General features: G+C 64.4%; 59 protein-coding genes. 30 read left to right on the top strand and 29 right to left on the bottom strand.

Annotated features, from left to right (window positions below):
* Positions 1-4 precede the first annotated feature (4 nt).
* Positions 5-787, top strand: a complete 783-nt coding sequence (gene pcaD, locus AC629_RS24820; protein ID WP_084807569.1) for a 3-oxoadipate enol-lactonase — start codon at positions 5-7, stop codon at positions 785-787.
* 125 nt (positions 788-912) lie between these two features.
* Positions 913-1,305: a carboxymuconolactone decarboxylase family protein gene (locus AC629_RS24815; protein ID WP_084807568.1), complete on the top strand. Its 393-nt coding sequence runs from the start codon at positions 913-915 to the stop codon at positions 1,303-1,305.
* On the opposite strand, the gene AC629_RS24810 is transcribed toward AC629_RS24815, so the two are convergent.
* Together AC629_RS24810 and AC629_RS47075 are read right to left on the bottom strand one after the other, a co-directional pair.
* Positions 1,267-1,797, bottom strand: a complete 531-nt coding sequence (locus tag AC629_RS24810; protein WP_084807567.1) for a hypothetical protein — start codon at positions 1,795-1,797, stop codon at positions 1,267-1,269. The genes AC629_RS24815 and AC629_RS24810 overlap by 39 nt on opposite strands.
* A gap of 180 nt (positions 1,798-1,977) precedes the next feature.
* Positions 1,978-2,154 (bottom strand): hypothetical protein, encoded by a 177-nt coding sequence (locus AC629_RS47075; protein ID WP_168195579.1) that lies wholly within the window; start codon positions 2,152-2,154, stop codon positions 1,978-1,980.
* 247 nt (positions 2,155-2,401) lie between these two features.
* On the opposite strand from AC629_RS47075, the gene AC629_RS24805 reads away from it, so the two are divergent.
* The 5 genes from AC629_RS24805 (at position 2,402) to AC629_RS24785 (ending at position 7,499) form a co-directional block, all read left to right on the top strand.
* Positions 2,402-3,319, top strand: coding sequence for an ABC transporter permease subunit (locus AC629_RS24805; protein ID WP_084807566.1), 918 nt, complete (start codon positions 2,402-2,404; stop codon positions 3,317-3,319).
* Between the two features lie 27 nt (positions 3,320-3,346).
* On the top strand, positions 3,347-4,648 hold the full coding sequence (gene livM / locus AC629_RS24800) for a high-affinity branched-chain amino acid ABC transporter permease LivM (protein WP_084807565.1): 1,302 nt from the start codon (positions 3,347-3,349) through the stop codon (positions 4,646-4,648).
* On the top strand, positions 4,645-5,478 hold the full coding sequence (locus AC629_RS24795) for an ABC transporter ATP-binding protein (protein WP_084807564.1): 834 nt from the start codon (positions 4,645-4,647) through the stop codon (positions 5,476-5,478). Before livM ends, AC629_RS24795 begins: the two co-directional genes overlap by 4 nt.
* Positions 5,475-6,218 carry an ABC transporter ATP-binding protein gene (locus tag AC629_RS24790; RefSeq protein ID WP_084807563.1) on the top strand — a complete coding sequence of 248 codons (744 nt, stop codon included), beginning with the start codon at positions 5,475-5,477 and terminating at the stop codon, positions 6,216-6,218. The genes AC629_RS24795 and AC629_RS24790 overlap by 4 nt, the downstream gene beginning before the upstream one ends.
* Positions 6,219-6,380: 162 nt before the next feature.
* Positions 6,381-7,499 carry a branched-chain amino acid ABC transporter substrate-binding protein gene (locus AC629_RS24785; RefSeq protein ID WP_084807562.1) on the top strand — a complete coding sequence of 373 codons (1,119 nt, stop codon included), beginning with the start codon at positions 6,381-6,383 and terminating at the stop codon, positions 7,497-7,499.
* A gap of 70 nt (positions 7,500-7,569) precedes the next feature.
* Here AC629_RS24785 and AC629_RS24780 read toward each other — a convergent pair whose 3' ends face one another.
* Positions 7,570-7,959, bottom strand: coding sequence for a response regulator (locus AC629_RS24780; RefSeq protein ID WP_084807561.1), 390 nt, complete (start codon positions 7,957-7,959; stop codon positions 7,570-7,572).
* 304 nt (positions 7,960-8,263) lie between these two features.
* On the opposite strand from AC629_RS24780, the gene AC629_RS24775 reads away from it, so the two are divergent.
* The gene (locus AC629_RS24775; RefSeq protein ID WP_084807560.1) at positions 8,264-11,008 is read left to right on the top strand and encodes a PAS domain S-box protein; all 2,745 of its coding nucleotides are present in this window, start codon (positions 8,264-8,266) and stop codon (positions 11,006-11,008) included.
* Between the two features lie 54 nt (positions 11,009-11,062).
* Entirely contained in the window at positions 11,063-12,061 is a 999-nt protein-coding gene (locus tag AC629_RS24770) for a P1 family peptidase (RefSeq protein ID WP_084807572.1), read from the top strand.
* A 135-nt stretch (positions 12,062-12,196) separates the two neighbouring features.
* Here AC629_RS24770 and AC629_RS24765 read toward each other — a convergent pair whose 3' ends face one another.
* Positions 12,197-12,994 (bottom strand): EF-hand domain-containing protein, encoded by a 798-nt coding sequence (locus tag AC629_RS24765; protein ID WP_084807559.1) that lies wholly within the window; start codon positions 12,992-12,994, stop codon positions 12,197-12,199.
* 267 nt (positions 12,995-13,261) lie between these two features.
* Between AC629_RS24765 and rpe the strand changes: the two genes are divergently transcribed.
* The 3 genes from rpe (at position 13,262) to AC629_RS24755 (ending at position 14,494) form a co-directional block, all read left to right on the top strand.
* Entirely contained in the window at positions 13,262-13,963 is a 702-nt protein-coding gene (gene rpe, locus AC629_RS24760; RefSeq protein ID WP_084807558.1) for a ribulose-phosphate 3-epimerase, read from the top strand.
* A gap of 169 nt (positions 13,964-14,132) precedes the next feature.
* On the top strand, positions 14,133-14,267 hold the full coding sequence (locus tag AC629_RS49915; RefSeq protein WP_283847654.1) for a hypothetical protein: 135 nt from the start codon (positions 14,133-14,135) through the stop codon (positions 14,265-14,267).
* Positions 14,268-14,302: 35 nt separating this feature from the next.
* Complete coding sequence (locus tag AC629_RS24755; protein ID WP_084807557.1) at positions 14,303-14,494, top strand: hypothetical protein; 192 nt, start codon at positions 14,303-14,305, stop codon at positions 14,492-14,494.
* Positions 14,495-14,517: 23 nt separating this feature from the next.
* Here the strand turns inward: AC629_RS24755 and AC629_RS24750 are convergent, their stop codons facing one another.
* The 5 genes from AC629_RS24750 to AC629_RS24730 form a co-directional block, all read right to left on the bottom strand.
* Positions 14,518-15,951: a bifunctional serine/threonine-protein kinase/universal stress protein gene (locus AC629_RS24750; protein ID WP_084807556.1), complete on the bottom strand. Its 1,434-nt coding sequence runs from the start codon at positions 15,949-15,951 to the stop codon at positions 14,518-14,520.
* 5 nt (positions 15,952-15,956) lie between these two features.
* Complete coding sequence (locus AC629_RS24745; protein ID WP_084807555.1) at positions 15,957-16,697, bottom strand: metallophosphoesterase family protein; 741 nt, start codon at positions 16,695-16,697, stop codon at positions 15,957-15,959.
* A gap of 116 nt (positions 16,698-16,813) precedes the next feature.
* On the bottom strand, positions 16,814-17,419 hold the full coding sequence (locus AC629_RS24740; RefSeq protein WP_084807554.1) for a hypothetical protein: 606 nt from the start codon (positions 17,417-17,419) through the stop codon (positions 16,814-16,816).
* Positions 17,412-18,083, bottom strand: coding sequence for a DUF2135 domain-containing protein (locus tag AC629_RS24735; RefSeq protein ID WP_084807553.1), 672 nt, complete (start codon positions 18,081-18,083; stop codon positions 17,412-17,414). The genes AC629_RS24740 and AC629_RS24735 overlap by 8 nt, the downstream gene beginning before the upstream one ends.
* Positions 18,080-18,850, bottom strand: a complete 771-nt coding sequence (locus AC629_RS24730; RefSeq protein ID WP_084807552.1) for a MotA/TolQ/ExbB proton channel family protein — start codon at positions 18,848-18,850, stop codon at positions 18,080-18,082. The genes AC629_RS24735 and AC629_RS24730 overlap by 4 nt, the downstream gene beginning before the upstream one ends.
* Positions 18,851-19,049: 199 nt before the next feature.
* On the opposite strand from AC629_RS24730, the gene AC629_RS24725 reads away from it, so the two are divergent.
* Both AC629_RS24725 and AC629_RS24720 read left to right on the top strand, forming a co-directional pair.
* On the top strand, positions 19,050-20,420 hold the full coding sequence (locus AC629_RS24725; RefSeq protein WP_084807551.1) for a sensor histidine kinase: 1,371 nt from the start codon (positions 19,050-19,052) through the stop codon (positions 20,418-20,420).
* 7 nt (positions 20,421-20,427) lie between these two features.
* A complete protein-coding gene (locus AC629_RS24720; RefSeq protein ID WP_084807550.1) occupies positions 20,428-21,081 on the top strand; it encodes a response regulator in 654 nt (217 codons plus the stop codon).
* A 446-nt stretch (positions 21,082-21,527) separates the two neighbouring features.
* Here the strand turns inward: AC629_RS24720 and AC629_RS24710 are convergent, their stop codons facing one another.
* On the bottom strand, positions 21,528-22,115 hold the full coding sequence (locus tag AC629_RS24710; RefSeq protein WP_084807548.1) for a TetR/AcrR family transcriptional regulator: 588 nt from the start codon (positions 22,113-22,115) through the stop codon (positions 21,528-21,530).
* A 640-nt stretch (positions 22,116-22,755) separates the two neighbouring features.
* On the opposite strand from AC629_RS24710, the gene purB reads away from it, so the two are divergent.
* Positions 22,756-24,063, top strand: coding sequence for an adenylosuccinate lyase (purB, locus tag AC629_RS24705; RefSeq protein WP_074122510.1), 1,308 nt, complete (start codon positions 22,756-22,758; stop codon positions 24,061-24,063).
* A gap of 109 nt (positions 24,064-24,172) precedes the next feature.
* Entirely contained in the window at positions 24,173-25,345 is a 1,173-nt protein-coding gene (locus tag AC629_RS24700) for a M20 aminoacylase family protein (RefSeq protein ID WP_084807547.1), read from the top strand.
* Positions 25,346-25,466: 121 nt separating this feature from the next.
* On the opposite strand, the gene AC629_RS24695 is transcribed toward AC629_RS24700, so the two are convergent.
* The gene (locus AC629_RS24695) at positions 25,467-27,374 is read right to left on the bottom strand and encodes an acyl-CoA synthetase (RefSeq protein ID WP_084807546.1); all 1,908 of its coding nucleotides are present in this window, start codon (positions 27,372-27,374) and stop codon (positions 25,467-25,469) included.
* A gap of 568 nt (positions 27,375-27,942) precedes the next feature.
* On the opposite strand from AC629_RS24695, the gene AC629_RS24690 reads away from it, so the two are divergent.
* Positions 27,943-28,749, top strand: coding sequence for a Crp/Fnr family transcriptional regulator (locus tag AC629_RS24690; RefSeq protein WP_084807545.1), 807 nt, complete (start codon positions 27,943-27,945; stop codon positions 28,747-28,749).
* A 13-nt stretch (positions 28,750-28,762) separates the two neighbouring features.
* Here the strand turns inward: AC629_RS24690 and AC629_RS24685 are convergent, their stop codons facing one another.
* Together AC629_RS24685 and AC629_RS24680 are read right to left on the bottom strand one after the other, a co-directional pair.
* Positions 28,763-29,404, bottom strand: coding sequence for a glutathione S-transferase family protein (locus tag AC629_RS24685; RefSeq protein ID WP_084807571.1), 642 nt, complete (start codon positions 29,402-29,404; stop codon positions 28,763-28,765).
* Between the two features lie 221 nt (positions 29,405-29,625).
* Positions 29,626-30,177, bottom strand: coding sequence for a cytochrome b (locus AC629_RS24680; protein WP_084807544.1), 552 nt, complete (start codon positions 30,175-30,177; stop codon positions 29,626-29,628).
* A gap of 176 nt (positions 30,178-30,353) precedes the next feature.
* Here AC629_RS24680 and murI point away from each other — a divergent pair, with 176 nt between their 5' ends.
* From murI to AC629_RS24650, 6 genes are all read left to right on the top strand, one after another.
* Entirely contained in the window at positions 30,354-31,151 is a 798-nt protein-coding gene (murI, locus tag AC629_RS24675; protein ID WP_084807543.1) for a glutamate racemase, read from the top strand.
* Positions 31,152-31,314: 163 nt separating this feature from the next.
* A complete protein-coding gene (locus AC629_RS24670) occupies positions 31,315-32,088 on the top strand; it encodes an HpcH/HpaI aldolase family protein (protein ID WP_084807542.1) in 774 nt (257 codons plus the stop codon).
* A gap of 63 nt (positions 32,089-32,151) precedes the next feature.
* Positions 32,152-32,535, top strand: coding sequence for a cupin domain-containing protein (locus AC629_RS24665; RefSeq protein ID WP_084807541.1), 384 nt, complete (start codon positions 32,152-32,154; stop codon positions 32,533-32,535).
* Between the two features lie 100 nt (positions 32,536-32,635).
* Complete coding sequence (locus tag AC629_RS24660; RefSeq protein WP_084807540.1) at positions 32,636-33,427, top strand: acyltransferase; 792 nt, start codon at positions 32,636-32,638, stop codon at positions 33,425-33,427.
* 157 nt (positions 33,428-33,584) lie between these two features.
* Positions 33,585-34,202: a 30S ribosomal protein S4 gene (rpsD, locus tag AC629_RS24655; protein ID WP_014494148.1), complete on the top strand. Its 618-nt coding sequence runs from the start codon at positions 33,585-33,587 to the stop codon at positions 34,200-34,202.
* Between the two features lie 87 nt (positions 34,203-34,289).
* Positions 34,290-35,357, top strand: a complete 1,068-nt coding sequence (locus tag AC629_RS24650; RefSeq protein ID WP_084807539.1) for a threonine aldolase family protein — start codon at positions 34,290-34,292, stop codon at positions 35,355-35,357.
* Here the strand turns inward: AC629_RS24650 and AC629_RS24645 are convergent, their stop codons facing one another.
* The 4 genes from AC629_RS24645 to grxD are packed head-to-tail and all read right to left on the bottom strand — an operon-like array spanning position 35,358 to position 38,836.
* Positions 35,358-36,620 carry a serine hydrolase domain-containing protein gene (locus AC629_RS24645; RefSeq protein WP_084807538.1) on the bottom strand — a complete coding sequence of 421 codons (1,263 nt, stop codon included), beginning with the start codon at positions 36,618-36,620 and terminating at the stop codon, positions 35,358-35,360. It lies immediately after the preceding gene.
* A gap of 1 nt (position 36,621) precedes the next feature.
* Positions 36,622-37,908, bottom strand: a complete 1,287-nt coding sequence (locus AC629_RS24640) for a serine hydrolase domain-containing protein (RefSeq protein ID WP_084807537.1) — start codon at positions 37,906-37,908, stop codon at positions 36,622-36,624.
* Between the two features lie 43 nt (positions 37,909-37,951).
* The gene (locus tag AC629_RS24635; protein WP_084807536.1) at positions 37,952-38,506 is read right to left on the bottom strand and encodes an O-acetyl-ADP-ribose deacetylase; all 555 of its coding nucleotides are present in this window, start codon (positions 38,504-38,506) and stop codon (positions 37,952-37,954) included.
* Positions 38,507-38,509: 3 nt separating this feature from the next.
* Positions 38,510-38,836, bottom strand: coding sequence for a Grx4 family monothiol glutaredoxin (grxD, locus tag AC629_RS24630; RefSeq protein WP_084807535.1), 327 nt, complete (start codon positions 38,834-38,836; stop codon positions 38,510-38,512).
* 239 nt (positions 38,837-39,075) lie between these two features.
* Here grxD and egtB point away from each other — a divergent pair, with 239 nt between their 5' ends.
* Positions 39,076-40,374 (top strand): ergothioneine biosynthesis protein EgtB, encoded by a 1,299-nt coding sequence (gene egtB / locus AC629_RS24625; RefSeq protein WP_084807534.1) that lies wholly within the window; start codon positions 39,076-39,078, stop codon positions 40,372-40,374.
* A 122-nt stretch (positions 40,375-40,496) separates the two neighbouring features.
* Positions 40,497-41,468 carry an L-histidine N(alpha)-methyltransferase gene (gene egtD / locus AC629_RS24620; protein ID WP_084807533.1) on the top strand — a complete coding sequence of 324 codons (972 nt, stop codon included), beginning with the start codon at positions 40,497-40,499 and terminating at the stop codon, positions 41,466-41,468.
* Positions 41,469-41,478: 10 nt separating this feature from the next.
* On the opposite strand, the gene AC629_RS24615 is transcribed toward egtD, so the two are convergent.
* From AC629_RS24615 to AC629_RS24605, 3 genes are read right to left on the bottom strand one after another with little or no spacing between them, the layout of a single operon-like run.
* The gene (locus tag AC629_RS24615) at positions 41,479-42,096 is read right to left on the bottom strand and encodes a hypothetical protein (RefSeq protein ID WP_084807532.1); all 618 of its coding nucleotides are present in this window, start codon (positions 42,094-42,096) and stop codon (positions 41,479-41,481) included.
* A 58-nt stretch (positions 42,097-42,154) separates the two neighbouring features.
* Positions 42,155-43,348: a low temperature requirement protein A gene (locus AC629_RS24610; RefSeq protein ID WP_084807531.1), complete on the bottom strand. Its 1,194-nt coding sequence runs from the start codon at positions 43,346-43,348 to the stop codon at positions 42,155-42,157.
* A 26-nt stretch (positions 43,349-43,374) separates the two neighbouring features.
* Entirely contained in the window at positions 43,375-43,611 is a 237-nt protein-coding gene (locus tag AC629_RS24605; RefSeq protein ID WP_074117880.1) for a BolA/IbaG family iron-sulfur metabolism protein, read from the bottom strand.
* Positions 43,612-43,806: 195 nt separating this feature from the next.
* Here AC629_RS24605 and AC629_RS24600 point away from each other — a divergent pair, with 195 nt between their 5' ends.
* Positions 43,807-44,166 (top strand): DUF427 domain-containing protein, encoded by a 360-nt coding sequence (locus tag AC629_RS24600; RefSeq protein ID WP_084807530.1) that lies wholly within the window; start codon positions 43,807-43,809, stop codon positions 44,164-44,166.
* 153 nt (positions 44,167-44,319) lie between these two features.
* Here the strand turns inward: AC629_RS24600 and AC629_RS24595 are convergent, their stop codons facing one another.
* A complete protein-coding gene (locus AC629_RS24595) occupies positions 44,320-44,493 on the bottom strand; it encodes a DUF1328 domain-containing protein (RefSeq protein ID WP_084807529.1) in 174 nt (57 codons plus the stop codon).
* A 188-nt stretch (positions 44,494-44,681) separates the two neighbouring features.
* On the opposite strand from AC629_RS24595, the gene AC629_RS24590 reads away from it, so the two are divergent.
* The gene (locus AC629_RS24590) at positions 44,682-45,860 is read left to right on the top strand and encodes an acyltransferase family protein (RefSeq protein WP_210419104.1); all 1,179 of its coding nucleotides are present in this window, start codon (positions 44,682-44,684) and stop codon (positions 45,858-45,860) included.
* Between the two features lie 105 nt (positions 45,861-45,965).
* Here AC629_RS24590 and purL read toward each other — a convergent pair whose 3' ends face one another.
* Positions 45,966-48,176: a phosphoribosylformylglycinamidine synthase subunit PurL gene (gene purL, locus AC629_RS24585; RefSeq protein ID WP_084807527.1), complete on the bottom strand. Its 2,211-nt coding sequence runs from the start codon at positions 48,174-48,176 to the stop codon at positions 45,966-45,968.
* Positions 48,177-48,358: 182 nt separating this feature from the next.
* Between purL and AC629_RS24580 the strand changes: the two genes are divergently transcribed.
* Complete coding sequence (locus AC629_RS24580) at positions 48,359-48,838, top strand: PaaI family thioesterase (RefSeq protein ID WP_084807526.1); 480 nt, start codon at positions 48,359-48,361, stop codon at positions 48,836-48,838.
* Between the two features lie 75 nt (positions 48,839-48,913).
* Positions 48,914-49,879, top strand: a complete 966-nt coding sequence (locus AC629_RS24575) for a DMT family transporter (RefSeq protein ID WP_084807525.1) — start codon at positions 48,914-48,916, stop codon at positions 49,877-49,879.
* Between the two features lie 9 nt (positions 49,880-49,888).
* On the opposite strand, the gene AC629_RS24570 is transcribed toward AC629_RS24575, so the two are convergent.
* The 4 genes from AC629_RS24570 to purC are packed head-to-tail and all read right to left on the bottom strand — an operon-like array spanning position 49,889 to position 52,582.
* Positions 49,889-50,863: a tripartite tricarboxylate transporter substrate binding protein BugD gene (locus AC629_RS24570; protein WP_084807524.1), complete on the bottom strand. Its 975-nt coding sequence runs from the start codon at positions 50,861-50,863 to the stop codon at positions 49,889-49,891.
* Positions 50,860-51,561 carry a phosphoribosylformylglycinamidine synthase subunit PurQ gene (purQ, locus tag AC629_RS24565; protein ID WP_084807523.1) on the bottom strand — a complete coding sequence of 234 codons (702 nt, stop codon included), beginning with the start codon at positions 51,559-51,561 and terminating at the stop codon, positions 50,860-50,862. Before purQ ends, AC629_RS24570 begins: the two co-directional genes overlap by 4 nt.
* Positions 51,561-51,800, bottom strand: a complete 240-nt coding sequence (purS, locus tag AC629_RS24560; RefSeq protein ID WP_084807522.1) for a phosphoribosylformylglycinamidine synthase subunit PurS — start codon at positions 51,798-51,800, stop codon at positions 51,561-51,563. Before purS ends, purQ begins: the two co-directional genes overlap by 1 nt.
* A gap of 14 nt (positions 51,801-51,814) precedes the next feature.
* Positions 51,815-52,582: a phosphoribosylaminoimidazolesuccinocarboxamide synthase gene (gene purC / locus AC629_RS24555; RefSeq protein ID WP_208866972.1), complete on the bottom strand. Its 768-nt coding sequence runs from the start codon at positions 52,580-52,582 to the stop codon at positions 51,815-51,817.
* A gap of 309 nt (positions 52,583-52,891) precedes the next feature.
* Here purC and AC629_RS24550 point away from each other — a divergent pair, with 309 nt between their 5' ends.
* Positions 52,892-53,215, top strand: a complete 324-nt coding sequence (locus tag AC629_RS24550) for a DUF1476 domain-containing protein (protein ID WP_084807521.1) — start codon at positions 52,892-52,894, stop codon at positions 53,213-53,215.
* 116 nt (positions 53,216-53,331) lie between these two features.
* On the opposite strand, the gene cynS is transcribed toward AC629_RS24550, so the two are convergent.
* The 3 genes from cynS to AC629_RS24535 all read right to left on the bottom strand — a co-directional run.
* Complete coding sequence (gene cynS / locus AC629_RS24545; protein WP_084807520.1) at positions 53,332-53,820, bottom strand: cyanase; 489 nt, start codon at positions 53,818-53,820, stop codon at positions 53,332-53,334.
* A 193-nt stretch (positions 53,821-54,013) separates the two neighbouring features.
* Positions 54,014-55,288, bottom strand: a complete 1,275-nt coding sequence (locus tag AC629_RS24540) for a tetratricopeptide repeat protein (RefSeq protein WP_245331988.1) — start codon at positions 55,286-55,288, stop codon at positions 54,014-54,016.
* A gap of 98 nt (positions 55,289-55,386) precedes the next feature.
* The coding region (locus tag AC629_RS24535; protein WP_143199408.1) for an endonuclease domain-containing protein at positions 55,387-55,746 on the bottom strand (360 nt) is incomplete at its 5' end.

The raw sequence follows: 55,746 nt of genomic DNA, 5'->3' as shown, positions 1-55,746 counted from the left end.
CCGCATGCCCATGATCGATGCCGACGGTTGCCTGATCAACGTCTCCGTCGAGGGCCGCGACGGCGGACCGACGCTGATGCTCTCCAATTCGCTCGGCTGCACGCTGCAGATGTGGGAGCCGCAGATGAAGGCGCTGACGCAGGTGTTCCGCGTCATCCGCTACGACCGCCGCGGCCACGGCAAGTCCAACGTTCCGCCTGCCCCCTATACGATGGAGCGCTTCGGCCGCGACGTGCTCGCGATCCTCGACGACCTCAACATCGAGAAGGTGCATTGGTGCGGCCTGTCGATGGGCGGCATGGTCGGGCAATGGCTGGGCGCGAATGCGCCTGATAGGTTCGGCAAGCTCATCCTCGCCAACACCTCCTGCTACTATGCCGAGCCGACCAAATGGCTGGAGCGCATCGACGCGGTGAAGAAGGGCGGCATCGCCGCCGTCGCGGATGCCGTGATCGCCGGCTGGCTGACGCAGGATTTCCGCGAGCGCGAGCCTGACATCACCGCCAGGATGAAATCGATGCTGCTCGCCACCCCCGTCGAGGGCTACCTCGCCTGCTGCGAGGCGCTGTCGACGCTGGACCTGCGCGAGCTGCTGCCGAAGATCAAGAGCCCGACCCTGGTGATCGCCGGCCGCCACGACATGGCGACGCCGATCTCGGCGGGTGAACTGATCCGTTCGAAGATTCCCGGCGCCAGCATGACCATCATCGACGCCGCCCACATTTCCAACGTCGAGCAGCCGCACGCGTTCACCGACGCGGTGGTGGGCTTCCTGACGCAGCGCTGATCGAGCCGATCGTCATTCCGGGGCGTGCGAAGCATCGAACCCGGAATGACGATCCGCATTTCACGACCTCGAGATTCCGGGTTCGCCTCTTCGAGGCGCCCCGGAATGACTCGCCGGAGGATAGAATGGACGACCAGAAGCGCCGCGATGCCGGCATGAACGTACGCCGAAAAGTGCTGGGCAACGCCTGGGTCGACAAGTCGATCGCTAACCGCAATGCGTTCAACACCGATTTCCAGGACATGATTACACGCTATGCCTGGGGCGAGATCTGGACGCGGCCACATTTCGACGAGCGCACGCGCCGGGTGCTGGTGATCGGCACCATGGTCGCGCTCGGGCAATGGGACGAGTTCCGCCTGCATGTGCGCGCGGCGCTCGCCGAGGGTGGCTTCACCCCCGACGACATTAAGGAAATCCTGCTCCAGCAGGCGATCTATTGCGGCGTGCCGGCGGCGAACCACGCCGTGAAGGAAGCTTCAGCGATTGTGCAGGAGCTCGGCCTGCTCAAGGCTTAGCGACACGGGAGCCTGGGCCTGGGCGGCCTGCGGCGCCGCCTCGGGCCGTTCGATCAGCACCACGATCGCAGCACCGAGTAACAGCAGGAGCTCGGTGGCGTGCAGCTGGAGCGCGGCCATTTCGCCGACCTTCGAGGCCATCACCATGCTTGCAAACGAGATCACGCTGCCGATTGCAAGCGCGATCCCGAGCGCCTCGTCGCTGCCGCCGCTCTTGCGGATGCGGGGAATGCAGAGAAGCGCAAGGTAGATCGCAAAGAACGCCACGACGGTCAGCCGTCCCAGCGCCAGAAGCCAGGCGGCGCGCACCGTGCTCATCCCCGCCATCTGGAGATGGTCGCTGAGGAACAGCGCGACCGCGACGCTCGGCCGCTCATAGAGGCCATGCACCGGCGCCACCATGATGTTGAAGGCAACGAGCGTCCAGGCCGGGATGAAATAGGCCGCCAGCAGCGCGCCGTTGACCGAGCCGATCCGCCAGTTCCTGAACATACCGCTTCCCGCTTCGCCTGCTACACGCCTTCAACGGAAGGCTTTGCCGGGAGCTAACTCCCATCAGACTGAGGCGGCAATTTAAACCCTTTGTTTACCTTAACCGGCCCGGTGGGCCTCGCCCCCACAGAAAAAGGCCCCGCCTTTCGGCGGGGCTCTCTTAGCTCCTCGGCTCCCTAGCTACTTGTCCTGGCCACGCTGACCACCACCCTGCTGTCCGGGCTTGTCGCCCTGGCGCATCGGGTCATGTTGCTGCTGCTGTCCGGGTTTCTGGCCGCCGCCCTGCTGCTGTCCGGGGCGCTGCTGGCCGGGGTTCTGACCCTGCTGACCCGGATTCTGACTCTGCTGTTTCGTCATTGGGGGAAACTCCCTTGTTGGACGTCAGAGACGAGACAACGGCCGGCGTCGAATTTTGTTGCCTCGCGGAACCCGGTTCCTCGCAAGTGCGGAACCGGGACATCGGTAACGAAATGACCTCTGTACAAGCCTTTATGCCAATGCTTGGCCAGTTGCAGCCGCCAGTTCCCTCCTGTTACAAAACGATGAGAATGCTCAAGGGCTGCCGGGGCCCAAGACTCTCTGACCAGGTTTGATACGGCAGCGCATGGATTATTTCGCCCAGCAGCTCATCAACGGCCTCGTCCTGGGCTCGATATACGGCCTGATCGCCATCGGCTACACGATGGTCTACGGCATCGTCGGCATGATCAACTTCGCCCATGGCGACATCTTCATGATCGGCGGCTTCATCGCGCTGATCACCTTCCTGATCCTGATCTCACTCGGCCTGACCGCGATCCCGGTGATCCTGCTCGTCGTGCTGCTGGTCTCGATGGCGATCACAGCGCTCTATGGCTGGACCATCGAGCGCATCGCCTACCGGCCGCTGCGCCACTCCTTCCGCCTTGCCCCGATGCTGTCGGCGATCGGCATGTCCTTCGTGCTGACCAACTACTCGCAGGTGGCGCAAGGCGCCCGCGTCAAGCCGATCCCGCCCTTCATCACCGGCGGCTACACGCTGCATGAGAGCGCGGACGGCTTCGTGATCCAGCTCTCCAACATCCAGATCATGGTGGTGCTCACCACCATCGCGCTGCTGGCGATCTTCACCTGGCTGGTCTCGCGCACCCGGCTCGGGCGCGACATGCGCGCCTGCGAGCAGGACCAGACCATGGCGGCGCTGCTCGGCGTCGACGTCGACCGCACCATCTCCATGACTTTCGTGATCGGCGCAGCGCTCGCGGCGGTCGCCGGCCTGATGTACCTGCTCTATTACGGCCTGGTCGATTTCTACATGGGCTTCGTCGCCGGCATCAAGGCCTTCACCGCGGCCGTGCTCGGCGGCATCGGCTCGCTGCCGGGCGCGATGCTCGGAGGTCTTGCGATCGGCCTGATCGAGACGTTCTGGTCGGCCTATTTCTCGGTCGAGTACAAGGACGTCGCTGCGTTCTCGATCCTGATCATCGTGCTGATCTTCATGCCGACCGGCCTGCTCGGCCGTCCCGAAGTCGAAAAAGTCTGACGGTCGCGCGTGACAGCTCCCCCAACCATGACGGCCAAACCTGCAACGGGGATCCCCTCTCTCCTGAAGACGGCTTTCATCAACGCCCTGATCGCGCTGGTGCTGTTCTCGCTGATGGTCGGCATCCGCACCGAGGCGGGTTCCGACGGCCAGCTCACCTATTGGACGCGCTTCGGCGACCTGGCATCCCTCGTCGCCGCGGTGTTCGGCGGCTCGATCGTGATCGAGCTGTTGCGACAGTGGATCGGCCCGACCGGCGCGGAGAAGCTGGTGCCGCAGGCGGTTAAGAGCGGCATGTCGTTCGTCGGCCGCTACCTCGCGCCCGCGCTGCTGATCTTCACGCTGCTGGTGCCTGTCATCTTCTATGACCAGCGCTATATCCTCGACCTCGCGATCCTCGTGCTCACCTATGTGATGCTCGGCTGGGGCCTGAACGTCGTGGTCGGCCTCGCGGGCCTGCTCGATCTCGGCTATGTCGCCTTCTACGCGGTGGGCGCCTATTCCTACGCCCTGCTCGCCACCAATTTCGGCTGGTCGTTCTGGATCTGCCTGCCGCTCGCGGGCATTCTCGCCGCGTTCTGGGGCATGCTGCTCGGCTTCCCCGTGCTGCGCCTGCGCGGCGACTATCTGGCCATCGTGACCCTCGCCTTCGGCGAGATCATCCGCCTCGTCATCATCAACTGGCAGGATCTGACCGGCGGCCCCAACGGCGTCACCGGAATTCCGCGCCCCTCGTTCTTCGGCATCCCGCTCGACAACAGCGATGACGGGCTCGCCGCCAAGCTCGGCATCGAATATTCGCCGACCCATCGCATCATCTTCCTCTTCTACCTCATCCTGGCGCTCGCGCTCCTGACCAACTGGGTGACGATCCGCCTGCGCCGGCTGCCGATCGGGCGGGCCTGGGAAGCCTTGCGCGAGGACGAGGTCGCCTGTCGCGCGCTCGGCATCAACACCACGACCACCAAGCTCACGGCATTCGCGACGGGCGCAATGTTCGGCGGCTTTGCCGGCGCGTTCTTCGCGACACGCCAGGGCTTCATCAGCCCGGAATCCTTCACCTTCCAGGAATCGGCGCTGGTGCTCGCCATCGTCGTGCTCGGCGGCATGGGCTCGCAGCTCGGCGTGGCGCTTGCCGCGCTCGCCATGATCGGCGGCTTCGAGCTGTTCCGCGGCCTTGAGACCTACCGCATGCTGGTGTTCGGCATGGCCATGGTGCTGATCATGATCTGGCGGCCGCGCGGCCTGATCGGCCATCGCGCACCGACCGTGTATCTGACCAAGGCGCAGGCGATCTCTTCCGACCTTGTCAAGGAAGGGCACGGATGAGCGGCGACAAGATTCTCAACGTCGACCGGCTGACCATGCGCTTCGGCGGCATTGTCGCCGTGCAGGACCTGTCGCTTGCGGCCGAGCGCAAGAAGATCACCGCGCTGATCGGACCGAACGGCGCCGGCAAGACCACCGTGTTCAACTGCATCACCGGCTTCTACAGGCCGAGCGGCGGCACCATTCGTCTCACCCATGATGACGGCAGGACAATCGCGCTGGAGCGGCTGAACGATTTCCGGATCGCCAAGCGGGCCAAGGTGGCGCGCACCTTCCAGAACATCCGCCTGTTTCCCGGCATGACCGCGCTGGAGAATCTGATGGTGGCGCAGCACAACACACTGATGCGCGCCTCCGGCTTCACCTTCCTCGGCCTCGTCGGTGCGCCCGGCTATCGCGACGCCGAAAAGCAGGCGATCAATCTCGCCACCGACTGGCTCAGGCGCGTCAATCTGCTCGACCGCGCCGACGATGCCGCCGGCAATCTCGCCTATGGCGACCAGCGCCGGCTCGAAATCGCGCGCGCGATGTGTACCGAGCCCGCGCTTTTGTGCCTGGACGAACCTGCCGCCGGCCTCAATGCACGCGAGAGCGCCGCGTTGAGCGAGCTCCTGCTCTCGATCCGCAACGAGCTCGGCACCTCGATCCTTCTGATCGAGCACGACATGTCGGTGGTGATGGAAATCTCCGACCACATCGTGGTGATGGACCATGGCGTCAAGATCGCGGAAGGCTCCCCGCGCGAGGTCCGCGACGATCCCAAGGTGATCGCCGCCTATCTCGGCTCCGACGAAGACGAGGCGGTGGCCGTGATGGAGAGCGGGTCGTGACGTCGGCACCCACTCCCCTGCTCGCGATCCGCGGCCTGCATGCCGCCTACGGCAAGATCGAGGCGCTGAAGGGCGTCGACGTCGAGATCAATGCCGGCGAGATCGTGGCGCTGATCGGCGCCAACGGCGCCGGCAAGTCGACGCTGATGATGACGATCTTCGGCAAACCGCGCGCCCGCGCCGGCCAGATCCTGTACGAAGGCCGCGACATCACCTACGTCCCCACCCACGCGATCGCGCATTTGCGCATCGCGCAATCGCCGGAAGGCCGCCGCATATTCCCGCGCATGAGCGTCGCTGAAAACCTCCAGATGGGGGCGGACGCCACCGAATGCACCGACACCGAACGCGACGCCACGCTGGCACGCGTGTTCACGCTGTTTCCGCGCCTGAAGGAACGCTATGCCCAGCGCGGCGGAACGCTGTCCGGCGGCGAGCAGCAGATGCTGGCGATCGGCCGCGCCCTGATGAGCCGCCCCCGCCTGCTCCTGCTCGACGAGCCCTCGCTCGGGCTCGCGCCGCTGATCGCGCGCCAGATCTTCGATGCAATCCGCACCCTGAACCGGCAGGACGGCCTGACCGTCCTGATCGTGGAGCAGAACGCCAACCATGCGCTCAAGCTCGCCCATCGCGGCTATGTCATGGTCAACGGCCTGATCACGCTGGCCGGGACCGGCGCCGAGTTGCTGCAGCGCCCCGAGATTCGCGCCGCCTACCTGGAAGGCGGCCGGCACGGCTGACCGGGCTGGAAGGCGGACCGCGTGCGGGCCGAATGTGGCGAGATATCTCCGCAAAGACCCGTATTTTGCCGGTGACTTCTCGCCAAATTCATTCAAGAATGGCGCCGGTTTGGACCGGGCGTGCCCGGCAACTTCCACAGGCGATCACCCGCGAGGTATCTCATGAAATCACTGAAGCTCATCGGTCTAGCATTCGGCGCATCGATCGCTCTATCGAGCGCGGCATTTGCCCAGGATGTTACCATCGCAGTCGCCGGTCCAATGACCGGCGGCGAGTCCGCCTTCGGCCGCCAGATGAAGAACGGCGCCGAGATGGCCGTGGCTGACCTCAACGCCGCTGGCGGCGTCAATGGCAAGAAGCTCGCGCTCGACGTCGAGGATGATGCCTGCGATCCGAAGCAGGCGCGCTCGGTTGCCGAGAAGATCGCCAGCGCGAAAGTGCCGTTCGTCGCCGGACACTATTGCTCGTCGTCGTCGATCCCCGCCTCCGAAGCCTATGCCGACGGCAACGTGCTCCAGATCACGCCGGCCTCGACCAACCCAGCCTTCACAGAGCGCAAGCTGTGGAACGTGGCGCGCGTCTGCGGCCGCGACGATCAGCAGGGCCTGATCGCGGCGCAGTACATTGCCAAGAATTTCAAGGGCAAGAACATCGCGATCCTCAACGACAAGACCACTTACGGCAAGGGCCTTGCCGACGAGACCAAGAAGGCGCTCAACAAGGCCGGCATCACCGAGAAGATGTACGAGTCCTATAACAAGGGCGACAAGGACTTCAACGCGATTGTCTCGCGATTGAAGCGCGACAACATCGACCTCGTCTATGTCGGCGGCTACCATCAGGAGAGCGGCCTGATCCTGCGCCAGATGCGCGACCAGGGCCTCAAGACGATCCTGATGGCCGGCGACGCCCTCGCCGACAAGGAGTACGCCTCCATCACCGGCCCGGCCGGCGAAGGCACGCTGTTCACCTTCGGTCCCGATCCGCGCAACAAGCCGACCGCGAAGAAGATCGTCGAGGCCTTCAAGGCCAAGGGCATCGATCCCGAGGGCTACACGCTCTACACCTATGCGGCGATGCAGGTGTGGTCGCAGGCGGCCAAGAAGGCCGGCAGCACCGACGCCAAGAAGGTCATGGCAGCAATGAAGGCCGGCAAGTGGGACACCGTGATCGGCCCGATCGAGTATGACGCCAAGGGCGACATCAAGCAGATCGACTACGTCGTCTACAAATGGGACGCCAAGGGTGGCTACGCCGAAGTCAGCGGCCAGGGCACCTGAGACAGGCGGGCTGACCCTTTAGCCAGATCAATCGCCAAAGCGCCCCGGTTCGCCGGGGCGTTTTCTTGTGTCAGACCGCTTGCGCAGGCTCGAAGGCTGCGGCCTGGCTCTGCGCAATCTTGAGCGCGCTCAGGAGGTCGTTCGGCCGAAACGGCTTTTGCAGGCAGACGACATCGGCCAGACCGGGCGCCTCGCCCATGAAATCCAGCGCGGTCATACCGGAGACCGCCACGATCGGAAAAGCGGGGAACCGCTCGCGGATGGCGGCCATGACATCCACGCCGCTGGTATCGGCCAGGAAAATGTCGACAATCGCGGCATCGAAAGCGCCCTCGCCGAAGGCCTTCAGGCCGGCCGCGCCGCTCTCGGCCTCGACCACGTCATAATGGTTGACCCGGAGCACCATCGCGATCATGGCGCGGACGCCCTTCTGGTCGTCGATCACGAGGACACGGGCCATGGGAACAGCTCTCGAATTGCTATCATTAATTGGTTCAATTCACTGCAAAAGGACGGCAAGGCAGTATGAATCCGTCCAGTAAAGCCCTCCTTACCAATTACCCGCTCCGAGCCTTCCCTTAAGTTAAGTAAGCTGTAACCTTCGGTTGAGCCGCAAGCGCTTTCTGTCACGATACGCGCCCGGAGCCGGCTACCATGGAGGAGCGGCAGCCCGGCTGGAAGAGATTGACGTGCGAGACCACCATGCCGGCTTACGAGAGATCAACGTGCTAGCGCCCAACGACCGAAGCACATTCCTTTCGACCATGCCGGCTACGCAGGGCGATCGCATTGCAGCTTTGGCGATCGTCGGGATTTCCGCGATTCTGTTCGCGCTGGCCGTGCCGTTCGCGGGCGTGCCGCTGTTGCAGGTCCCCGCCTTCGTGGCGAGCTATCAATCAGCGCTCGCAGTCATCGACATCATCACCGCCGTTCTTCTGTTGTCGCAATTCGCAGTGCTGCGCAGCCGCGCGCTGCTGGTGCTGTCGACCGGCTATCTGTTCACGGCGGCGGCCACGGTGACCCACGCCCTCACCTTCCCTGGCCTGCTCACCCCGACCGGACTGTTCGGGGCGGGCTCGCAAACCACAGTCTGGCTCTACATGATCTGGCACGGCGGCTTCCCGCTGTTCGTGCTCGCCTATGGCTGGCTGAAGGACGACAGCAATGGCGGCAACAGGATTACGGGCTCGGCAGCGCCGGCGATCGCGGTCTCCGTCCTCGGCGTGCTCGCTGCGATGACCGTCTTCGCCTGGCTGGTAACTGCGCAGCACGGCCTGCTGCCGGTCCTGCTGAGCGAGGGCCACTACACCACCACCATGATCGGCGTGGCTTCTTTCGTATGGTCGTTGAGCTTCGCGGCGCTGATCACACTGTGGTTCCGCAAGCCGCACACGGTGATCGACGTCTGGCTCATGGTCACGATGTGCGCCTGGCTGTTCGATGTCGCGCTGTCCGCAATCGTCAACGTCGTGCGCTTCGATCTCGGCTTCTATGCCGGCCGGATCTACGGCCTCCTCGCCTCCAGCTTCGTGCTCGCCGTGCTGCTTGCCGAGAACGTCCGCCTCCAGGCGAACACGGCGAGCCTCGTTGGCCGGCTGCGCGAACAGTCGGCGACTGATCGCGACTATTACGGCAGGCGCCTGGCACTTTACGGCGCCGTGGTCGAGTCCTCCAACGATGCCATCATCACAAAATCCCTCGACGGCATCATCACGGGCTGGAACAAGGCCGCTGAGCGTTTGTTCGGCTACTCCGCCGCAGAGGCCATCGGCAAGCCGATCGACATCATCGTGCCGAAGGACCGCAAGCCCGAGATCTGGAGCATGCTCAACCGCATCAGCAGCAACGAGTCGATAGCCCGACACGAAACGGTCCGCGTGCGAAAGGACGGCCGTCAGCTCGACGTCGTGCTGAACGTCTCGCCGCTGAGGTGGGACAGCGGAGAAATCATCGGCGCCTCCGAGATTGCCCATGACATCACCGAAGAGAAGCAATCGCGAGAGAAGCTGCGCCGCGAGATCGAGGAGCGCCAGCGCATCTTCGACACCTCGCAGGACCTGATTCTGGTGACCGACGGTTTTGGCAATTTCGTCCAGGTCAGCCCGAGCGTGAAGGACATCCTCGGCTATGGCCCGGAAGACCTGATCGGCCACAACGCGACCGAGTTCATTCACCCTGATGACCTCGAGAACACGCGGGGCGAGATGCGCGCGGCGCGGCGTGGCCAGGTCAAGCGCAGCTTCGAGGCGCGCTACTATCATTACGACGGCCACGAGGTCTCGCTGAACTGGATGGGCACATGGTCCGAGCCGGCGAGGCGCCATTTCTTCATCGGCCGCGACCTCACCGAGAAGCAGGCCGCCGAGGCCCAGTTCAGGCAGGTCCAGAAGATGGACGCCATCGGCCAATTGACCGGCGGCGTCGCTCACGACTTCAACAACGTGCTGACCGTCATCACCGGCACGATCGGCATCCTGTCCGATGCGGTGGCCGACCGTCCCGAGCTCGCCGCCATCACCAAGCTGATCGACGACGCCGCCGAGCGCGGGGCGCAACTGACCAAGCATCTGCTCGCCTTCGCCCGCAAGCAGCCGCTCCAGCCGCGCGAGATCGACGTCAATGCGCTCGCGCTCGAAGCGGCCAAGCTGCTGCATCCCACCCTTGGCGAGCAGATCACCATCGTGCCTCAGCTCACGGAGGACGCCTGGCCGGCGCTGGTCGACCCCGGTCAGCTTTCCACCGCGATCCTCAATCTCGCCCTGAACGCGCGCGACGCCATGCCCGGCGGCGGCACGCTGGTGCTGGAAACACGCAACATCTTCCTGGACGACGGCTATGCCAGCATGAATGCCGAGGTGGTTGCCGGCAATTACGTGATGATCGCGGTCAGCGACACTGGCAGCGGCATTCCGCCGGACCTGCTCGATCGGGTTTTCGATCCCTTCTTCACCACCAAGGAGGTCGGCAAGGGCACGGGCCTCGGCCTCAGCATGGTGTTCGGCTTCGTCAAACAGTCCGGCGGCCACATCAAGATCTACAGCGAGGAAGGCCACGGCACGAGCGTGAAGATCTACCTGCCGCGCTCGAGCGGCGTGCTGGAAACCGAGTTCGAGTCGCTCCAGAACGTGCCCATCACCGGCGGCGACGAGAAGATCCTGATCGTCGAGGATGACGCGCTGGTGCGGCAATATGTCGTGACGCAGATCAAGAGCCTCGGCTATGTCGCGCTCGAAGCCGCCAACGCGGCGGAAGCCCTCACTATCATCGATGCCGACAAGAACATCGACCTGCTCTTCACCGACGTCATCATGCCGGGCGCCATGAACGGTCGCCAGCTTGCCGATGAGGCGGCCCGCCGCCGCCCCGATCTGAAGACGCTGTTCACCTCGGGTTACACCGAGAATGCCATCGTCCATCACGGCCGGCTTGATTCCGGCGTGCTGCTGCTGGCCAAGCCCTATCGCAAATCCGAGCTCGCCAAGATGCTGAGGATGGCGCTCGCCAGTTGAGCCCGCCGTGTCCGTGCGCTATCGCTGATGCCTGCAGCGCATGGAGTGGCGGCCTTGAAAAATCTACTGACCGATATCGCCGGCGTCCGCGTCGGCCATGCCGACGATGCGAAGCTCGCCTCGGGCACGACCGCGATTATTTTCGATCATCCGGCAGTCGCGGCGATCGACGTCCGTGGCGGCGGTCCCGGCACGCGCGAGGGTGCCCTGCTCGATCTCGCCAACACGGTCGAGCGCGTCGATGCAATCGCGCTCTCCGGCGGCTCGGCTTTCGGCCTCGATGCCGGCGGGGGCGTTCAGGCCTGGCTTGCCGAACAAGGCCGCGGCTTCAAGATCCGTGACGCGGTGATCCCGATCGTGCCGGGCGCAATCATGTTCGACCTGCTCAACGGCGGCGACAAGAAGTGGGGCCGCTTCTCGCCTTATCGCGATCTCGGCTACGCCGCAGCCGCTGCCGCCGGCACCGACTTTGCGCTCGGCAGCGTCGGCGCAGGCCTGGGCGCCACCACGGCCACCTTCCAGGGCGGGCTCGGCTCTGCGTCGGCCGTGACGGCGAACGGCGTCAAGGTCGCCGCGATCATGGTCGTCAATGCTGTCGGCAGCGTCGCCGTCGGCGATGGGCCGTGGTTCTGGGCCGCGCCGTTCGAGGTGAACGGCGAGTTCGGCGGACGCGGGCTGCCGTCGCGATTCACGCCGGACATGCTGGCGATGCGCATCAAGGGCGGCCCTGCCGCGAGCGAGCGCGAGAACACGACGATCGGTCTCGTCGTCACCGATGCGATCCTGAGCAAGGCCCAGGCCAAGCGCCTCGCGATGATCGCGCAGACCGGATTTGCCCGCGCGATCTATCCGGTGCACGCCCCGCTCGACGGCGACGTGCTGTTCGCCGCTGCGACCTGCGAGAAGCCGATCGAGCCGCTGGTCGAGCTCACCGAGCTCGGCATGGTCGCCGCCAACGTAGTCGCGCGCGCGATCGCACGCGGCGTCTACAGCGCGACCGCGCTGCCATTCCCCGGCGCGCTGCCGGCGTGGAAGGACCGGTTTGGCGCGTAGCGCGGTTCCCACATATCAGTTGTCATCGCCCGGCGAAGACCGGGCGATCCAGTATTCCAGAGACACTAGTGATTGAATCGAGAGGCCGCGGCGTACTGGATGCCCCGCTTGCGCGGGGCATGACAGGGAAGGAGTTTAGACGCTCATCGACATCGATGAAGCCGTGGATCCCGCCGAGGCCTGAGCCTGGCGCTGCATCATCTGTCCGAACCAGTCGTAGGGCGAGTTGCTGCCGCCGTTCGCACTTGAAGAGCTGGAGGCGCCGGGAACAGTCGTCGACATCTTGAAGCCGTCGGCATAGGTGACGGTGGTGGTGGTCGAGCCGTCGGCGTTGGTCGTCGTGGTCGCGGTCGACCCGCCGCTCGACTGCGACGAGGAATTCGAACCGCTGCCCGGCGCATCGCCCGAGCCGCCGGCGCCTTGCGCGTGATGGTGGCCGTGATGGCCGCTCTTCAGCGCCTTCGACATCTCATCCAGGCTGACGCTGCCGTCGGAATTCGAATCCAGCTTGGAGAACACGTCATCGGCCTGCGCCAGATTGGTGCCGCCGGCCCCCAGCGCTTTCTCGAATTCGGACTTGGTGATCTTGCCGTTGCCGTCCGCATCGATCTGCGAGAACAGGTCCTTGAGCGCAGCATCCCGGCTCATCGACGTCGAACTCGATGAGGTCGAGCTGACCGTGGTGCTCGTGCTGTTCGTCGACTGGCTCTGCGCGGCGAACAGCGCGTTCATCGTCTCCGGCGAGATCTGCGGATATTTGCCCGAATTGACCGACGAGGTCGCGCCGCCGGTCGTGCTGCTGCCGCTGTCGATCGCGAACGGATTGGTCGCGCCCTGTGAAGATCCCGTCTTCTGCGTCGACGACGACTTCGAGTTCGTCAGCGACTGGATCACGTCGAGCGCGCTCGATACTGCGCCAAGCGCAAACAACATTGCACAACTCCAACCGATGCGGCATGCCGCGGCCAATGTCCCGGGGAGGAAGTCAGCAAGCCCCGTGCCAGTGCAAAAAGCTCAATAAAATCCGCCTCCACTGCACTTGGCTGTCCTTGACCGGGCCCGGGAACACCGGCAATTCGTGCCGGTCGCGGCAGAATTTTCCGCCTACAAGAAGAAGCACGCCGTCCCTGCATTGCCCGCCGCAGGTGCCCATGTTAGGCGAGGCCCATTCTTCTTTCGGCCGCCACGGGAAAACGCGCCATGACCCAAGCCTTCACCCCCCGCCCCCTGGCAATCGCGCCCTCGATCCTGGCCTCGGATTTCTCCAAGCTCGGCGAGGAGGTGCGCGCCGTGGACGCCGCGGGGGCCGACTGGATCCATCTCGACGTGATGGACGGGCACTTCGTTCCCAACATCTCCTATGGCCCCGACGTCATCAAGGCGATGCGCCCGCACACCAAGAAGATCTTCGATGCGCATCTGATGATCTCACCCTGCGATCCCTATCTCGAGGCCTTCGCGAAAGCCGGCTGCGACCACATCACCGTGCATGCGGAGGCTGGTCCCCATCTGCACCGCTCGCTCCAGGCGATCCGCGCACTCGGCAAGAAGGCCGGCGTCTCGCTCAATCCGGGCACGCCGATCAGCGCGCTCGAATACGTCATCGACCTGGTCGACCTCGTGCTGGTGATGTCGGTCAATCCCGGCTTCGGCGGCCAGGCCTTCATCCCTTCCGCGATCGGCAAGATCCGCGACATCCGCGCGATGACGGCGGGGCGACCGATCGACATCGAGGTCGATGGCGGCGTCGGTCCCGACGTCGCAGGTCCCCTGGCCGCCGCCGGCGCCAACGCCTTCGTCGCCGGCACGTCCGTGTTCAGGGGCGGCACGCAGGAGGCCTACAAGGCCAACATCGCGGCGATCCGCAACGCCGCCGCCGGCGCACGCGGCGAAGCGATCTGAACCACACGATCGCTCGACACAACGGCAAGAGAACGGCAAGAGCTGCGGCCCTTGCCGCGATGCAGCGCGCAATCCCTAAAATTGCAACCTTAATCCGTACTCCAACGGACTTCCCTGAGTCGCGCAAATCACTGCAAGTGATTCCTGCCTGTTTTCGCGGGAGCACATCATGACGACGACCCTGGTTTGGACTGGCGTGGCGTTGTGGCTTGGTTTCAGCGCGTTTGTTGTGTTCGGCCCGACGGCCGGACCGGTGCAGGTCCCGGCACGTTCCGCACGCACCACCCGTCGCGGTCGGATCTGACGCCGGCAATAGATTGTTATCTGGACTTAAGACTGATGAAACCGTACTGCCCGAACTGCCTGAAGGAAATGACCAAGGCTTCCGCGTCGCGTAGCCTCTTCAACTGCGAGCCCTGCCGCGAGATCATTCAGTACTTCGGCGGCAGCGCAGATCACGGCGAAGCCGGCCCGCACTTCTCCTGGCCGATCCGCCGCAAGCAAGCCGGCCGCATCGCTCACGCGGTCTGAGCCTTTCTCCGAAACGCTGGGGGCTATCCGGCCGCCTCACCGGCGTCAGCCGCATCCGCGGCGAGCCGCGGCGGCCGCACAACAGTGACGGTGCAGACGGCTTCCGACGCCACCTTGGCCGAGACGCTGCCGAGCAGCGAGCGCCTGAACGAGCTCTGCCGTGCGCCGATAATGACATGGTCGACCTGGTTGACCTCGGCGAACTCCAGCAGCGCAGCGGCGGGATCGATCGCCTCCAGCACGTGAACCGATAGCCGGCTCTCGTCGAGCTTGAGCGGTGTCGCCCAATGCCTGAGCGCCACCAGGCGATCGACATGCTTGTTGGAGCCCTGCTCGTCCAGCGTCTTGTCGATGGCGATGCGATTGAGCTTCAGCACGTTGACGCAGGCGAGCCGCGCTGACGGCAGCGTGGCGAGAATGCGCTCGGTCGTGACGCGCAGTGCTTCGTTCAGCTCCGGCGCGCCTTCCACCGTGTCGAGTGCAACCGCGAGGATCGGGCTCGATGCTATCTGCACTGCGACGTCCGATTTGGCGCGCGGCGCCATGACGCCCTGGTTGAAGCGGCGCCGCCACGCGACGCTCCACGGATCGCGCTTCAGCCGCTCCGAGCGCGCGGTGAGTTTGACCTGGTCCGGATGAGCGAGATCGAAAGCGAGCTGCGACGCAGTCGGATAGCGCCACACCGGCTCGATCTCGAGGCAGCGCAGCACCACCTCCTGGAGCCAGGGCGGAAAGTCGCTGCGCAGCTTGCGCGGCGGATGCGGATCGCGCCAGAGCCGGCGCCGCATCGCGCGCAGCGTCTCGCCCTCCCCGAACGGGCGCTCGCCCGTGGTGAAGAAATAGAGCAGCACGCCGAGCGAAAACAGGTCGCTGCGCGGATCGTCGCGCACGCCCAGCAGCCGCTCCGGCGCCATGTAGGGCGCGGTGCCGTAAGGCAGGCGGAACTCCTCCTGCAAAAGATCCGGCAGGTGGTTGTGATGCGACAGGCCGTAGTCGATCAGCACCGCCTCGCCGCTGTCGCGGAACATGATGCTGCTCGGCTTGATGTCGTGATGGATCACGTTCTGCCGGTGCAGATCGGCGAGCGCGGTCGCGATCCTGGCGACGAGCTGCCGCGCCTCCTCATAGGGCAGCGGCAGGTCCGGCAGCCGCTTGTAGAGCGTCGTGCCGACGATGCGCTCGATCACGACATAGGCCTGGTGCGCGAAATCCCCGGTGCCGAAACAAGACGGCACGTGCGGACCGGCGAGCCGCGGCAGGATCATCATCTCCATCTCGAAGGAGACGATCGCGGCGGGGTCCTCGCCCTCCGACACCCGCGGGATCTTCATCAGCAGCGGCACGTCGATGCCGGGATGGGTGACGGTCCACAGCGTCGCCATGCCGCCGGTATGGACGCATTCGCCGATGGTGTAGCCGTCGATCTCCGCGCCGGGCTTGACCAGGGGCTTCGGCATTGTCGTCAGCGCCCCTGCGAGAGCCGGTCGGCGAGCCAGGGCGGCAGGCCATTTTCGCGAATGCGGCCCGCGGCGGTCTCGACGTCATAGGGCGCGCGGCAATAGGTGATCTCGCACGAGACCGTGTCGAACAGCACGAAGGCCGCGGACGGATCGCCATCGCGGGGCTGGCCGACCGAGCCGAGCACGGCCAGCCATTGCCGCCCGCGCAGAAGCTGCACCGAGACATCGGTCTTGGGCACGAAGCTCGTCATCTTCGCCGTCACCGACATCGAATAGAGCGCAGGGCGATGGATGTGGCCGCAGAAGGTGACATGGGAGGGCGTCGAGATCAGGCTGCGCGCGGCATCCGTCGTCGAGCGGACATAGTTCCAGTGCGACGGACTTGAAGCTTCTGAGTGGACGTAAAGACGTTCCTTCTCCTGCACCACCATCGGCAGCTCGGCCAGGAAGCGCCGCTGCGCCACATCGAGACGCCCGCGCGTCCATTCGATCGCGATCTGCGCCTCGGCATTCATGGTCTCGGTCGTGGTGTTGACAGCCTCGTCATGGTTGCCTCGGACGGCGATGGCGCCCTCCCTGACCAGACCCATCACGGTATCCACGACCCATTCCGGGTCGGCGCCATAGCCGACGAAGTCACCGAGCAGGACGAACCGCTCCGCGCCACGCGCGCGCGCGACCTTCAGGCACGCCTCGAACGCCTGCCGGTTGCCATGGATATCCGAGAAGACAGCGAGAAGCACGCACCCTCCACCCTCAGACCTTATTGGGAGCCGATAAAGCCAATTTGAGGGACATCAACAAGATGCGCCAGCACGGCGCTGTTTTCCAGCGTCGGCGTGGCGAGATGGTGAAGGGCCTATTGCTCGTCCTTAGGCGGCATTCGGGGCGGCGGCAGCGGCGTGAACACGACGCCTTGTGCGCCGGCCGGCGGGGCGATGAATTCGCCAGTCGAGGAATCGCCGCCACTGGTCTCGAGGACGGTCTTGGGCGTCACATACTCCCGGACCATGTCGATGAGCGAGCCCTCGCCGCCGCCGAAATCGGCGGCGCGCCCGCCCTGCGGATGCCCGGCCGCGATCTCGTTCTGCGCGGCATGGGTATTGTCGGCCAGCCTGTCATCGTAGGGCACGCGGAAGGCCCGCGGGATGCCGCTTGGGCGATTATCCTCGTCGAGCTGCTCGACCCAGAGATAGATCGAGCCAGGATCGCCCTCCAGCGAATGTGGCTCGACGATGCGCGCCTGGAGCAGCTTGAAGGAGGTAGGCAGCCTGTCTGCGCTGGCCCAGCCGAGCAGTCCGCGCATCTCGGTGAAGCTGACGACATAAAAAGCGCTGGTCACGACCACCGCGACCGCCTTCAGCGACCAGTGCAGCCGCGCATAGACCAGCACGACCAGCAGCAGCGCGCCTATGACGGCGTAGGCAACCGACAAAGAGAGGATGACCGTCTGCAAATCACTCACGGCGCACCCTCACCCGTGTGTTCGGGTCGATATCGGCGCCGTTGCGCCAGCTGCTACGGAACGTCTCGAGCAGCGATTTCGGTCGCTGGTCCACATTGACGACCTTGCCTTCGGCGTCGAGCCGGAACCGCACAGCGGTCTTCTCGTCGCCGGTGTGGTCAAGCGTGAACTTGTTATCGAAGACCACCTGCGCAGTCGGATTGAGTTTTTGCACTTTCACGTTGGCCGTCACAGGCTCGCCGGTCGTGGCAACGAAATGCGAGACGTTGACGGTGTATTCGCCAGCGAGGATGCCGCGCACCGTGACGATCTCCTCGCGGATGGGCGATGCGATCTTCTTGCCGTTGACCATGATGAAGTCATTGGCCCCGCCGCGGTCGTCGCGGTCGAGCGTGAGGAAGCCGGCCTCGCGGTGGCGATACCAGGCGATATTGCCGGCGGGATCCTGCACGAACAGGTCGAGATCATCAGGGTGATTATCCGGCCAGTCCAGCGTGATCATGAACTCCGCCTTGGAGTCGATCTTGCCGTCCTTGGCGTCTGGAGAGACCGCGAGCAGCGCGAGGAAGAACAGGAAGGCGATCACCTGGAGCGCCTTAAACAGCATCACGCCGAGCGGATCGAATGGCTCCTCGCGCGGATAGAGACCGAAATCATCCATCATGACGCCGTTCCAGCGCCCTTGCGCTCCAACACCGGCGTCACATAGGTCTCGGTCAGCACCACCGCATCCGAGAACACCCGCTGGGTTGCGGCATCGAGCATGTAGTACTGGATGCGGACCAGGATCGAGCCAACGAGGCCCGCCAGCGTGGTGTACATCGCGACCGCCATGCCGTCGCTCATCAATCCCATCGAGGACCGCATCGCGACCTTGTCGGCGGCGTCCAGCCCCGCGATCGGCGCCAGCATGATGATGAAGCCGATGATGGTGCCGAGTAGGCCAAGCTTCATCAGCGTGTCCGAGACGAAGGCGCCGAAACCGTTGGAGCCACGCAGCCGGTCGGCCAGCGTCCGCAGCAGCAGCGTCTGGTCGACCGGGCGGTAATCCTGCGCGGCGGCCTTGGTGACGAGGCTTTCGATGTGGTCGCGAACCAGCCCGCGCGGCAGCGATGCTGCGCGGGCATCGAGCACCTTGCCGCCGTCGGGCGACGCCAGCACCGCGCGGCAGCGCCGCGCCGCCGCCCCCTCACGGGCAATCGCCCGCGTGCGCAGGAAGCAGTGGCCGCAGGTGACGACATAGAGCACCGCGATGACGCTGGAGATGTAGGTGCGGTCCGAGGTCAGCATCAGATGGATCAGGCCGAAGCGCCACAGCAACACGACGGCGAAGATCGAGAGCCCGGTGAAGATCATCCAGAACAGGAGCGCACTGCGCTCGGATGGGTCGGTTGCGGCGTCCGCAATTGGTCCAATCGTCATCGAACTCATGCTGCACTGCTCCCGGCTTGCAACGATTGGCCTGCAACGATTCCCCGCCGATTAGATCAAAGCCGCAGCGCCCGGTCCAAAGAGCCATGCCCAATCCGGCTTGGGAAATTTGCCCGAGCTGCAATCCTGCTGTTCCCCGCAATTGGCAAGGCGCGGCGGCATTGTTAGGCTGATCTTACCAAACGTCGGGGATGACCGCATGCGCCTCGTGCTTCAGCTTGTCGCCCGCCTGCTTCTCATCGTCGTGCTCTGCCTTGGAGCCGCGACAGTGTGGGCCACTTTCGACGCCTATCGCAGCGTCGACCGGGCAACTGCAGCCTCGGCACAGCGAGTCGCGCAGGCGCTTCAGGCTCTGTACTGGCACGAGTTCCTGTTGCGCAGCAGCAGAACGCGCGAGCATCTCCTGCCGGTTCCGGACTGGCGCACGCTGGAGACGATGAAGCTGATCTCGCCCGGCGTCTGCGTCGAGTTCCAGCCTGCAACAGCGTTCGAGAAGCCGCTCTGCGGCCAGAGCGAGGGGCTAGGCAAGACTCCGCCGCGCTGGTTCGCCGCCATTGTGCCGACTTTCCTCGGCAACCACGCCGAAGTGATACGGCCGGTCAGTCCGCGCGCCGCGGCCGCCGGTACGGTCGTCGCCACGCCGGATGCGGCCGCCGCCATCTCGCTGGCCTGGGAGTATATCCTCAACGTGATCGACGTCGCGCTGCTGATGGCGGTGGCGATCGCGCTGCTCGCTTCGCTCGCGATCGCGCATGCGCTGGCGCCGGCGCGCGCGATCGTCACCGCACTCCAGCGCATGGCGCGCGGCCAGTATCGCACAAAGCTGCCGCGCTTCCGCTCCATGGAGCTGGCCATGATCGGCAGTGCCGTCGGCGAGCTCGGCGGCCGGCTGGAGGAAGCCACCGAACAGCGTACGACGCTGACGCGGCGGCTGATCGAAATCCGCGACGACGAGCGCCGCGCGCTCGCCCGCGAGCTGCACGACGAGTTCGGACAGAATCTCTCCGCCATCCTCGCCTTCGCCAACACGATCGAGACCGCGAGTGCGAAGGAGAACCGCGACGGCAGCATCGCGCAGGATGCGCGCATGATCTCGCAGGCCACGCATCATCTGATGGCCTCGCTCCGGGATGCGCTGAAGCGGTTGCGCAACCCCCTGCCTGAGCAGCTCGGGCTCGAGGCGAGCCTCGTCAACCTCGTCGACAGCTGGCGCTCGCAGAGCGCGGCGCGACCGACGATCCAGCTCGACCTCCGGGGCAATCTTGCGGATATCAGCGGCCCGGCCGCCACCACGGCCTATCGCGTAGCGCAGGAATGCCTGACCAACGCTCTGCGTCACGGAGCAGCACATGAAATCTCGTTGCGCATCGAGCGCCGTGCCGGCGAGGACGACGCGCTGCTGATCCGGATCGAGGATGACGGCGGTGGCGACGCCGCACGTGTTGCGCAGTCCACCGGCTTCGGCCTTACCGGCATCCGCGAGCGCGTGGCCGCTGCCGGCGGATCGCTGTCGATCGTGCCCGCAAGTCGCGGCCTGAGCGTCGCCGCGACCATCCCGCTCGCCGCATGAGGCCGACATGAGCGATGTTGCAGCAACAGGCATCTCGGTGCTGCTGGTCGACGATCATCCGATCGTCCGGCAGGGTTACCGGCGTGTGCTGGAGAGCCAGGGCGATCTCCATGTCGTCGCGGAAGCCGACAACGCCGCGGATGCCTACGGCGCCTTCAAGGCGCACGACCCTGATGTCGTCGTGCTGGATATCTCGATGCCCGGCGCGAGCGGGCTGGAGGCGATCCGCAATATCCGCGCGCGCACCCCGCGGGCGCGCATTCTCGTCTTCACCATGCACAGCGAAGCGGTGCTGGTGAAATCAGCCTTCAGCGCCGGCGCCAGCGGCTTCGTCACCAAGAGCAGCGAACCGTCGGCGGTGGTGACCGCGATCCGCAGCGTTGCCCGCGGCGAACGCGCCATGAGCGACGATATCGCGCATATTCTGGCCGAGGAGAGCCTGTCGCCGACCGGCTCAGTGCTGGATCAACTGGGCGAACGCGAGATCGAGATTTTGCGCCAGTTCGCCGGCGGCGCCACCACCGAGCAGATCGCCGCGCATCTCAATCTCAGTGTGAAGACGGTTCAGAACTACCACTATCTGATCAAGACCAAGACCGGCGCGCGCACGGACGCGCAGCTCGTGCGGCTCGCGGCGACGTGCGGACTGACGAGGATCTAGCAGCAGAGCTGCCGCATTCCCTTGAAGCTTTTCAATCTGCTGGGCGGATTGGAACGGAGACCATCCAGTTCCGGTTAGTAGCAGAGTGAAGGGAGTAGAACGTCATGAGCAAGGGTCATCACAAGGATCATCACAAGGCAGTCGCCCATCCCCCGATCATCACAGTAGGCGAGCTCATCGACGAACTTTGCCGCCTGCCAGACACGGCGGTCGTCCACTTCCGCTGCCCCATGCTCGATCAGGAGCTAACATTCTACCGCCTTCGAAAGCGGTCAAAGGACGCCGTCGAAATCGCGGTCAATGTATATCCGGAAAGTCCGCCCGTTGTGCCATCGTCCGACCCGGCCTTCCACGCGCGTGGACGCTCAACGTCCTCGCCACCGGCTCACAATGGCGCCCCTCTTCACAAGGCGAGAGGTTGATCGGCGCGCTTTGAATGCAGCGGTTTAACCCGCCTTCAACCCGCGCAGCAATAGTGCGAGCGTCGCATCGACGCGCGCCGGCAGCTCGGCATCCTTCCACTCGTCGGCATGAGCCGGGTGGTGGAAGCGGCTGGTGGCGTCGAACAGCGCGCGTGCGGTGACCTTGACGTCGGCCATTTCGAACACGCCCTGCTTCACGCCGTCTGACAGGATCGCCGCGATCTGGTCGATCATCGTGTCCTTGTGACACCTGACGGCCGCGCAGGCCTCGCGGGCCAGCGTCAGATAGGTCTCGAACATCTCGGGGTCGTCGAGGACGCGCGAACGCTTGGCCGCGAACAGCGTGCGCAGCCAGCGGTCGAGCCGCGCCGGCGCCGGTCCCTGTTCCTTGACGATCGCCAGCAACGGCGCGTCGATGCGGTCCAGCCAGCGTTTGGCGACGGCCTCGCGCAGCGAGGCCTTGCTCGGGAAATGTCGATAGACACTGCCGTGGCTCACATCGAGCGCACGGGCAACGTCAACCACGGTGGCCTTGGCAAGTCCGTAGCGCCTGAGCACGTCCTCGGTGACTTCGAGGATCCGCTCCGGCGTCAAGACAACGGCTTCATTCATGCCAGCACCATGTTCCCGTTCAGGGCTCAGTTACCCGGCGACGGAGCTGCTCCCGAAGCGCCCCTGTCGTCTCGGAAAGCTCTCGCCTCAAGCATGATCCGGGAAAGTGTGTAGCGGTTTTCCGACAAGATCATGCTCAATTCTTAATGAGGCAGTTTTGCAGCCTGCGCCGCGATCTGGCGCGCGACCAGCAAATTGAGCCAGTGCCCAATCGTGCCGGTGAAGTTGATGATTTCGGTCGTCATTTTCTATCTCCACTCATCCACGGCCCTCGCCCTTCGATAGCGACCCTCGATCCGAGAGGTATTCAGATGTCGGGCGCCCCCTGGAGGTGACCGCGGGACGCCCAATCGGAGCGTCCCAGAACGGATATACACGTCTCGCTGACAGATTTCAATATCTGTCATTCAATGATCCGTGATTGACAGTCAATATTTGCGGCCGGTCCGCGCCACCGCCTGGTTGGCTGGGCGATGGCCCGCCGTGGGCTCAATAGTCCCCGTCCAGCCCGATCATCCCCCGATACCTTGCCCATGCCGTTTGTTTCGCCCTCCACGCTCTGTTAAATCACGGCGTAAAAAGCATTTTGGCCGGTGCCGCGCCCTCTCAGGCCGCCCGCCCACCTTCCTGGAGTCGTCAGATGATCCCCCGTTATACCCGCCCGGAAATGGCCTCGATCTGGGAGCCGCAGACCCGGTTCAAGATCTGGTTCGAGATCGAGGCGCATGCGGCGGACGCACTGGCCGAGCTCGGGACGATCCCCAAGGAAGCCGCCAAAACGGTCTGGGCAAAGGCCAAGAACGCCACCTTCGACGTCGCCCGCATCGACGAGATCGAGCGCGAGACCAAGCACGACGTCATCGCCTTCCTCACCCACCTCGCCGAGATCGTCGGCCCCGAGGCGCGCTTCGTCCACCAGGGCATGACCTCCTCCGACGTGCTCGACACCTGCCTCAACGTCCAGCTCACCCGCGCCGCCGACCTCCTGCTCGCCGATCTCGACAAGGTGCTCGCCGCGCTGAAGAAGCGCGCGTTCGAGCACAAGATGACGCCGACCATCGGCCGCAGCCATGGCATCCATGCCGAGCCGGTCACCTTCGGCCTCAAGCTCGCTTATGCCTATGCCGAATTCTCGCGCGCCAAGGAGCGCCTGATCGCCGCGCGCAAAGAGGTCGCGACTTGCGCCATTTCCGGCGCCGTCGGCACGTTCGCGCAGATCGACCCGCGCGTCGAAGAGCATGTCGCAAAGGCGATGGGCCTCGTCCCCGAGCCGATCTCGACGCAAGTGATCCCGCGTGACCGCCACGCGATGTATTTTTCGACCCTTGGCGTGATCGCCTCCTCGGTCGAGCGCATCGCGGTGGAGATCCGCCACATGCAGCGCACCGAGGTGCTGGAGGCTGAAGAGTTCTTCTCGGAGGGACAGAAGGGCTCCTCCGCGATGCCGCACAAGCGCAACCCGGTGCTGTCGGAGAACCTTACCGGCCTCTCCCGCATGGTGCGCGCCTATGTGACGCCAGCGCTGGAGAACGTCGTGCTCTGGCACGAGCGCGACATCTCGCACTCCTCCGCCGAGCGCATGATGGGCCCGGATGCCACCGTGACGCTCGACTTCGCGCTGGTGCGCCTCGCCGGCCTGATCGACAAGCTGCTGGTGTACCCCGCCAACATGCAGAAGAACCTCGACCGCCTCGGCGGCCTCGTGCACTCCCAGCGCGTGTTGCTGGCGCTCACCCAGAAGGGCGCGAGCCGCGAGGACGCCTACAAGCTGGTGCAGCGCAACGCCATGCCAGTCTGGCGCGGCGAAGGCGACTTCCTCCAGCTTCTGAAGAAGGACACCGAGGTGAAGAAGTATCTCACCGACGCCGAGATCGAGGAGCAGTTCGACCTCGGCTATCACCTCAAGCACGTCGACACGATCTTCAAGCGCGTGTTCGGCGAGAGCTGAGCACGCGTCCGTAGCCCGGGTGAGCGCAGCGATACCCGGGAAGCCACGCACAGAGACCCGGATGTCGCTTCGCTCATCCGGGCTGCAACAATCAAAAACGGAAACCCCCATGCCCATCGTCAATCGCGTTGCCGCCCTCTCCGACGAAATGGCCGCCTGGCGCCATGACTTCCACGAGAACCCTGAATTGCTCTACGAAGTCCACCGCACCGCCGGCATCGTCGCCGACAAGCTGCGCGAGTTCGGTTGTGACGAGGTGGTGACGGGCATCGGCCGCACCGGCGTTGTGGGCGTGATCCGCGGCCGCAAGTCGGCCTCCGGCAAGACCATTGGCCTGCGCGCCGACATGGACGCGCTGCCGATCATGGAAACCGCCGACGTGCCTTACGCCTCCAAGGTGCCTGGCAAGATGCACGCCTGCGGCCATGATGGCCACACCGCCATGCTGCTCGGTGCCGCCAAATATCTCGCCGAGACACGCAATTTCGACGGCACCGCGATCATGATCTTCCAGCCGGCCGAGGAAGGCGGCGGCGGCGGCAAGGCCATGGTGGACGACGGCCTGATGACGCGCTGGAACATCGAGGAGGTCTACGGCATGCACAACATGCCGGGCCTGCCCGAGGGCCATTTCGCAACGACTCCCGGCGCGATGCTCGCGTCCTCCGACAACATCAAGATCACCGTCCACGGCAAGGGCGGCCACGCCGGCGCGGGTCCGCACAAGGCTGTCGACAGCGTGCTGATCGGCTCGCAGATCGTCAACGCGCTGCAGTCGATCGTGGCGCGAAACGTCGATCCGCTGAAGTCGGCGGTGATCTCGATCACGCAATTCCACTCGGGCACCGCCTTCAACATCATTCCCGAGACCGCAGAGCTCGCCGGCACCGTGCGCACGCTCGACCCCGAAGTGCGCGATCTCGTCGAGCGCCGCATCGGCGAAGTCGCAGACAGCGTCGCCCGCGCCTATGGCGGCTCGGCCGAGACCGTGTACACGCGGATGTATCCGGTGACGATGAACCATCCGCGCGAGGCTGGCCTCGCCGCCGATGTCGCCCGCGACATCGTCGGCGCCGAGCGCGTCAACGACAAGTTCATCCCCATGATGGGCGCCGAGGATTTCTCCTTCATGCTCGAGGCGCGCCCCGGCGCGATGGTCCTGGTCGGAATGGGCGACGGCAACGAGTGCCATCACCCGGCCTATGTCTTCAACGACAACATCCTCGGCCACGGCGCGTCCTACTGGGTCCGGCTGGTCGAGACGCGGATGCCGGCGGGCTAGGCCGTACATGCGCGGCTGTAGCCCGGGTGAGCGTAGCGACACCCGGGAAGGCACACGTTGATTGCACCTCTGCCCCGGATGTTGCTTTGCTCATCCGGGCTACGGATTTCGACCCAACCGCTTACGCCTGCACCACCTCGTGCCGCATCACGAATGGCGCGAGCAGCGTGTGCACCTCGCCCGCAATTACCTCGCGCTGGTCGGCCGGCAGGCCCGTAAGCGTCACGATGGCGATCGAGCCGTGGCTGCCATGGGCGCCGACCTTCACCTTGCAATCGATGCCGCGCGCGACGAGCGGCGCCAGCACCTTGGCGAAGACGCGCTGCGCCGCGTCCCAGCGCAGTTGCGGCTTGAACACCTTCCCGACGCCGGTCACCGGCATCGGATCGATGGGAATGACCTGAACCGGAACGGCGGCGCGCTCCGGCGTGCGCTCGCGCACCCACGCTTCGAGCTCGCCTGACTCGACGGTCGCGCCCGGCTTCAACTGCACGTAACCCACCGGCAATTCGCCGGCATAGGCGTCGGGCTGGCCGACCACCGCGGCGAAGCCGACGGCGGGATGGCGAAACATGATCTCCTCGATCGGCGCCGGATCGATGTTGTGGCCGCCGCGGATCACGAGGTCCTTGGCGCGGCCGGTGATCCAGAGATAGCCGTCGGCATCCAGCCGGCCGAGATCGCCGGAATTGACCCAGACCTCGTCGACGAAGGCGCCCTTGTTGTGTTCGTCGTTGAGATAGCCGCCGAACACGCCGGGCCCCGCCATGATCACGACGCCGATCTCGTCCGCCGCGCAATCGCGGATCAGGCGGCCGTCGGCATCGATCTGCACGACGCGCACGCGCGCGTAGGGCATCGGCAGGCCGACCGAGCCAAGCCGGATCGGCCGCGACTGATAGGCGAGCGTGTGCACGCTCGATGTCTCGGTCATGCCGTAGACCTCGACCACCGGCAGCTTCAGCTTATCCTGGATCGCGGAGCCAACGGCGACGGGGATCGCAGAACCACCACCCGCGGCATATTTCAGGCTGGAGATGTCGGCATTGCCCGGCGGCACCCCGAGCGTTGCGGCAAGCACCGTCGGCACGCTCGACAGCGCCACCGGCTTGAACCGCTCGACCAGTCCCCAGATGTTCTTCACCGCATTCGGATTGCGCCAGCCGCCCGGCGACAGCACGACCAGCGAGCCGCCGGCCGATAGCGTCTGCAGCACCTGCGTCAACGATCCGCCGACGTGAAACAGCGGCATGCCGAACAGCATGTTGGTACCGGGCTGCGACTTCAGCAGCAAATTGAGCGCCCAGGCCTGATAGACCTGATTGGCGTGGGTGTGTCGCACCAGCTTCGGCGTGCCGGTGGTGCCCCCGGTGTGGAAATAGGCGGCGATGTCGCTGCCAAGAATCTTGCGCCCGCTGACAAACCGGTCGGACGGCTGCTGCTTGATCAGATCGTTGAAGGCATAGATGCCGTTGGCGGGATCGCCACCGCCAGCCACTTGCACGACCGCCTTGAGGTGCTTGAGCTGCGGGCGGATCTGTTCGACCTTCTGCCAGATATCGGTGCCCGGCATCGGGCCGAGCGCCACCAGGATTTTCGTATTCGCGGCCTCCAGGATCTCGGCGATCTGGTGCGGCTCGAGCAGCGGATTGACCGGATTGGCGATGCCGGCGGCCTCGGCGCCGAACAGCGTCACGAAGGCATCGGGTAAAAGCGGCAGCATGAAGCTGATGACGTCGCCCTTCTCCGCGCCGAGCGCATGAAACATGTTGGCGGCTTGCGTCACGCGCGCGATGAAGTCGCGGTGAGTGATCACGACCGGCGTGTCGGCCGGATCGGCATTTTGCAGGAACTGGATCGCCGCCCCGTCGGGATTGCACGCTGCGCCGAGCTTGATCGCATCATAGGTGCTCTCGGCAGCGACGCGATCGGCGTAAGGGACCTGCTCGAAGGCGCGGACCTCCGCGTCCGTCGCCAGGTCCGGATAGTCGTCGCCAATCAGCCGATCGAGCGTGTGGATGCCCGCCATGGAATTCCGTCCTCCCTCTGCGCATTTCCCCGCCCCGTGTCTTTTGACATTTTGGTTCAGGCGAGACCCCGACCGATTTGCCGGTCGAGCGGAAACACAATGAGGCATGATTTGGCGTTCGTCTACGACCAGACCGTCGCGGCTATCAAGCTAGGCCCGGACGGCGTTTGAACCTCGGAGCCCGATCCGGGGACCAAGAATTGCGGGACCGCATCGCACCGCCGATCCTCGCGCTCGCCATGACATCGGTGATTTTGGCATGCGGGCACCTTACCCTTGTCGATCAGCAGGTGATCCAGCCCGCCTTCAAGCCATAAGGCGGAGATCAACCATGCCCCCCGCCGGGGCGGCCGGGTCCGTCCACGACGCCGAAGCCCTAAAGGCGCGTCGAATCACGTGCACGCGAGGGTCATACGCACCACCAACGGGCAATTGCCGAAACCACTGATCAGGTTAAAATTTGCCTCTTGCGGCAGGACGGCCGGAGGCTTCATTCAAGCGGTCGTCATCCGATCTCGGCTATACGAAACACCGACCAGGACCGAAGGCCTTACGCGGGGATAATACCATGCCGTCCGGCAGCGCAGACATTTCGTCGATCCTCGACCGCATTCTCGACGCGGCAACGGATAACCTCAGAATCGCGAAGATCCTGGTCCAGATGGGCCTCGATCCAAACGACGTCACCTGGGACGCGATCTTCAATCGGCTGCTGGACATCTTTGTCCACAACATCACCCTGGCCAATCTGTTCGCCACGGTCGGCGCCATCTTCTTCGTTGCCACCCTCTTGATGCGGACGATGGTGCCGCTGCGCGTCGCCAACATGATCGGCTGCGTGTTCTTCTCCATCTTCGGCGCGCTCACCGCCAACGTCGCGACCTTCCTCCTCTATCTTCTCTTGCTTCCGATCAACGCCCTGCGCCTGCGGCAGATGCTCAAGCTGGTCAAGAAGGCGCGCCATGCCGCCGAAGGCGACATGTCGATCGAATGGCTCAAGCCGTTCATGACCGAGCGCAAATATCGCCGCGGCGACACGCTCTTCAAATTGGGCGATCCAGCCAACGAGATGCTCCTCACCGTCACGGGCAAGTTTCTGGTCAAGGAGATCAACGTCGAGATTATGCCCGGTGCGCTTATGGGAGAGCTCGGCTTCCTCACACCGGACAATCGGCGCACTGGAACGATCGAATGCATCGAGGACGGACACGTGCTGACGATCACCTATGACCGTCTGCTCGAGATCTACTTCCAGGATCCGCAGTTCGGCTATTACTTCCTGGTGCTGACCAGCCAGCGCCTGCTGCAGAACATCGACCGCCTGCAGAAGCAGCTGGCCACGGAGCGGGCGGCCGCCACAAACAGGATCGCTTGATCGACGCCCGCACTCAGCTCAAGAGCAACGCCATGTCGGGATCGCCCTTCTCCATCGCCCGCCGATATGCTGCCCGCTCGCCGATGCGACCGAGATATTTGATCACGTTGGGACAGCGCGACAGATCGTAAGGCTGGAAGTAGCGCATCGTCGTGAGCGAAAAGCCCGTCATGATGTCGGCGGTGGTGAAGGTATTGCCCGCCAGATAGTCTGCGGAGCGGACCCTTGCATCGACCAGATCGAAGGCGCGGTCGACGCGCCCCCTGGTCGCGACCAGCATCGGATTGTCCTCTGCGAGCTTGAGCCTGTTCAGGATCATCAGCCGGCCCATGCCGGCTTGCAGCGTGCCGTTGGCGAAGTGAAACCAGTACAGAAACTGTGCGAAATCAGGATCGTCAGGACGGAGAACGAGGCGGCCGTTGCCGTATTTGGCGATGATGTAGTCGACGATGGCGCCGGACTCGGCGAGCACGAGATCGCCGTCGGTGATGACGGGCGCCGCCCCGATCGGGTGCAGCGCCTTGTAGTTGGGCGGTGCCAGCATGGTGGCGGGATCGCGCGTGTAGCGCTTCAGCTCGTAGGGAATTCCCAGCTCCTCGCACAGCCAGACGATGCGCTCGGACTGCGACTTGCCGAGATGATGGACGCTGAGCATGGCGCCTCCTTCGACCGCGGTTTGGATCAGCCGTGACGCCACATCTTACTCCGTCATGGGGCGCGCAGCATCTCGCTCTCGTGCCCCGGACGCAGCGCAGCGTCACTTCGACGATGCGCTGCAGAGCCGGGGCCCATGCGGCCGTGAGCAAACCGTCCGGCTTCGGTCCCGGCTCTGCACAGCAGCGTTGCACGCTGCCGCGCGTCCGGGACACGAGCTCCCTACCCCGCCTCGTCCGTCACCATCCGCGCGACGACGCGGTCGCGGCGGACAAAGTGGTGCCACAGGGCCGCGACCACGTGAATCGCGATCAGGGCAAGCAGCACATAGGCAAAGAGGATGTGGCGGTCCTCATAGGCGCCCGCCGCCGCACGGTCGGGAGAGGTGAATTGCGGCACGTGAAACATGCCGAAGAAGTCCGAATAGTCCGGCGTGCGGGCGCCGGAATGTGCCCAGCCCAGCATCGCAACCAAGATGACCACGAGATAGAGCGCACCATGGCTGACATGGGCTGCGATCTTCTGCCAGCGCGAGGTCTCGGCCGGCAGGGCGGGCGTAGGGTTGATGATGCGCCAGACCAGGCGCAGCACGGTAAGCAGCAGGATCACATAGCCGATATCGGCATGAATCGAGCGGTAGAAGAAGCGGTCGGGACGCGCCGGGATATGGTTCATCCACCAGCCGAAGCCGATCATGCCGATGATGGCCAGCGCCAAACCCCAGTGCAGCCACCGGGAAACGCTGCCCCAACCGGCATTTGTGTTTCTGATCATGTCGGCTCCCCGGAGTTTTGCAGATATGTCCCCGTCCGCAGCGGAGCACCTCTGCTGCTGATAGCGGGAACACGCGGCGATCGCGAAATTGAATCGTTCCAAACTGGCGCCGGGCGGCCCCGCCGTAAAACCGCCCCAAAAACCGAATGGTAACCATGACGAGCTAGGGTAGCGACGTGACCAACTCCCCGACGATCCTCGTGTTTGATTCCGGCCTTGGCGGGCTCACGGTCCTGCGTGAGGTCGTGGCCGCACGCCCGGACGCGCATTACGTCTACGTCGCCGACGACGCCTTCTTCCCCTACGGCCACCACAGCGAAGACGAGATCATCGCCCGCGTCGTGCCGCTGATGGGGGAATTGATCCGCACGCATGATCCTGACCTCGTCGTCATCGCCTGCAACACGGCGTCCACCCTGGTCCTATCGCATCTGCGCGCCGCTTATTCCCTGCCCTTCGTCGGCACGGTGCCGGCGATCAAGCCGGCCTGTGCGCAGTCGAAGACCCGTCGCGTCTCCGTGCTCGGCACCAAGGGCACCGTGAAGCGCGAATACACCAAGGCGCTGATCCGCGACTTCGCGCAGGGCTGCGAGGTGACGCTGGTCGGCTCGCCCGAGCTTGCCTCGCTCGCAGAACGCGCCCTCGGCGGCAACCCGATCAGCGACGGCGACATCCTCGTCGAGCTCACCCCCTGCTTTGTCGGCAATCCGCAGGATGCGGGTGCGCGCACCGACACGGTCGTGCTTGCCTGCACGCATTATCCGCTGCTGCTCGAACGGCTGAAGACACTCGCGCCCTGGCGGGTCGACTGGATCGATCCGGCGCCGGCCATCGCCCGCCGCGTCTCGGATCTGCTCGGCACGCGCATTGGCGGCGTCGCGCAGTCGGGCGCGAAGATGATCTTCACGTCGAACCGCGTGCATGGCCTCGGGGCCATGCTGACGCCGTTCTTCGGCGGCCGCGTTCCCGCCTGACCTTGCGCCTCGACGGCGTGCTGCCAAAGCGTTTTCGCGCGAAGTGGATACCGGTTCGCGTAAAGGAAACGCGTCAAAACAAGAATCTAGAGCCCCGTTCCGATTCCATCGGAACGGAAATGGCTCTAGGCTTCGGCGTCGTCATCTTCGCGCAGGTCATCTCATGTCGGTCCCCTCAACGCCGCTCAACCGCCTCCGCCAATTGTGGAGCGAGGGGCGTCCCGCCTTCGGCGCGATCGCGACCATCCCGAGCGTGCAGATAGTGCAGATCATGGCGCGTTCGCTCGACTGGATCATCGTCGATCTCGAGCACGGACCGATCGGGCTCACCGAAGCGCACGCGATGATCGCGGCGACGACTGGCACGCCATGCACGCCGCTGGTGCGGATCGCCGCGAACGAACCATGGCTTGCGAAAGCGCCGATGGACATTGGCGCCTTCGGCATCAATTTCCCGATGATCACCAACCGCGCCGATGCCGAGAAGGCGGTGCGCAGCGTGCGCTATCCGCCGCGCGGCGATCGTCTGTGGGGGCCGTTCCACGCGCCGTTCCGCTGGGGCCAGTCGATGCCGGATTACATGGCTGCAGCCGATGACGAGATGATCTGCATGATCACCATCGAGCATGTCGAGGCCGTCAATCGCATCGACGAGATCATGTCCACGCCCGGCATCGATGTTGCGGTGATCGGCCCCGGCGATCTCGCCACCTCCATCAACAAGCGTGGACAGATGGACGATCCGGAGCTGCTCGAACTGATCGCACGCGCCGAGGCCGGTATCCTCCGAAGCGGCGTGCCGATCGGCGGCGCCGCCCGCACCGCCGACCAGGCCAACCGGCTGGTCGACCGCGGCTACCGTGCGATCGCGCTCGGCTTCGACTGGTCGCTCCTCCAGCGCGGCATCATGACCGCGTTCGAGGGCATCAGACGCTGAGCGGCTGGTCTTGCCGGGAACCGCGGCCCTGCTAGGGTCGGCTGTTCCAGGGAGAAAACAACCATGCTCAAAAAGACTTTGCTCGCTCTCGCCTTCACCGGCCTTGCCGTTGCGGCCTTCGCCCAGCAGCCCGGCATCAAACGCACCCCACTCCAGAAGGTCGAATTTCCGGATGGCTACAACACCGTGACCGCCATCGCGGAAGTCCCGGCGGGTGGCGCGGCCGGACGCCATACCCATCCCGGAATCGAAACCGGCTACGTGCTCGAAGGCGAACTCAATCTCCTCATTGACGGTCAGCCGGACAAAACTCTGAAAGCCGGTGATTCCTATCAGATCCCGGCAGGCTTCGTTCATGACGCCAAGGCCCATAGCGACAAGTCTTTGAAAGTACTTGGGGTTTATGTCGTCGACAAGACCAAGCCGCTGGCCTCCCCGGCGCCCTGATGCGGCGAACGGACCGGCCCCAAGCGGGTCGGTTCGTGCTAGAGCACGCGGCGAGGTCCCCCCTCGCCGCCCCCTTTCAGTCCGCGGGAACCGGAGAACGATGCGCGGTCAACCTAAGAACATTTCGCTGCCGCGCCGCCTGATTTGCGACCTCATGCGCGCCTCGATGGGCGTGCCCTTCATTTCGCTGTCCCGCTCGCTCCAGATCCGTCCCCTGCTCGAGGCCCGCGCTGGGGCGGCCACGCCAGCCGGCTGGGCGGCGATGTTCGTCAAGGCTTTCGCTATCGTTGCCAGGGACGAGCCGATCCTGCGCACAGTCTACGCCAAATGGCCCTGGCCGACGCTCTACGAGCTGCCCAAGAGCGTGGCGCAGGTGGCGATCGCCCGGGTCGAGGACGGCGAGGAATGCGTGCTGCCGCAGCGAATCGCGGCCCCGGAGGCCATGGCACTCGCGGCGGTCGATGCGGAGATCCGGCGCGCCAAGACGGCGCCGCTCGAGGACGTCCCGATGTTCCGCAAGATCATGCGGGCGACCCGCCTGCCGCTGCCGCTGCGGCGCCTGTCCTGGGCCGTGGGGCTCAATTTCGGCCGCCAGCGCGGCAACTGGTTCGGCAGCTTCGCGGTCAGCTCAGTCGCCGCCTATGGCGGCGGGAAACTCCATCCGATCACGCCGGGCCCCTTCATCGTCAGCTACGGGGTGGTCGAGCCCGACCAGAGCATCCACGTCGTGATCCGCTGGGACCATCGGGTGACCGACGCCGCCCCCATCGCCCGGGTCCTGACCCGGCTGGAACAAGTACTGAACACTGAAATCGCTAGCGAATTGCGGGCAGCCGGGCCAAAGCCGATAAGACAGGCTAAAGAATTGACAGCGAACCCCAAACTCCCCTAAAAGCCGCCTGCTCGCGGGCCGATTTCGGCCCGCGAAGCGTTTCGCGACCCGTGGTCTTGTCCCTTTAAGCTTTGGGGATCGGATCTGTCGGTGCCGGGCCTGGCCCGTCACACAGGAGGGCGCGTTTCCTCAAACCATTGAACCTGAAGAGGACGCGATGACTAAGCGCAGTGAGGCGAAGTACAAAATCGATCGCCGTATGGGCCAGAACATCTGGGGCCGCCCGAAGAGCCCCGTGAATCGCCGCGAATACGGCCCCGGCCAGCACGGCCAGCGCCGCAAGGGCAAGCTCTCCGACTTCGGCGTGCAGCTCCGCGCCAAGCAGAAGCTGAAGGGCTACTACGCCAACATCTCCGAGCGTCAGTTCCACGGCATCTATGTCGAGGCGAGCCGCCTCAAGGGTGACACCGGCGAGAACCTGATCGGCCTGCTCGAGCGTCGCCTCGACGCGGTCGTGTACCGCGCCAAGTTCGTTTCGACGATCTTCGCCGCGCGCCAGTTCATCAACCACGGTCACATCAAGGTGAACGGCCGCAAGGTCAACATCTCGAGCTACCAGCTCAAGGTCGGCGACGTGATCGAGGTCAAGGAAGCCTCCAAGCAGCTCGCCCACGTGCTCGAAGCCAGCCAGCTTCCCGAGCGCGACACGCCTGACTATCTCGAAGTCGACCACGGCAAGATGACCGCGAAATACGTGCGCATCCCCGGCCTCTCCGACGTGCCGTTCCCGGTGCAGATGGAGCCGCATCTGGTCGTCGAATTCTATTCGCGCTAAGATCTGAATATCGAAAGGCCCCGGTTCGCCGGGGCCTTTTTGCTAAGAGCCACACTTCAGTGGCCGTTTGCCTTCAGGAGGCGTCCCATGCTCTACACCCCTCCCCCTGTCGATCCCAAGGCGCCGCCGGTGCGCATCAATCTGCTTTCGGACACGCAGACCAAGCCGACGGCTGCGATGCGCGAGGCGATGGCGCGGGCAGAGGTCGGCGACGAGCAGGTCGGCGACGATCCGACCGTCAACGCGCTCTGCGAACGCGTGGCTGAGCTGCTGGGCAAGGAAGCTGCGGTCTACATGCCCTCAGGCACGATGTGCAACGTCACCGCGACGCTGGTGCATTGCCGCCCCGGCGACGAGATCCTCGCGCACGAGACCGCGCACATCATCGCCCGCGAAGGCGGCGCGCATGCCGCGATCGGCGGCTTCCAGGTGACGCAGCTCAAGGGCGCCGACGGCCAGTTCACGCCGGAGACGTTTCGCAAGGCGCTGCATCCGCGCACGCGCTACCAGCCGCCGCAGACCGTCGTCAGCGTCGAGCAGACCGCCAATATCGGCGGCGGCACGATCTGGAAGAAGAAAGCGCTCGACGAGATCGTCGCGATCGCGAAGCAGCACGGCCTCATCACCCACATGGACGGCGCGCGCCTGCTCAACGCCACCGTGGCGAGCGGCATCTCCCCGCGCGAGATGACGGCGGGGTGGGATTCGGCCTGGATCGACTTCTCCAAGGGCCTGGGCGCGCCGATCGGCGGCGTGCTGGCGGGCTCGCGCGCCTTCATCGACGCGGTGTGGCAGTGGAAGCAGCGCCTCGGCGGCTCGATGCGGCAGGCCGGCGTCTGTGCCGCCGCCTGCATCTACGCGCTCGACCACCACGTCGAGCGCCTCGCCGACGACCACGCCAATGCACGTGCGCTCGCCCGCGGACTGTCGCAGATATCAGGCATCGAGGTGCAGGAGCCCGAGACCAACCTTGTGTTCTTCAAGCCCGACGGCGCCGGCATCGCCGGCGACAAGATGGTCGCGGCGCTACGCCAGCGCGGCGTCACGCTCGCGATGATGGACGGTCGCATCCGCGCCTGCACCCATCTCGACGTCAACGCGAGCCAGATCGAGGAGACGATCGGCCACGTCCGCGAGATCGTGCGCGGGGCGTAGCTACCGCCCCATCGCCTGATAGATCAGCGTCTTCAGCGCCAGTTGAATCCGGCCGCGTTGCGACGGGGTCTGCACCATGAAGATCCCGAACAGATCGTCTTCGGGATCGATGAAGAAGAACGTGCCGCCAACGCCGTCCCAGCGATATTCGCCAAGCGGCCACGAGGTGCCCGGCGGCACCGAAGTGCGCACGGCGAAGCCGAGGCCGAAGCCGGAACTCCCGCCCGGATAATAGTTCTGGTCGCGCGCTACTCTGGTCTCGGGTCCGATATGATCCGAAGCCATCAGCGCAATGGTTTCGGGCTTGAGATAGCGTCGGCCTTCATAGGTCCCGCCATTGAGCAGCATCTGCGCAAAACGGGCGTAGTCGCCGATCGTGCCGACCATGCCGCCGCCGCCCGATTCCCATTTCAGCGGCCCCCTGATATTGCGGAGCCGCGTCGTCGGATTGATGTTGCGGTCCTCCGGCATCGGTTCGGCAATGCGCGGGAATTTGGCGGGATCGGCGACGAAGAACGCCGTCTCGTTCATGCCGAGCGGATCGAGCAGCCGCTCCTTCTCGAACTGCAGCAATGTCTTTCCGGAGATCACCTCCACGATGCGGCCGAGTACGTCGGTGGAAAAACCGTAGTCCCAGACTGTGCCGGGCTGCTCGGCCAGCGGCAGTGTCGCGATCTTCGCGACGAACTCGGCATTGCTCAGTTCGCTGTTGAAAAGGTTGGCGTCGGCATAGAGCTCGCGCACCGCGCCTCCGCCATGATAGCCGTAAGGCACCCCGGAGGTGTGCCGCAGCAGATCCTTGATTGTAACCGGACGATTGACCGGCTCGAGCCCCAGCGCGATCTTGCCATCCTCAGACTTCTTCTCGACGCCGACCTTCATGTCGGCGAAGGCCGGAATGTATTTCGAGACGGGATCGTCGAGCGCGAGCTTGCCCTCCTCGACCAGCATCATCGCCATGACTGACGTGATCGGCTTCGACATCGAATAGAGGCGGAAGATCGTGTCCGCACTCATCGATATCTCGGTCGCTACATCGCGGACGCCGAAATTCTCGTAATAAACCGGCTTGCCGTGCTGCTGGAGCAGCAGGATCGCGCCCGGAAACTTGCCGGATGCGACCTCGTTCCTGATGTAGTCGGAGACTTTTGCCAGGCCTTCAGGCGAGAGATTGTGCGCGGGGCGCCCCTCAGGACTTGCCTTCGCACCGAATGCACCGGCCAGAAGGACGAGCGCCGCGATGAATGCGCGGCGCCCGCACATATCACTTCTCCATGGCTTCATAGACCAACTGCTTCAGTGTCCGCTGCACGCGCTGGCGCTCGGTCGGGGTCTGCTCCAGCAGGACGAAGAACATATCCTGCTTGGGGTCGATCACGAAATAGCAGCCGGAGGCGCCGTCCCACTTCAATTCGCCGAGATCGCCGGGCGGCGGCGGCTTGGCGTTACCGGGATCGGTGCGGACTGCGAGGCCGAGCCCGAAACCGAAACCGTCGCCGGGGAAGTAGTAATAGTCGCGATTGACGCCGGAGCCCGGACCGATCTGATCGGTCACTGTCAGCTTGAAGGTCTCGGGCTTGAGGATGGTCTTGCCCTCGAAGCTGCCACCGTTGAGCAGCATCTGCGCAAAGCGCTCATAGTCCGCCATGGTCGAGACCATGCCGCCGCTGGCCGACTGCCATTTCTTGACGACGGTCGGATCGTTGATCCGGCCGACCCGGAAATCGCTGTCGTTCGGCACCGGTTGCGCCAGGAGCTTCTGCTTCTCGGGATCCGTGACGAAGAAGCCGGTGTCGACCATGCCGAGCGGACCGAGCAGCTTCTCCCGCTCGATATCGAGCAGCGGCTTGCCGGCCGCGATCTCCATGACGCGCGCCAGGATGTCGGTGGAGTGGCCATATTGCCAGAGCGCGCCAGGCTGGTTGTGCAGCGGGAGCTTGGCGATGCGCTCGGCGAACTCGGCGAGGTCGAAATCGCCGGCATAGATGTTGGCGTCGCGATAGGCCTTGCGGACCAGGCTGTCGCCATAGAAGCCATAGGTGATGCCCGAGGTGTGCGTCATCAGGTCGTGCACCGTGATTGGCCGGCTCAGTGGCACGAGCTCGAGCGACTTGGTGCCGTCCTCGGCCTTCTTCTCGACGCCGACCTTCACATTGGCGAAGGACGGAATGTATTTGGAGACGGGATCGTCGAGCTTGATCTTGCCGTCTTCAACCAGTTGCATCGCGACGACAGCGGTGATCGCCTTGGTCATCGAGAACAGGCGGAAGATCGTCTTGTCGGTGATCGGCGCCTTGCTGACCACGTCCTGCACGCCGAAAGCTTCGTGATAGACCGACTTGCCGTGCTGCTTGATCAGCACGGTTGCGCCGGCGATCTTGCCGGTCGCGACCTCGTTCTTGAAGAACTCGCTGACCTTGGCGAGCTTCGCCTGATTGAAATGCGCGCCGGCTGGGATCTCGTAGGTCCCTTCCGCTCGTGCGAACGACATCGCGCCAAGCGACATCAGCGCGCCGCAAAGCAACACGCACAGTCCAGAACGTGCAATCATATCCCCTCCCCGGAACATGGTCCGGCGGAGTGTACTGGCGGCGTCAACGGGCACAAGGGCTGCCGTACCCCGCCAAAATGTCTGCGTGGAGACCGGCGCTTCGCTCCGAGAAACAACAAAATATGATCCGGGTGACCGAGGGCGCAGCCGGTAGGGCCTCTATCGTCGCATGGACCGCAATCTTCGCGGCCTGGTCGGCGGGAAAGTGATACACGCCGGTCGAGATCGCGGAGAACGCCAGCGAGTTCAGCTGATTAGCCCGGCAGAGCTCAAGAGCGCGGCGATAGCAGGAGCGCAGCGCCTCCGCCTCACCGCGGCCGCCGCCGTGCCAGACCGGGCCGACCGCGTGGATCACATGGCGCGCGGGCAGACGGTAGCCTTTGGTGATCTTGGCATCGCCGGTCGGGCATCCCCCGAGCGTCCGACATTCGGCGACGAGCTCGGGCCCGGCTGCCCGGTGGATAGCACCATCCACGCCGCCCCCGCCAAGGAGCAACGTGTTGGCCGCGTTGACGATAGCGTCAACGCTCAGTGTGGTGATGTCAGCAACAATGACCTCGAGTTCGGCGCCGCCGATGCGGCGCGTCAGCTGGGTCATGTATCAGGCCGCGACGACGACGCCCTTCTCGGAGAAGAGCTGCTGCAATTCGCCGGCCTGGAACATCTCGCGGACGATGTCGCAGCCGCCGACAAACTCGCCCTTCACATAGAGCTGCGGGATGGTCGGCCAGTTGGAGAAGGTCTTGATGCCGTCGCGCAGTTCGGCGGATTCGAGGACGTTGAGGCCCTTATAGCCGACGCCGAGGTGGTCGAGGATCTGCACGACCTGGCCGGAGAAACCGCACTGCGGAAATTGCGGCGTACCCTTCATGAACAGAACCACGTCGTTCGACTTCACTTCGTTGTCGATGAATTCCTCGATGCTCATATCCGTGTCCTTCTGGGGCGGAGCCCTCACCAATCGCTTCGGGTCGGCTCAGCCGATCTAACCCGATACTTGCCTATATATGTAGCCCAAACCGTTGTGCATCCAAAGTAAAATGGCGGCGAACTGTGCCGGGGCAGCCGGCCTGGGGGCTCCGGGCCGATGGGCTGATGACACTAATATTAACGCAGGAGAGGACTTTTATCCCGTTACGTAGGCCCCATTTAGGACGAACCCCGGTTTTGGAACCGGGTGGCGCCAACAACGTTCTCTCGTCTTGTCTGGAGAAAAACGTGACGAAACAAGCCTCCGCTACGGCCACCTCCCCGCTTTCGTCACGGTCGGCCGATTTGGGCGGCCTCGCCCGGAGGCTGGAAGACGCGTATCTCGCCGTCCGTAACGAGACCGAGCGCCGCGCCGCGCCGTTGTCGCCCGAGGACCAGCAGATCCAGTCCATGCCCGATGCGAGCCCCACGAAGTGGCACCGGGCTCACACCACCTGGTTCTGGGAGCAATTCCTGCTCGGCGAGCATTCTTCGGATTACCGGCCCTTCCACCCCGATTTCGCATTCCTGTTCAACTCTTATTACGTCAGCGCCGGCCCGCGTCATGCCCGGCATCGCCGCGGCGACATCACCCGCCCGAGCGCCGATCAGGTCGGCGCCTACCGCAGCCATGTCGATGCTGCGGTCGTAAAGTTCTTCCGCGAGGCCGGCGAGGACAAGCTTTGCGAGATCGCGCCGCTGATCGAGGTCGGACTCAATCACGAGCAGCAGCATCAGGAATTGATGTTCACCGACATCCTGCACGCCTTCGCGCAGAACCCGATCCCGCCTGCCTACGATCCGGACTGGCGCTTCCCGGCCGCGACACGCACCAGTGGGGACTGGCTGATGCTGAACGAGGGCATCCACACCGTCGGCCATGTCGAGGACAGCTTCCATTTCGACAACGAGAAGCCCGCCCATCGCGCCCTGGTCGGCCCCGTCAAGGTCGCGCGCAATCTCATCACCAATGGCGAGTGGCTCGCCTTCATGCGTGACGGCGGCTACCGGACCGCAACCCTGTGGCTGATGGACGGCTTTGCCACCGTGAACAATGAGGGCTGGGAAGCCCCGGGCCATTGGCGCGAGATCGACGGCCAGTGGCACGTGATGACGCTGGCCGGCCTCAAGCCGGTCAATCCAGACGCGCCGGTCTGCCACATCAGCTATTACGAAGCCGACGCCTTCGCCCGCTGGGCCGGAAAACATTTGCCGACCGAGATGGAGTGGGAGGTCGCGGCGCGCACAGGCGCGCTCAATGATGCCTTCGGCATCGTCTGGCAATGGACCCGCAGCTCGTACTCCCCCTACCCCGGCTATCGGGCCGTCGAAGGCGCACTCGGCGAGTACAACGGCAAGTTCATGGTCAACCAACTCGTGCTGCGCGGCTCCTCCCTTGCAACCCCGGAAGGGCACAGCCGTATCACGTACCGCAACTTCTTCTATCCACACCACCGCTGGCAGTTCACGGGACTGCGGCTCGCCGACTACGACTAGAGCATGATCCGGAGGTTTTCCCAAAGATCATCCTCAAACAATAACCTAATGCGCAATCTCATCGCGCCTTAGGTCTCATCCGACGACAACCGCGCGCCGGACAGCGCGTTCAGGAGAGTATCATGAATGTGCACGCCAGCGCTTTGGCCGAAGCCCATCTCCCCGACGAGCAGACGACCACCTTCGCCCGCGAGGCCATCGAAGACCTCTCGCAGCAGCCGAAAAAGCTGTCGCCGAAATATTTCTACGACGCGGCCGGATCGGAATTGTTCGAGGCGATCACGCGCCTGCCGGAATATTATCCGACGCGCACCGAGCTTGCGATCCTGAAGGAGCGCGGCAGCGAAATCGCGAAAATTATTCCGGAGCATGCGGCGCTGGTGGAGTTCGGCGCCGGCGCGACGACGAAAGTCCGCCTGCTGCTCAACCATTGCAAGTTCGCGACCTATGTGCCCGTCGATATCTCCGGCGACTTCCTGAAGGTGCAGGCGAACGGCCTGAAGCGGGACTTCCCGTCGCTCGGCATCTATCCGGTAGCGGCCGACTTCACCACGCCGTTCGAGCTGCCGAAGGCGGCAGCATCACAGCCCAAGGTCGGCTTCTTCCCGGGCTCGACCATCGGCAATTTCGAGCCGCACGAAGCGCAGGCGTTCCTGAAGAGCGCGCGCGAGATTCTGGGCCAGGGTGCGCTGATGATCATCGGCGCCGACCTCGAGAAGGAAGAGCGCGTGCTCCACGACGCCTACAACGATGCGGCCGGCGTCACCGCGCGCTTCAACCTCAATGTGCTCGTGCGCATCAACCGCGAGCTCGGCGGCAATTTCGATCTCTCCGCCTTCACCCATCGCGCGATCTACAATCGCGAGCGGCACCGCATCGAGATGCACCTGATCAGCAGAAAGAGCCAGACCGTGCGGCTGCTCGGCACCAGCTTCTCGTTCCGGCCGGGCGAGAGCATCCATACCGAGAACAGCTACAAATACAGCATCGAGCGTTTCGCCGCGCTGGCGCAGGGCGCTGGCTGGCAGGTGCGCGAGAGCTGGACGGATGCGGCCAGGATGTTCTCGGTGCACGCGCTGGAAGCTGCGGAGTGACGGGGCGCCGCTAGGGGCGCTCGGCCTCGATCGTCATGGTTGAGGGCTTGCGCGCCTGACCGGCCGGGATACCGCCGGTCGTCGTGACCACGACAGCGTTGCCGTCGATCCTGACGTCGCCGTTCCAGCGGTCGCCAAGCGCGACGCTGCGGATGGTGGTGAGGTTCAATCGCTCGTAGGGCTTGCCTTCGCCATCGAAGGCGCGCGCCGGTTCGGCCGTGAGAAGATGCAGCGAATAAAACACGCCCGACCCGCCTCCGCTGTAACTCGTGATGACGACGAGCAACTTGTTCGCGGTCATCCCGATATAGCGATAGGCCTCCTCTTCGGTGAGACCTTTGTCGCCCGGACTGGCCCTGCGCTGCGCGACCCAGGCACCGTTGCGCTTGATCGGATCGGCATAGAGATTGCTGCCGGTCGCGGCCCTGACATCGATCGTGACGATGATGCTGCCGGAATCGGCGAGATCGCCGTCGCCCATGTCGCGGAAAACGTTCGGCGGGACCGACTCGCCGCCGACCGTAAAACGCTGCCGAAGCTCGTCGATCGTGCCTGGGCTTCCGGCACCGGCAATCGGACCAGCCAGCGTGACAAAACATGCCAGCAGAAGCGTGAACTGAAGTCTCACTGAAACCTATGTCGGCAGAGAGCGGTTCGTCGTTAGACGCTTCCCGGCCGCGCGCGGTTCAATGCTCCTCGGCCTCCTGCGGCGTCGACCCCAGCGACACCGTCTCCCACACCGCGACCACGATCATGATCGCGCTCGTCGCGACCGACAGCCAAAGCGGCGACAGCTCCGATGCAAACCAGCTTAGCACCAGCAGCAGGATGATGCCGATGCCGTGCGACAGCTGCAGGAAGCCGCGGATCGAGTACTTGAACAGGATGGTGCCGACCAGGAACACCAGCGGGCCGCCGATCGTGCTCACGATCGTCTTGATGTCGGAATGGCCGGCTGGATGCTTGAGCACCAGTTCGTCCGACACCGCCGTCAGGATGATGCCGGCGATGATCGGCATGTGCAAATAGGTGTAGGCGAGCCGCGCCAGCCGGCCGGATTCGGCAGACTTGGAGATGCGCTCGGAGCCGGCCTCGGCGCCCTTGTGGAAATAGACCCACCACATCGCGATGGCGCCGACCAGCGCCGAGACGAAGGCGAGGATGTTGTCAGTGGTCCAATCCAACTCGGCAAAGGTCGCGCCGTTGACGACGACGGCTTCACCGAGTGCGATGATGATGAAGCCAGCGCAGCGCTCGGCCATGTGGCCGCCTTCGACGGCCCAGGCCTCGACCGACGAGAATCCCAGCTTCGGGACCCAGAAGCGAACCGCCGGCGAGATGTATTCGATCGTCAGCGCCACGATCCAGAACCACAGCCTCTCCTCCCCGTGCGCGAGACCGCCAAGAATCCAGAAGACCGCGGAGCCGGAGAGCCAGACCAGGATGCGGATCGCGTTGTGCCGGACCGCCGTTCGATGGCGCGGGGTCGCAAACAGCCAGAAGGCGGTGCGTCCGACCTGCATGGTCGCATAGGCAATGGCAAACCAGAGACCTCGGCCGTCAAAGGCGGTCGGGATCGTCGTCGACAGCACGAGGCCGCCCAGCATCATCAGGAAAAGCAGGATGCGGACCGGCGTCAGCTCGGGATTGAGCCAGTTGGTGACCCAGGCCGTATAGACCCACACCCACCACACCGCCAGAAACAGCAGCGTGACCTCGACCGCGCCGAGCGGCGTGAAATGGTGCAGCAGCGCGTGCGAGATTTGCGTGACGGCGAAGACGAAGACCAGGTCGAAGAACAGCTCGGCATTGGTGACGCGGCTGTGCTGGTTCGGCAAGACGACACGAAACATCGCGCCGCGCGGATTGTCCGCAGCCATCGTCGTCCCCTCGCAGCGCCGTCAGATCAGGTCCCGGGCACGCCGGTTTGCAGCGCCAGCGCGTGCAACACGCCGCCCATCTGGCCGCGCAGGGACTGATAGACGATCTGGTGCTGCTGGACGCGGGACTTGCCGCGGAAGGATTCCGCGATCACGGTCGCGGCATAGTGGTCGCCATCACCGGCGAGGTCACGGATCGTCACCTCGGCATCGGGGATCGCTGCCTTGATCATCGCCTCGATATCGTGGGCGTCCATGGGCATTCGGGTCTTGCTCCTTGTCTCGGCTGAGAATCAGCCTCGTCGTCGAATCGCTGCCGGGTCCCCGGACCGGCACGGCCAAACTTAGCGTGAACGGCCTTCTACGTCACGCCTTGAGGCACTATATCCGTGATCCCACCGGGATAAAGGCACGACAAAGTGCCGCGCGCGGCAGATTGATCGAAAAGGCGTGAAGTCATGAAGCTTCCAGGGCCCGACCACCCCATCACCATCACCCAAAACCCCCGGCGCGTCCGCGTCACCGCGGGCGACGTCGTAATCGCGGAGACCACCAAGGCGCTGGCGTTGAAGGAGGCCAAGTATCCGGCGGTGCAATATGTGCCGCGGGAGGACACCAATATGGCGCTACTCGAGCGTACCGACCGCACGACCCATTGCCCGTACAAGGGCGACGCGAGCTATTACAGCATCAAGGCCGACGGCAGGACGCTGGACAATGCGATCTGGACCTACGAGACGCCCTTCCCGGCGATGACGGAGATTTCCGGCCACCTCGCCTTCTATCCGGACAAGGTGAAGATCGAGGAAGTGGGGTAGGCTTGGAGTCGTCATGCCCGGGCACAGCCGTCCGAAGGAGGGCGTCGCTTGGCTCGCCTATGTCCCAGGCATCCACGTTCTTTGTCATGCGCGGAAATGCGTGGATGGACCGGGACAAGCCCGGCCACGACGGCGTGAACCGACGCAGCCCCGCTACACCCTGAATATGGTGAGCCCCAGTATCAGCAGCACCAGGAAGATCACGACGAAGATATAGAACAGGAAGCGGGCAATATCGGCCGAGGCGGCCGAGACGCCGGTAAAGCCGAGCACGCCGGTGACGATCGAGATCAGCAAGAAGACCAACGCCCATTTCAGGATCGTCATCGGCAACTCCGACTTAAGGCCGCAGCTTGCGGCTCTCAACCTGTACGTGGGGGCTAACTTCGCTGCACGGAACTGGTTCCTGGCGCTGCACACCGCCAGGCCACGGCACAAACTGCGCTTGCTGAATCGGGTTCCCGGCGGCACAGTCCGGCCCGGGCAGGAGCGCAATCGGGGCGACCGTGATGACGATGTCACATTCCGCGACAATCGGCGCAGAGGTGCACGCCGCACCGAAGAGCAAGGCGCGCAATCTGTCGATCGACCGCGCCCGCACTTTCCTGACACTCGTAGTGCTGCTGCACCACGCCGTCATCCCTTATACCCATTTCGGTCACACCGATCCGGCGTCCTGGATCGGCTTCGACGTCGTCGTGCTCGCCACCGACAGCTTCTTCATGGCGATGTTCTTCTTCCTGTCGGGACTTTTCACGTGGTCGGGCATCGCGCGCAAGGCGCCACAGGTCTTCCTGCGCGATCGCCTGTTGCGGCTCGGACTACCGTTCGCGATCGCGGCCTTCACCGTCATTCCGCTCGCCTATTACGCGATCGCGCTGCAGCAGAATACCGAGCTGACCTTCGCGGCGTTCTGGTGGAAGACCGTGACGGTGGGCCCGTGGCCGAGCGGCCCAATCTGGTTCGTGTGGGTGCTGCTCGCGTTCGACCTGACCGCGAGCGTGCTCTACCGGGTGTCGGCGCATCTGGTCGATCCGGTCAACCGGGTGTCAGTTCGAGGTTTTGAGCAGCCGGCCGTATTCTGGCTGCTGCTCGTCGTGGTCACGGCCATCGTTTACGTGCCCGCGCTGGTCTATTTCGGTGCCAACAGGTGGTTCGAGTTTGGCCCGTTCTCGGTGCAGGCGAGCCGCATCCTGCTCTACTTCGCCTATTTCTTCATTGGCGTAAGCGTCGGTGCCGCGAACTTCGACCGCGGCGTGCTCAGCGCGGCCGGCCGATTGCCGAGGAGCCGGTGGCTGTGGGTGGTCGCGACGCTGATCCCCTATTGCCTGATGTGGTGCATGATCTACATCAAGCGAGGAATCCTGGGGAATCCGGGCGTGCTGCCGGACTGGTACCAGGCGATCTACGGCACGTTCTTCGTGCTGTTCTCGGCCGCTATCCTGCTCGCGATCCTCGCCTTCTTCCTGCATTCGAAATCGCCGGGGCCGAACCTGCTCGACCGCATGCAGGCGGATGCCTACGGCATGTTCCTGGTGCACTACCCGATCGCGCTGTGGATCCAGTACGCGCTGTTCGACTACGGACTGCCGGCGATCGTGAAGGCGGCGATCGGCTTCGTGCTCACGGTGATCCTGAGCTGGGGCCTGACGGCGGCGCTGCGGAAGATCCCGGGCGCCTCGCACGTGTTGTGAGGCGTCCGTAGCCCGGATGAGCGCAGCGATATCCGGGACCGCGTCGACAACGACCCGGATGTCGCTTCGCTCATCCGGGCTACGGTCTGAAAACTCGGCGGCGCCCTAGGCCGCCTTCCCGCCCATATATTCCGGCAGCCAGCTCTCGAACGATCTCCGCAGCGTGTCGATCGCAACGGGCGCTTCACCCGCGATCGCGATCGCGTCGCCGCCGGTGGTGCCGATCCGCACGCAGGGCACCTCGCAGCCGCGCATCTTGGCGAGCACGCGGCCGGCGTCCGCTTCCGGCACGGTGACGAGATAGCGTGCCTGGTCCTCGCCGAACCAATAGGCGTGCGGCACGAGCGCGGCCGGCGCCGCGAGCAGCTTCGCGCCGATGCCGCTCGCCATCGCCATTTCGGCGAGCGCGATCAGGAGGCCACCGTCGGAGAGGTCGTGCACGGCGGTTGCCGTGCCCGCATGGATCATGCCGCGCACGCAGTCACCATTACGCTTCTCGGCGGCGAGATCGACCGGCGGCGGCGCGCCTTCCTCGCGACCGCAGATGTCGCGCAGGTACATGGACTGGCCGAGCCAGCCATGGGTTTCGCCGACCAGCAGGATCGCCTCGCCTTCCGCCTTGAAGGCCAGCGACGCGGACTTGGTGAAATCGTCGAGCAGGCCGACGCCGCCGATCGAGGGCGTCGGCAGGATCGCGCGGCCGTTGGTCTCGTTGTAGAGCGAGACGTTGCCGGACACGACCGGGAAGTCGAGCGTGCGGCAGGCTTCCGAGATGCCCTTCAGGCAGCCGACGAACTGGCCCATGATCTCGGGCCGCTCCGGATTGCCGAAATTGAGATTGTCGGTGATCGCGAGCGGCTTGCCGCCGACCGCGGTGATGTTGCGCCAGGCTTCCGCCACCGCCTGCTTGCCGCCCTCGAACGGATCGGCCTCGCAATAGCGTGGCGTGACGTCGACGGTCAGCGCCAGCCCCTTCGGCCCATCCTGCACGCGCACCACGGCGGCATCGCCGCCGGGCCGCTGCAAGGTGTTGCCGAGAATGACGTGGTCGTACTGCTCCCAGACCCAACGCTTGCTGCACATATCAGGCGTGCCGATCAGCTTCTCGAGTGCCGCACCGACGCCCACCGGCGCCTGCACGTCGCGGGCATGCACGATCGGCAGCGCTGCGGAGGCGACATGCGGACGGTCATAGACCGGCGCCTCGTCACCGAGCTCCTTGATCGGCAGATCGGCCATGACGTCGCCGCCATGCTTGACCACGAAGCGCTTGCTCGGCGTGGTGTAGCCGACAATGGCGAAATCGAGCCCCCACTTCGTGAAGATCGCCTCGGCTTCCTTCTCCTTCTCGGGCTTGAGCACCATGAGCATGCGCTCCTGGCTCTCCGAGAGCATCATCTCGTAGGCACTCATGCCGGCCTCTCGGGTCGGCACCGCGTCGAGATCGAGATCGACGCCGAGGTCGCCCTTGGCGCCCATTTCGACCGCCGAGCAGGTCAGGCCCGCCGCGCCCATGTCCTGGATCGCGATGACGCAGCCCTTCTCCATGATCTCGAGGCAAGCCTCCAGCAGCAGCTTCTCGGCGAAGGGATCGCCGACCTGCACGGTCGGGCGCTTCTCCTCGGACTTGTCGTCGAACTCGGCCGAGGCCATCGAGGCGCCGTGGATGCCGTCGCGGCCCGTCTTGGAGCCGAGATAGACGATCGGCATGTTCACGCCGGACGCCGCCGCGTAGAAAATCTTGTCCGCGTCGGCGAGACCGACGGCCATCGCGTTGACGAGGATGTTGCCGTCATAGCGGGTGTGGAAGCGCACCTGGCCGCCGACCGTCGGCACGCCGAACGAATTGCCGTAGCCGCCGACGCCGGCCACGACGCCGGAGACGAGATGCCGCGTCCTGGCATGTTCGGGCGCACCGAAGCTGAGCGCATTGAGACACGCGATCGGGCGCGCCCCCATGGTGAAGACGTCACGCAGGATGCCGCCGACGCCGGTGGTCGCACCCTGATAGGGCTCGATGTAGCTCGGGTGGTTGTGGCTCTCCATCTTGAACACAACCGCCTGGCCGTCGCCGATGTCGATCACGCCGGCATTCTCGCCGGGGCCCTGGATCACCCAGGGGGCCTTGGTCGGCAGGCCGCGCAAATGAATGCGCGACGACTTGTACGAGCAGTGCTCGTTCCACATCGCCGAGAAGATGCCGAGTTCGGTGAAGGTCGGCTCCCGCCCGATCAGCTTCAGGATCCGCTCGTACTCGTCGGGCTTGAGCCCGTGGGCGGCAACCAGTTCGGGGGTGATCTTGGGTTCGTTCTTCATGGATTCGGGGCTTTCGGCGGGGTTGGCCGTTCTTAGGAACATCGAGGGGCTTGGAAAAGCCCTTTATGACGCATTTTCCCGCTGTCCCACGTTTTGCAGACGGGGTCGGCGGGAACGGGAATTGCAAGGCGCTGACGGATCGGATTTAAGGGCAAAAGACCCGTAATTGAAGGCCCATTTCCTTGCACGAATTGACCAAAGTCCCCTCCACCCGCCGGCCCGACCTGCACATGGCCACCGAAGGTGAGTTCAAGGGCTGGCGAACCTGGATTCGCGACAGTTTTGAGACCCATATCGGCCCGTTCTGGCACAAGATCGAGGACGACGGCAGCGTGCGCGCGGCCTTCCGGGTCGAGAAAAAGCACCTCAATGGCGGCGGCAACGTCCATGGCGGCTGCTTCATGGCCTTCGCCGACTATTGCCTGTTTGCGATCGCCACCCACGAGCTGGATGGGCCGGCGGTGACCACCAATTTCGCCTGCGATTTCCTCGACGCGGCACGCGAGGGCGAGCTGATCGAATGTGTGGGCGAAGTGTCCCGCGCCGGGGGCTCACTGATCTTCCTGCGGGGCAAGCTGACGTCCGGCGGGCGGCCGCTATTCACCTTCTCCGGGACGATCAAGCGGGTGAAGCGGAAGCCGGCACTGCAGCCAAACGCATAGCTCGACACCTTCCCTTTTCGCGCCCCCTCGCCCAGACTTGCGCCGAGCGCTTTCGCGCCGGGGAGCAAGTACAAGGTGCCGCAGAGCACATCGCCGACGGGCCGCACCGCGGCCTCCGCATCATCGCCGTTGCCGTCCATCACCGCCGCCGGCGCGCGCAACTGGCGCGACTACGCGCTATTGTTCGCGCTCGCCTGTTGCTGGAGCTCGACCTATCCGCTGGCCAAGCTCGCACTGGACACGATCCCGCCGATCACCTTCATCTCGGCACGCTCGCTGATCGCCGCCGCCTTCCTGTTCGCGATCCTGTGGATGCGCGGCATCAGCCTGCCGACAGATCTGAGGGCCTGGAAGCTGTTCGCGGTCCAGCAGCTGATCAACTCGACGGTCCCGTTCCTGATCATCACCTGGTCGCAGCAATATGTGCCCGCGTCGAACACGGTGGTGCTGGCCTCGACGACGCCGATCTTCGCCTTCCTGATCACCTCGCTGATCACGCGGCACGAGCCCGCGACGCTCTTGAAGCTTGTGGGCGCGATCCTGGGGCTTGCAGGCACAATCGCCATCGTCGGCCTCGATGCGCTGCGCGGCTTCGGCAGCGAGATTATTGCAGAGGTCGCGATCCTGCTCGCGACTATCTCGTTCGCCTGCGCGACGATCTTCGGCCTGCGGCTGTCCGAGTACGACCCGATGGTGGTGGCGACCGGCTCGCTGCTGTTCGGCGGCCTCGTGCTGCTGCCGCCTTCGCTGATCATCGACCAGCCCTGGACGTTGCACCCGACATCGACGGCGATCGTCGCCACCATTGTCATGGGGATCGTCTCCAGCGCGCTTGGGCTGTTGCTGTTCTACATGTGCCTGGGCCGGCTCGGCACACTGACGACGAACGCGCAAGGCTATTTGCGCATCCCGATCGGCGTGGGGCTTTCTGTGCTGCTGCTCGGCGAGAGCGTGCCGTCGAACCTGGCGCTGGGCCTGCTGCTGATCATGGCTGGCGTCGCCGCCATGACGGTGCCGGCCGAACGGCTGAAGCTGCGCTAGTGCAGAATGTTATTGCTTGGCGTCGTCCGCCAGCATCTTCCTGTACTTCTCGACGTCGCGCATCACGAGCTTCTGAAGCACCTCGGGCGTGTGCTCGTCGGGATCGGGCGCAACGGTCGACAGATCGGCAAAGCGCTTCTTCACCGCATCGGTCTCCACCGCCGTGCGCGCGGCGGCGTTCAACTTGGCGATGACGGCAGGCGGCGTGCCCTTGGGCGCGAACAGGCCGTTCCAGCCCTGCGCCTCGAATTCGGGGAGGCCCGCTTCAGCTGATGTCGGCAGCTCCGGCAGCGTAGCGAGCCGCACGGTCGAGCCGACAACGAGCCCCTTCACCAGCTTTTCGTTGATCGACTGCGAGACCGAGGCCGCCGCATCGCAGACACCGTCGATCTGGCTGCCGACCGCGTCGGTCAGCGCGGGCGCCGCGCCGCGATAGCCGACCAGCGTCGCGTCGATCCCGCCGGCCGTGACGAAGCTCTTGCAGATCAGGTAATTCGACGATCCGACGCCGGCGTGGCCGAGATTGATCTTGCCGGGATTGGCCTTGGCGTAGGCGATGAACTCCTTGAGGTCGTTCGCCGGAAAATCCTTGCGGAGCGCGATGATGCCGAACGTCTTGGCCACCATGGCGATCGGTGCGAAGGACTCAGGCGTGAACGGGAGCTTCGGATAGATCGTGTAGGTCGCGGCGTTGGTGCCGGCATTGCCGATCGCGATGGTGTAGCCGTCCGGCTCGGCGCGGGAAGCACGCGCCAGCGCGGTCGAGCCACCGGCGCCGGCGACGTTCTCGATCACGATGGTCTGGCCGAGCGCGATACCCATTTGCTCGGCGACCGTGCGCGCGATCACGTCCGAGGTGCCGCCGGCCGCGAACGGCACGATCATGGTGATCGGACGCTTGGGGAAATCCTGCGCGAACGCGGCAGTCGCCAGCGAAAGCGCCGCGACCGCGACCAGAGACCGCTTCACCACGAATGAAATCACGCGGCCTTTTCCAGATGCTGGACGAGGCCGGCGAACAGGCCGCGGCCGTCGGTGCAGCCCATGATGTCTTCGACGTGGTTTTCGGGATGCGGCATCATGCCGAGCACGTTGCCCCTGTCGTTGACGATGCCGGCGATGGACTGGGCGGCGCCGTTGATGTTGGAGGCCTCGTCGACCACGCCGTCGGCGGAGCAGTAGCGGTAGAGCACGCGCCCCTCGCCTTCGAGCCGCTTGATAGTCTCTTCATCCGCCTCGTAATTGCCCTCGCCATGGGCGACCGGCACACGGATCACCTGCCCGGCATTGTAACCGCGGGTGAACGGCGTGTCGGAGCGCTCGACGCGCAGATGCACGTCGTGGCAGATGAATTTCAGCCCCGCATTGCGCATCAAGACGCCCGGCAAGAGGCCGGACTCGCAGAGGATCTGGAAACCGTTGCAGACGCCGAGCACGAGGCCGCCCTTCGCCGCATAGTCACGCACCGCATCCATCACCGGCGCCCGCGCCGCAATCGCTCCGCAGCGAAGATAGTCGCCGTAGGAGAAGCCGCCCGGCACCACCACGAGGTCGGTGCCAACAGGCAGCGACGTTTCGGCGCGCCAGACCATCGCGGGCTCGTGGCCCGAGATGAGCTTCAGCGCACGAGCCATGTCGCGATCGCGATTGATTCCGGGGAAGACGAGGATGGCGGCTTTCATCAGAGCAGCTCGACCCGGTAGTTCTCGATCACGGTGTTCGCGAGGAGCTTGTCGGCGGCTTCCTTCAGCACCACTTCGGCCTTGGCCTTGTCCGCGCCGGCGAGCTCGATGTCGAACACCTTGCCCTGGCGGACGCTGGCGACGCCGTCGACGCCGAGCGACTTCAGCGCGCCTTCGATGGCCTTGCCCTGCGGATCGAGGATACCCGTCTTCAGGGTAACGGTGACACGTGCCTTCACGTCGATAATCCCTCTTAGCTCTTCACCAGCACCGGGCCCGAGCCCACCGGCCGCTCGTTCTCCATGAGGATGCCGAGACGTTTTGCGACTTCGGTATAGGCCTCCAGCAGCCCACCGAGATCCCTGCGGAAACGGTCCTTGTCGAGCTTCTCGTTCGACTTGATGTCCCACAGGCGGCAAGAGTCCGGCGAGATCTCGTCGGCGACGATGATACGCATCATCTCGTTCTCGAACAGACGGCCGCACTCCATCTTGAAGTCGACGAGCCGGATGCCGATGCCGAGGAAGAGACCAGTGAGGAAGTCGTTGACACGGATGGCGAGCGCCATGATGTCGTCGATCTCCTGCGGCGTCGCCCAGCCGAAGGCAGTGATGTGCTCTTCCGACACCATGGGGTCGTTGAGCTGGTCGTTCTTGTAGTAGAATTCGATGATTGAACGGGGCAGCTGCGTGCCCTCCTCGATGCCCAGGCGCTGTGACAGCGAGCCGGCGGCAACGTTCCGCACCACCACCTCGAGCGGCACGATCTCGACCTCACGAATCAACTGCTCGCGCATGTTGAGGCGGCGGATGAAATGGGTCGGCACCCCGATGTCGTTGAGGTGCTGAAACAGGTACTCCGAGATCCGGTTGTTGAGGACACCCTTGCCCTCGATCACCTGATGCTTTTTCGCATTGAACGCGGTGGCGTCATCCTTGAAGTGCTGGATCAGGGTACCGGGCTCCGGACCTTCGTAAAGAACCTTTGCCTTGCCTTCATAAATGCGACGCCGACGGCTCATGGGGATGTACCGTGTTTTGTTGAAATCCATGTGTTTGGTGTGCTCCGGTTACTAGGACTACGACCCACAGCGGAGCTGCCGTGAACGGCCCGGAACCCGCGGAAACAGAACGGGAACCAAGCCTTCAGGCAACCTATCCGATTGGCTGTCCCAGCACAATCGATCCAGCCGTCCGGCGCCAACTTATACCGTCTTGCCTGCGACTTAACGGCTCGTTGTTTTGCCGATTCGTGCCCTCTATCTAGGCATGCGCCGGGGCCCCCGCAACGAGGGCCCGCCGGGTCCAGTCACCAGGGAATTGGAAGAGGCATGAGCGAGTTCAACAAGCGCGAGGAAGGTTTCGAGAAGAAGTTCGCCCTCGACGAGGAGCAGAAATTCAAGGCGGAAGCCCGCCGCAACCGGCTGCTTGGGCTCTGGGCTGCCGAAAAGCTCGGAATCACCGGCGAGGCCGCCACGGCCTACGCCAAGGAAGTGGTTGCGGCCGATTTCGAGGAAGCCGGCGACGGTGACGTCCTGCGCAAGGTCATGGCCGATTTCGCCGCCAAAAACGTCGCCCTCACCGAGCAGGCAATTCGCACCAAGATGAGCGAGCTGATCGCGGTGGCGGCGGCCGAGGTGAAGGCTGGGAAGTGACGCGAAGCGTCATTCCGGGGCGCGCGATAACGCGAACTCTGGTGCGCCGTTGCGCACCTGAGAATCTCGAGATTCCGGGGTCGGTCCTGCGGACCGCCCCGGAATGACACGAGGGATCACCCCTCTTTGAACCCGTACTCCGGCACGTTGCCGCTCGCGCCGTAGTATTTGTACGGCAGGAATTTGCCGCTCATGGTGATCTTGACGCGGTCGCCTTTCGGATTGGCGACGCGTTCCAGCGCCATGTCAAAGTCGATCGCCGACATGATGCCGTCGCCGAACTCCTCCTCGATCAGCGCCTTCCAGGCCGGACCGTTCACCATCACCATCTCATAAAAGCGGTAGATCAGGGGATCGGTCGGCGGCATCGGCGTGCCGGTGCCGCGCATCGGTACCTCGTTGAGCATCGCGGTCTCTGCCTTCGACAGGCCGAACAGCTCGCCGGCGTTGGCGGCCTGCGGCTTCGTCAGCTTCATCTGGCCGAGGATCGCGCCGACGATCAGCACCTCCGAATAGCCGCCGACCTTGTCGCAGATGTATTTCCAGCTCCAGCCTTTCTCGCGCTTGATGTCGAGCAGTTTTTCGGTGAGGTCTTCGCGTTTCATGTCAGGGTCTCCCTTGGCTACGCATTGTGTCGCGCCGGTCTGTTCCCTCCGGGGAAGCGAGATAGAAGCAACGCCGTTGCGTGCCGCTTTGGGAGGCACGAAACGTGCCAATGGATGAGGTCAGGGCCTCGCACCCGCGCCCTCGCCTCGCGCGGCAAAGTCTCCGTGAATCGCTTGATCGCCTTGATCGAGGTCAGCGGCTCGCTCGCAGCGAGCTAAGCTCGAAGTCGGCGGCCTGCTTCTCGATAAAGGTCTTCGGGCAATCGGCTGCAGCCTGGCCGAACGGCTTCAACGCCTCTTCCTTGGAACCGCGTTGCAGTGCGCGCTCTGCAATATAGAAATTAGCCTCGCAGACCCGCTCGTTCTTCTTCCTCGGATCGCGGTCGTCGGCCGCGTCGAGCACTTGCTCCAGCGTCATCGTGCCAAGAAAGAGGTTTACAATCGGCGCAGGCCATTTCGTAGCGTCCAGCTGCCTTGCAGCCTCGCTAAGCTGGCTCGGTTGATCACTGCGCTTTGCAACAATTTCGCGCCACAACACTGGATAAGCGCTTTTTGGACTGAGCTGGATCGCTTGATCCAGGTCGGTCAACGATTTGGCGAATGAAGCACTCTGCCAATGAACCCTAGCAGGATGAAAGTAGGCGCGCGCATCCCGGGGATTGATCTGCAAAATCCTATCGTAGTCCTCGACCGCACGATCGAAATTTCCTTCGATCACGTATGTGATGGCTCGCTGGAAAAGAGCGTTTATGTACTTGGGATTAAGGCCGATCGCTCGATCAAATTCGGCCAGAGCAAGTTTGTTGTCACCCTTGGCGAGGTAGATCTGACCGCGACAAAATTGGCCAGCTCCATCCTGCGGGCTGATCTCGATCGCTCGATTGCAGTCAGCTATGCCGCGATCCGGCTCGCCTTTGACGTTGTAAGCGAGGCCTCGGTCGACATGCGCTATGACATTGTCCGGATGGATCCGAAGGCCTTGATCATAATCAGCGATGGCGCGGTCAATATCTCCTTTGGTTTGGTAGATTCGGGCACGCCCCAGATGGGCATATACCGCCGTGGGATCAAGCTCGACGACCTTGTCGTAGTCCGCAAGCGCAGCATCGGTATCTCGCCTCGCAACGTGCGCAAAAGCTCTCTGAAGACGGACGTTCAAATTGCCTGGATCGTGCTCGATGATCTGGTCGTAATCAGCGATCGCAAGGCCGATCTCACCTTTTTGGCGGTAAAACATGGCGCGACGGAAGTGCGCCATGATCACACTTTGCTGCATGGCCGTCGCCGCCTGAATGATAGCGGTGCAGCCCGCAATGCGATCATCGAGGTTGAAATTGCCGACCGTGTTGCACTTTGTAGCCAAGGGCAATTCCGCGCGCGCGGCCGATATGTCGATCAAGGTCGTCAGCGCCAAAGCACTCACGCCTGCTACTGCACCAACGAGCGCGCGGCCTGTCATTCCAAACATGCAGTCCCCAACTCAATTCACGGGGACTGTCATAGCAACCGATTGCACTCCCGCACAGCCCTCGGTTGCGGCGCCCGCAAACCGCCGCGCGCCCAAGGTTATGCCGTTTCTGCGATCATCCTCTGCAGTCGCACCAGCTCCGCTTCGAGGTCGCGCTCCACGTCCGCCGCCCTGATCTCCATCACGCGATAATCGCGCGCCTCCAGCCAGGTCCGCCGCGACGCGCGGTCGGCGGCGATCGTCTCGCCCTCGCCCGGGTTCACCAGCTCGATCGCAATCCGGTGCGGGAACGAGACGAAGTCCGGGATGTGCCGGCCGACCGGGGTCTGGCGCTTGAACTGGCCGGCGAAGCGGCGGTCGCGCGTCAGGGCCTGCCAGAGCAGGCGTTCGGCGTCGGTCGGGTTGCGGCGAAGCAGGCGGGCGAGGCCGCGCACCGTCGAGCCGCTGTCGGGCACTCC

The organism is Bradyrhizobium sp. NAS80.1 (assembly GCF_001908205.1).
GTDB lineage: Bacteria > Pseudomonadota > Alphaproteobacteria > Rhizobiales > Xanthobacteraceae > Bradyrhizobium.
Note: the sequence above shows the minus strand (reverse complement) of the source record. Positions and strands in the feature narration are given on the sequence as shown.

Coding starts and splice junctions, on each gene's coding strand:
- pcaD (WP_084807569.1), top strand. CDS start 5: ATGCCCATGATCGATGCCGACGGTTGCCTGATCAACGTCTCCGTCGAG.
- AC629_RS24815 (WP_084807568.1), top strand. CDS start 913: ATGGACGACCAGAAGCGCCGCGATGCCGGCATGAACGTACGCCGAAAA.
- AC629_RS24810 (WP_084807567.1), bottom strand. CDS start 1,797: ATGTTCAGGAACTGGCGGATCGGCTCGGTCAACGGCGCGCTGCTGGCG.
- AC629_RS47075 (WP_168195579.1), bottom strand. CDS start 2,154: ATGACGAAACAGCAGAGTCAGAATCCGGGTCAGCAGGGTCAGAACCCC.
- AC629_RS24805 (WP_084807566.1), top strand. CDS start 2,402: ATGGATTATTTCGCCCAGCAGCTCATCAACGGCCTCGTCCTGGGCTCG.
- livM (WP_084807565.1), top strand. CDS start 3,347: ATGACGGCCAAACCTGCAACGGGGATCCCCTCTCTCCTGAAGACGGCT.
- AC629_RS24795 (WP_084807564.1), top strand. CDS start 4,645: ATGAGCGGCGACAAGATTCTCAACGTCGACCGGCTGACCATGCGCTTC.
- AC629_RS24785 (WP_084807562.1), top strand. CDS start 6,381: ATGAAATCACTGAAGCTCATCGGTCTAGCATTCGGCGCATCGATCGCT.
- AC629_RS24780 (WP_084807561.1), bottom strand. CDS start 7,959: ATGGCCCGTGTCCTCGTGATCGACGACCAGAAGGGCGTCCGCGCCATG.
- AC629_RS24775 (WP_084807560.1), top strand. CDS start 8,264: ATGCCGGCTACGCAGGGCGATCGCATTGCAGCTTTGGCGATCGTCGGG.
- AC629_RS24765 (WP_084807559.1), bottom strand. CDS start 12,994: ATGTTGTTTGCGCTTGGCGCAGTATCGAGCGCGCTCGACGTGATCCAG.
- rpe (WP_084807558.1), top strand. CDS start 13,262: ATGACCCAAGCCTTCACCCCCCGCCCCCTGGCAATCGCGCCCTCGATC.
- AC629_RS49915 (WP_283847654.1), top strand. CDS start 14,133: ATGACGACGACCCTGGTTTGGACTGGCGTGGCGTTGTGGCTTGGTTTC.
- AC629_RS24755 (WP_084807557.1), top strand. CDS start 14,303: ATGAAACCGTACTGCCCGAACTGCCTGAAGGAAATGACCAAGGCTTCC.
- AC629_RS24750 (WP_084807556.1), bottom strand. CDS start 15,951: ATGCCGAAGCCCCTGGTCAAGCCCGGCGCGGAGATCGACGGCTACACC.
- AC629_RS24735 (WP_084807553.1), bottom strand. CDS start 18,083: ATGATGGATGATTTCGGTCTCTATCCGCGCGAGGAGCCATTCGATCCG.
- AC629_RS24730 (WP_084807552.1), bottom strand. CDS start 18,850: ATGAGTTCGATGACGATTGGACCAATTGCGGACGCCGCAACCGACCCA.
- AC629_RS24725 (WP_084807551.1), top strand. CDS start 19,050: ATGCGCCTCGTGCTTCAGCTTGTCGCCCGCCTGCTTCTCATCGTCGTG.
- AC629_RS24720 (WP_084807550.1), top strand. CDS start 20,428: ATGAGCGATGTTGCAGCAACAGGCATCTCGGTGCTGCTGGTCGACGAT.
- AC629_RS24710 (WP_084807548.1), bottom strand. CDS start 22,115: ATGAATGAAGCCGTTGTCTTGACGCCGGAGCGGATCCTCGAAGTCACC.
- purB (WP_074122510.1), top strand. CDS start 22,756: ATGATCCCCCGTTATACCCGCCCGGAAATGGCCTCGATCTGGGAGCCG.
- AC629_RS24700 (WP_084807547.1), top strand. CDS start 24,173: ATGCCCATCGTCAATCGCGTTGCCGCCCTCTCCGACGAAATGGCCGCC.
- AC629_RS24695 (WP_084807546.1), bottom strand. CDS start 27,374: ATGGCGGGCATCCACACGCTCGATCGGCTGATTGGCGACGACTATCCG.
- AC629_RS24690 (WP_084807545.1), top strand. CDS start 27,943: ATGCCGTCCGGCAGCGCAGACATTTCGTCGATCCTCGACCGCATTCTC.
- AC629_RS24685 (WP_084807571.1), bottom strand. CDS start 29,404: ATGCTCAGCGTCCATCATCTCGGCAAGTCGCAGTCCGAGCGCATCGTC.
- AC629_RS24680 (WP_084807544.1), bottom strand. CDS start 30,177: ATGATCAGAAACACAAATGCCGGTTGGGGCAGCGTTTCCCGGTGGCTG.
- AC629_RS24670 (WP_084807542.1), top strand. CDS start 31,315: ATGTCGGTCCCCTCAACGCCGCTCAACCGCCTCCGCCAATTGTGGAGC.
- AC629_RS24665 (WP_084807541.1), top strand. CDS start 32,152: ATGCTCAAAAAGACTTTGCTCGCTCTCGCCTTCACCGGCCTTGCCGTT.
- AC629_RS24660 (WP_084807540.1), top strand. CDS start 32,636: ATGCGCGGTCAACCTAAGAACATTTCGCTGCCGCGCCGCCTGATTTGC.
- rpsD (WP_014494148.1), top strand. CDS start 33,585: ATGACTAAGCGCAGTGAGGCGAAGTACAAAATCGATCGCCGTATGGGC.
- AC629_RS24650 (WP_084807539.1), top strand. CDS start 34,290: ATGCTCTACACCCCTCCCCCTGTCGATCCCAAGGCGCCGCCGGTGCGC.
- AC629_RS24645 (WP_084807538.1), bottom strand. CDS start 36,620: ATGTGCGGGCGCCGCGCATTCATCGCGGCGCTCGTCCTTCTGGCCGGT.
- AC629_RS24640 (WP_084807537.1), bottom strand. CDS start 37,908: ATGATTGCACGTTCTGGACTGTGCGTGTTGCTTTGCGGCGCGCTGATG.
- AC629_RS24635 (WP_084807536.1), bottom strand. CDS start 38,506: ATGACCCAGCTGACGCGCCGCATCGGCGGCGCCGAACTCGAGGTCATT.
- grxD (WP_084807535.1), bottom strand. CDS start 38,836: ATGAGCATCGAGGAATTCATCGACAACGAAGTGAAGTCGAACGACGTG.
- egtD (WP_084807533.1), top strand. CDS start 40,497: ATGAATGTGCACGCCAGCGCTTTGGCCGAAGCCCATCTCCCCGACGAG.
- AC629_RS24610 (WP_084807531.1), bottom strand. CDS start 43,348: ATGGCTGCGGACAATCCGCGCGGCGCGATGTTTCGTGTCGTCTTGCCG.
- AC629_RS24605 (WP_074117880.1), bottom strand. CDS start 43,611: ATGCCCATGGACGCCCACGATATCGAGGCGATGATCAAGGCAGCGATC.
- AC629_RS24600 (WP_084807530.1), top strand. CDS start 43,807: ATGAAGCTTCCAGGGCCCGACCACCCCATCACCATCACCCAAAACCCC.
- AC629_RS24595 (WP_084807529.1), bottom strand. CDS start 44,493: ATGACGATCCTGAAATGGGCGTTGGTCTTCTTGCTGATCTCGATCGTC.
- AC629_RS24590 (WP_210419104.1), top strand. CDS start 44,682: ATGTCACATTCCGCGACAATCGGCGCAGAGGTGCACGCCGCACCGAAG.
- purL (WP_084807527.1), bottom strand. CDS start 48,176: ATGAAGAACGAACCCAAGATCACCCCCGAACTGGTTGCCGCCCACGGG.
- purQ (WP_084807523.1), bottom strand. CDS start 51,561: ATGAAAGCCGCCATCCTCGTCTTCCCCGGAATCAATCGCGATCGCGAC.
- purC (WP_208866972.1), bottom strand. CDS start 52,582: ATGAGCCGTCGGCGTCGCATTTATGAAGGCAAGGCAAAGGTTCTTTAC.
- AC629_RS24550 (WP_084807521.1), top strand. CDS start 52,892: ATGAGCGAGTTCAACAAGCGCGAGGAAGGTTTCGAGAAGAAGTTCGCC.
- cynS (WP_084807520.1), bottom strand. CDS start 53,820: ATGAAACGCGAAGACCTCACCGAAAAACTGCTCGACATCAAGCGCGAG.
- AC629_RS24540 (WP_245331988.1), bottom strand. CDS start 55,288: ATGTTTGGAATGACAGGCCGCGCGCTCGTTGGTGCAGTAGCAGGCGTG.